At 71.1% G+C, this 57,671-nt stretch carries 48 protein-coding genes and 1 pseudogene (2 of these 49 cut by a window edge); 32 read left to right on the top strand and 17 right to left on the bottom strand.

Annotated features, from left to right (window positions below; all coding sequences use genetic code 11):
- Both OG709_RS29385 and OG709_RS29380 read right to left on the bottom strand, forming a co-directional pair.
- Positions 1-749, bottom strand: the beginning of a protein-coding gene (locus OG709_RS29385; protein ID WP_329168209.1) for an AfsR/SARP family transcriptional regulator. The gene continues 2,245 nt to the left of window position 1, outside the view; only the first 749 of its 2,994 coding nucleotides appear in the window; it begins with the start codon at positions 747-749; its stop codon lies beyond the left edge, outside the window.
- A 55-nt stretch (positions 750-804) separates the two neighbouring features.
- Positions 805-1,401 carry an IS5 family transposase gene (locus OG709_RS29380; RefSeq protein WP_329168207.1) on the bottom strand — a complete coding sequence of 199 codons (597 nt, stop codon included), beginning with the start codon at positions 1,399-1,401 and terminating at the stop codon, positions 805-807.
- 129 nt (positions 1,402-1,530) lie between these two features.
- Here OG709_RS29380 and OG709_RS29375 point away from each other — a divergent pair, with 129 nt between their 5' ends.
- The 7 genes from OG709_RS29375 (at position 1,531) to OG709_RS29345 (ending at position 9,951) form a co-directional block, all read left to right on the top strand.
- Entirely contained in the window at positions 1,531-1,722 is a 192-nt protein-coding gene (locus OG709_RS29375; protein WP_250305830.1) for a DUF1059 domain-containing protein, read from the top strand.
- A gap of 513 nt (positions 1,723-2,235) precedes the next feature.
- Positions 2,236-2,766 (top strand): DUF2231 domain-containing protein, encoded by a 531-nt coding sequence (locus tag OG709_RS29370; protein WP_329168206.1) that lies wholly within the window; start codon positions 2,236-2,238, stop codon positions 2,764-2,766.
- 437 nt (positions 2,767-3,203) lie between these two features.
- A complete protein-coding gene (locus OG709_RS29365) occupies positions 3,204-4,565 on the top strand; it encodes a ferredoxin reductase family protein (RefSeq protein WP_326693760.1) in 1,362 nt (453 codons plus the stop codon).
- Between the two features lie 10 nt (positions 4,566-4,575).
- Positions 4,576-5,013 carry an FMN-binding protein gene (locus OG709_RS29360; protein ID WP_266640106.1) on the top strand — a complete coding sequence of 146 codons (438 nt, stop codon included), beginning with the start codon at positions 4,576-4,578 and terminating at the stop codon, positions 5,011-5,013.
- Positions 5,006-5,770 carry an FAD:protein FMN transferase gene (locus OG709_RS29355; RefSeq protein WP_329168204.1) on the top strand — a complete coding sequence of 255 codons (765 nt, stop codon included), beginning with the start codon at positions 5,006-5,008 and terminating at the stop codon, positions 5,768-5,770. The genes OG709_RS29360 and OG709_RS29355 overlap by 8 nt, the downstream gene beginning before the upstream one ends.
- 621 nt (positions 5,771-6,391) lie before the next feature.
- On the top strand, positions 6,392-6,871 hold the full coding sequence (locus OG709_RS29350) for a DUF3515 family protein (RefSeq protein WP_266640110.1): 480 nt from the start codon (positions 6,392-6,394) through the stop codon (positions 6,869-6,871).
- A 188-nt stretch (positions 6,872-7,059) separates the two neighbouring features.
- On the top strand, positions 7,060-9,951 hold the full coding sequence (locus OG709_RS29345; protein WP_250305825.1) for an outer membrane protein assembly factor BamB family protein: 2,892 nt from the start codon (positions 7,060-7,062) through the stop codon (positions 9,949-9,951).
- Between the two features lie 240 nt (positions 9,952-10,191).
- On the opposite strand, the gene OG709_RS29340 is transcribed toward OG709_RS29345, so the two are convergent.
- The 3 genes from OG709_RS29340 to OG709_RS29330 all read right to left on the bottom strand — a co-directional run bounded on the left by OG709_RS29340 (position 10,192) and on the right by OG709_RS29330 (position 13,025).
- Positions 10,192-11,400, bottom strand: coding sequence for a low temperature requirement protein A (locus OG709_RS29340; protein WP_329168200.1), 1,209 nt, complete (start codon positions 11,398-11,400; stop codon positions 10,192-10,194).
- A gap of 155 nt (positions 11,401-11,555) precedes the next feature.
- A complete protein-coding gene (locus OG709_RS29335; RefSeq protein ID WP_266640115.1) occupies positions 11,556-11,975 on the bottom strand; it encodes a GNAT family N-acetyltransferase in 420 nt (139 codons plus the stop codon).
- A 72-nt stretch (positions 11,976-12,047) separates the two neighbouring features.
- The gene (locus OG709_RS29330) at positions 12,048-13,025 is read right to left on the bottom strand and encodes a L,D-transpeptidase (protein WP_250305820.1); all 978 of its coding nucleotides are present in this window, start codon (positions 13,023-13,025) and stop codon (positions 12,048-12,050) included.
- 328 nt (positions 13,026-13,353) lie between these two features.
- On the opposite strand from OG709_RS29330, the gene OG709_RS29325 reads away from it, so the two are divergent.
- Together OG709_RS29325 and OG709_RS29320 are read left to right on the top strand one after the other, a co-directional pair.
- Positions 13,354-17,415: an amino acid adenylation domain-containing protein gene (locus OG709_RS29325; RefSeq protein WP_329168197.1), complete on the top strand. Its 4,062-nt coding sequence runs from the start codon at positions 13,354-13,356 to the stop codon at positions 17,413-17,415.
- A 108-nt stretch (positions 17,416-17,523) separates the two neighbouring features.
- A complete protein-coding gene (locus tag OG709_RS29320; RefSeq protein WP_250305816.1) occupies positions 17,524-17,841 on the top strand; it encodes a hypothetical protein in 318 nt (105 codons plus the stop codon).
- A gap of 31 nt (positions 17,842-17,872) precedes the next feature.
- Here OG709_RS29320 and OG709_RS29315 read toward each other — a convergent pair whose 3' ends face one another.
- Entirely contained in the window at positions 17,873-20,221 is a 2,349-nt protein-coding gene (locus OG709_RS29315) for an ATP-binding protein (protein ID WP_266640121.1), read from the bottom strand.
- 381 nt (positions 20,222-20,602) lie between these two features.
- Here OG709_RS29315 and OG709_RS29310 point away from each other — a divergent pair, with 381 nt between their 5' ends.
- Positions 20,603-20,995: a VOC family protein gene (locus OG709_RS29310; protein WP_329168195.1), complete on the top strand. Its 393-nt coding sequence runs from the start codon at positions 20,603-20,605 to the stop codon at positions 20,993-20,995.
- On the opposite strand, the gene OG709_RS29305 is transcribed toward OG709_RS29310, so the two are convergent.
- Positions 20,935-21,627 (bottom strand): AraC family transcriptional regulator, encoded by a 693-nt coding sequence (locus OG709_RS29305; protein WP_329169229.1) that lies wholly within the window; start codon positions 21,625-21,627, stop codon positions 20,935-20,937. The genes OG709_RS29310 and OG709_RS29305 overlap by 61 nt on opposite strands.
- 93 nt (positions 21,628-21,720) lie before the next feature.
- Positions 21,721-22,854 (bottom strand): YihY/virulence factor BrkB family protein, encoded by a 1,134-nt coding sequence (locus tag OG709_RS29300; RefSeq protein WP_266640124.1) that lies wholly within the window; start codon positions 22,852-22,854, stop codon positions 21,721-21,723.
- 17 nt (positions 22,855-22,871) lie between these two features.
- Here OG709_RS29300 and OG709_RS29295 point away from each other — a divergent pair, with 17 nt between their 5' ends.
- From OG709_RS29295 to OG709_RS29225, 15 genes are all read left to right on the top strand, one after another.
- Positions 22,872-24,506, top strand: coding sequence for an acyl-CoA dehydrogenase family protein (locus OG709_RS29295; RefSeq protein ID WP_329168193.1), 1,635 nt, complete (start codon positions 22,872-22,874; stop codon positions 24,504-24,506).
- 240 nt (positions 24,507-24,746) lie between these two features.
- The gene (locus OG709_RS29290) at positions 24,747-26,039 is read left to right on the top strand and encodes a helix-turn-helix domain-containing protein (protein ID WP_329168192.1); all 1,293 of its coding nucleotides are present in this window, start codon (positions 24,747-24,749) and stop codon (positions 26,037-26,039) included.
- 112 nt (positions 26,040-26,151) lie between these two features.
- Positions 26,152-28,767: a GNAT family N-acetyltransferase gene (locus tag OG709_RS29285; protein WP_329168191.1), complete on the top strand. Its 2,616-nt coding sequence runs from the start codon at positions 26,152-26,154 to the stop codon at positions 28,765-28,767.
- Positions 28,768-28,842: 75 nt separating this feature from the next.
- Positions 28,843-29,424 (top strand): GNAT family N-acetyltransferase, encoded by a 582-nt coding sequence (locus OG709_RS29280; protein WP_250305801.1) that lies wholly within the window; start codon positions 28,843-28,845, stop codon positions 29,422-29,424.
- A 92-nt stretch (positions 29,425-29,516) separates the two neighbouring features.
- The gene (locus OG709_RS29275; protein WP_323136651.1) at positions 29,517-29,600 is read left to right on the top strand and encodes a putative leader peptide; all 84 of its coding nucleotides are present in this window, start codon (positions 29,517-29,519) and stop codon (positions 29,598-29,600) included.
- A gap of 193 nt (positions 29,601-29,793) precedes the next feature.
- Positions 29,794-31,491: a nitrite/sulfite reductase gene (locus OG709_RS29270; RefSeq protein ID WP_250305798.1), complete on the top strand. Its 1,698-nt coding sequence runs from the start codon at positions 29,794-29,796 to the stop codon at positions 31,489-31,491.
- Positions 31,488-31,676 (top strand): hypothetical protein, encoded by a 189-nt coding sequence (locus OG709_RS29265; RefSeq protein ID WP_329168190.1) that lies wholly within the window; start codon positions 31,488-31,490, stop codon positions 31,674-31,676. Before OG709_RS29270 ends, OG709_RS29265 begins: the two co-directional genes overlap by 4 nt.
- On the top strand, positions 31,673-32,404 hold the full coding sequence (locus OG709_RS29260; RefSeq protein WP_266640130.1) for a phosphoadenylyl-sulfate reductase: 732 nt from the start codon (positions 31,673-31,675) through the stop codon (positions 32,402-32,404). Before OG709_RS29265 ends, OG709_RS29260 begins: the two co-directional genes overlap by 4 nt.
- Positions 32,404-32,973 carry an adenylyl-sulfate kinase gene (cysC, locus tag OG709_RS29255; protein WP_266640131.1) on the top strand — a complete coding sequence of 190 codons (570 nt, stop codon included), beginning with the start codon at positions 32,404-32,406 and terminating at the stop codon, positions 32,971-32,973. Before OG709_RS29260 ends, cysC begins: the two co-directional genes overlap by 1 nt.
- Positions 32,970-33,905 carry a sulfate adenylyltransferase subunit CysD gene (gene cysD, locus OG709_RS29250; protein ID WP_250305792.1) on the top strand — a complete coding sequence of 312 codons (936 nt, stop codon included), beginning with the start codon at positions 32,970-32,972 and terminating at the stop codon, positions 33,903-33,905. The genes cysC and cysD overlap by 4 nt, the downstream gene beginning before the upstream one ends.
- The gene (locus OG709_RS29245) at positions 33,906-35,264 is read left to right on the top strand and encodes a sulfate adenylyltransferase subunit 1 (protein WP_250305788.1); all 1,359 of its coding nucleotides are present in this window, start codon (positions 33,906-33,908) and stop codon (positions 35,262-35,264) included.
- Between the two features lie 237 nt (positions 35,265-35,501).
- The gene (locus OG709_RS29240; protein ID WP_250305784.1) at positions 35,502-36,614 is read left to right on the top strand and encodes an aliphatic sulfonate ABC transporter substrate-binding protein; all 1,113 of its coding nucleotides are present in this window, start codon (positions 35,502-35,504) and stop codon (positions 36,612-36,614) included.
- A gap of 65 nt (positions 36,615-36,679) precedes the next feature.
- Positions 36,680-37,468 carry an ABC transporter ATP-binding protein gene (locus tag OG709_RS29235; RefSeq protein ID WP_250305782.1) on the top strand — a complete coding sequence of 263 codons (789 nt, stop codon included), beginning with the start codon at positions 36,680-36,682 and terminating at the stop codon, positions 37,466-37,468.
- Positions 37,455-38,333, top strand: coding sequence for an ABC transporter permease (locus tag OG709_RS29230; protein ID WP_329168184.1), 879 nt, complete (start codon positions 37,455-37,457; stop codon positions 38,331-38,333). Before OG709_RS29235 ends, OG709_RS29230 begins: the two co-directional genes overlap by 14 nt.
- A gap of 6 nt (positions 38,334-38,339) precedes the next feature.
- The gene (locus OG709_RS29225) at positions 38,340-39,170 is read left to right on the top strand and encodes a sirohydrochlorin chelatase (RefSeq protein WP_329168182.1); all 831 of its coding nucleotides are present in this window, start codon (positions 38,340-38,342) and stop codon (positions 39,168-39,170) included.
- Here the strand turns inward: OG709_RS29225 and OG709_RS29220 are convergent.
- Positions 39,145-41,793 (bottom strand): fibronectin type III domain-containing protein, encoded by a 2,649-nt coding sequence (locus OG709_RS29220; RefSeq protein ID WP_326693769.1) that lies wholly within the window; start codon positions 41,791-41,793, stop codon positions 39,145-39,147. The genes OG709_RS29225 and OG709_RS29220 overlap by 26 nt on opposite strands.
- A 276-nt stretch (positions 41,794-42,069) precedes the next feature.
- Positions 42,070-43,080, bottom strand: coding sequence for a ketopantoate reductase family protein (locus tag OG709_RS29215; protein WP_326693770.1), 1,011 nt, complete (start codon positions 43,078-43,080; stop codon positions 42,070-42,072).
- A gap of 36 nt (positions 43,081-43,116) precedes the next feature.
- Between OG709_RS29215 and OG709_RS29210 the strand changes: the two genes are divergently transcribed.
- Together OG709_RS29210 and OG709_RS29205 are read left to right on the top strand one after the other, a co-directional pair.
- Positions 43,117-43,959 carry an aldo/keto reductase gene (locus OG709_RS29210; RefSeq protein ID WP_326693771.1) on the top strand — a complete coding sequence of 281 codons (843 nt, stop codon included), beginning with the start codon at positions 43,117-43,119 and terminating at the stop codon, positions 43,957-43,959.
- Positions 43,956-44,774, top strand: coding sequence for an ABC transporter ATP-binding protein (locus tag OG709_RS29205; RefSeq protein WP_250305771.1), 819 nt, complete (start codon positions 43,956-43,958; stop codon positions 44,772-44,774). Before OG709_RS29210 ends, OG709_RS29205 begins: the two co-directional genes overlap by 4 nt.
- On the opposite strand, the gene OG709_RS29200 is transcribed toward OG709_RS29205, so the two are convergent.
- Together OG709_RS29200 and mgt are read right to left on the bottom strand one after the other, a co-directional pair.
- Positions 44,746-45,294 (bottom strand): DUF1697 domain-containing protein, encoded by a 549-nt coding sequence (locus OG709_RS29200; RefSeq protein WP_329168180.1) that lies wholly within the window; start codon positions 45,292-45,294, stop codon positions 44,746-44,748. The two genes, OG709_RS29205 and OG709_RS29200, sit on opposite strands and share 29 nt — an antisense overlap.
- Before the next feature lie 100 nt (positions 45,295-45,394).
- Positions 45,395-46,606, bottom strand: coding sequence for a macrolide-inactivating glycosyltransferase (gene mgt, locus OG709_RS29195; protein WP_250305766.1), 1,212 nt, complete (start codon positions 46,604-46,606; stop codon positions 45,395-45,397).
- Between the two features lie 190 nt (positions 46,607-46,796).
- On the opposite strand from mgt, the gene OG709_RS29190 reads away from it, so the two are divergent.
- Entirely contained in the window at positions 46,797-47,648 is an 852-nt protein-coding gene (locus tag OG709_RS29190) for a phosphotransferase enzyme family protein (protein WP_329168179.1), read from the top strand.
- Between the two features lie 61 nt (positions 47,649-47,709).
- Here OG709_RS29190 and OG709_RS29185 read toward each other — a convergent pair whose 3' ends face one another.
- Both OG709_RS29185 and OG709_RS29180 read right to left on the bottom strand, forming a co-directional pair.
- On the bottom strand, positions 47,710-48,444 hold the full coding sequence (locus OG709_RS29185) for a 3'-5' exonuclease (RefSeq protein WP_329168177.1): 735 nt from the start codon (positions 48,442-48,444) through the stop codon (positions 47,710-47,712).
- 96 nt (positions 48,445-48,540) lie between these two features.
- Positions 48,541-49,773 carry an SAV2148 family HEPN domain-containing protein gene (locus OG709_RS29180; protein WP_250305761.1) on the bottom strand — a complete coding sequence of 411 codons (1,233 nt, stop codon included), beginning with the start codon at positions 49,771-49,773 and terminating at the stop codon, positions 48,541-48,543.
- 216 nt (positions 49,774-49,989) lie between these two features.
- Between OG709_RS29180 and glgX the strand changes: the two genes are divergently transcribed.
- Both glgX and treY read left to right on the top strand, forming a co-directional pair.
- Positions 49,990-52,125, top strand: a complete 2,136-nt coding sequence (gene glgX / locus OG709_RS29175; protein ID WP_326693774.1) for a glycogen debranching protein GlgX — start codon at positions 49,990-49,992, stop codon at positions 52,123-52,125.
- A gap of 106 nt (positions 52,126-52,231) precedes the next feature.
- The gene (gene treY, locus OG709_RS29170; protein ID WP_329168173.1) at positions 52,232-54,580 is read left to right on the top strand and encodes a malto-oligosyltrehalose synthase; all 2,349 of its coding nucleotides are present in this window, start codon (positions 52,232-52,234) and stop codon (positions 54,578-54,580) included.
- Here the strand turns inward: treY and OG709_RS29165 are convergent.
- Together OG709_RS29165 and OG709_RS29160 are read right to left on the bottom strand one after the other, a co-directional pair.
- Positions 54,540-55,580, bottom strand: a complete 1,041-nt coding sequence (locus OG709_RS29165) for a cytochrome P450 (protein WP_266640149.1) — start codon at positions 55,578-55,580, stop codon at positions 54,540-54,542. The genes treY and OG709_RS29165 overlap by 41 nt on opposite strands.
- Before the next feature lie 48 nt (positions 55,581-55,628).
- Positions 55,629-56,555, bottom strand: a complete 927-nt coding sequence (locus tag OG709_RS29160; protein WP_329168171.1) for a LysR family transcriptional regulator — start codon at positions 56,553-56,555, stop codon at positions 55,629-55,631.
- A 36-nt stretch (positions 56,556-56,591) separates the two neighbouring features.
- Here OG709_RS29160 and OG709_RS36130 point away from each other — a divergent pair, with 36 nt between their 5' ends.
- Both OG709_RS36130 and OG709_RS29155 read left to right on the top strand, forming a co-directional pair.
- Complete coding sequence (locus OG709_RS36130; protein ID WP_443068557.1) at positions 56,592-56,996, top strand: FAD-dependent oxidoreductase; 405 nt, start codon at positions 56,592-56,594, stop codon at positions 56,994-56,996.
- Positions 56,878-57,636: pseudogene (locus tag OG709_RS29155) on the top strand (FAD-dependent oxidoreductase); the annotation flags it as partial. The gene OG709_RS36130 and the pseudogene OG709_RS29155, both read left to right, overlap by 119 nt.
- A 20-nt stretch (positions 57,637-57,656) precedes the next feature.
- Here the strand turns inward: OG709_RS29155 and OG709_RS29150 are convergent.
- On the bottom strand, positions 57,657-57,671 hold the 3' end of the coding sequence (locus tag OG709_RS29150) for a DUF1707 and FHA domain-containing protein (protein ID WP_250305746.1). 549 nt of this gene lie beyond the right edge of the window; 15 of the gene's 564 nt are visible here — the last part of the coding sequence; its start codon lies off the right edge, out of view; the stop codon is at positions 57,657-57,659.

Genomic DNA, 57,671 nt, shown 5'->3' with positions numbered 1-57,671 from the left:
TCAGCGCCGGGTTCCACTCCTTGCTCGCCCACCAGACGGCGGCGCACCGTGGCATAGACGTCCAGCGCGTCGGCTTGCCGGTTGCCGGCGCAGAGGGCACGCATGAGCAAGGCGGCCAGCGCCTCGTTGTAGGGGTGGGTCGCCGTCAGGGAGAACAGTTCGCCCACGGCCTCATGGTGCCGTCCCAAACGGAGTTGGCAGTCCACCTTGTCCTGCACCAGCACGAGCCGGTGCTCCGCCAGCCGTAACCGTTCGCTCTCCGCGAAGGGCCCGGGGACTCCGGCCAAGGGCTCTCCGCGAAACAGCCCCAGCGCCTTGGACCACGCGCCCACCGCGGCGTCCAGGTCTCCGGAATTCCTCGCCGAACGCCCTTCGGCGGTGATCTCCTCCCACCGTGCCACGTCCACACACGCGCTTCGTGGGACGAAGCGATAGCCACCGCGGACGGTGGTGATCACTGAGTCCTCCAGGCCCTTTCCGGGAGCATCCAGGCGTCTGCGTAGCCGGTGCACATAGACCGGAATCACCCTGGCGCCCGTGCCCGGGGGTTGCGTACCCCAAACCCCGTCGAGCAACTGCTGCCGACTGACCGTCCTGCCTGGTCGAAGCAGCAAAGCGGCCAGTAGAGCCTGTTCACGAACCGGTCCGAGCTCCAGACACGCTTCGCCGCTCCAGGCCTGGGGCGGACCGAGCAGAGCGAACCGCAGTTGCTGGTTTGCATTCGTGGACAACTCGCGCGTGATCGGCACGCGGGGAGTTTATAGAGATTCCGGTTACCTTCGGCGACCATCACAAGACCCGCCCCTATCGCGAACAGTGGCACGACACAGGAAGGCTTACCGGGCCGCCTTGTCGGGGGTGGCGCCCATCCCCGACAACCCCCTGCACGAGGAGTTGCGAGCACCACCAGGCGCCCGCACCGAACGCGCTGCGGGAGGTCGCCGATACGTACCGTTCCACAACGTTGCACTGCTTGTAGATTTCGCCAAGGGCATCGCAGACCAGATGAATCTTGCTGGTCAGCCCACCTCTGGAGCGGCCGAGCGCCGGATTTCGGAGCCCCGTTTTCGGGCCCGGCAGCGTGCTGGTGGGCCCGGAGACGGTGGAGTCGACCGACACCGGCCAGTCGACCTCACCCGCCGCATCAGCCCGCGCCTGGGCTTCCCGGAGCATCCGCTCGAAGGTGCCGTCCCTGACCCACCGGCGGAAGCGGGTGTGCAGCGTGGCCCGGCATCCGTACCACTCCGGCACGTCCCGCCAGGCCGTGCCCGTCCAGAACTTCCAAACGATCCCGTTGAGGACCGCCCGGTCATCCAGCCGCTTCCGCCCCCGCCCCGACCGGGGCAGCAGAGGACAGACGAACTCCCGCTCGGCATCGGACAGTTGATGGCGGCGTACCACCCGACCATGATCCACCACACAAGATCATTTGACGACAGACCCTAGCTGTTCTGTCTCGGGAGGGGGTCTCCGGTGCGACGCTCGCCAGCGGACGCGGCGGGTGGATACTGGGAGAAGGAGGTGTGTGACATGCGCAAAATAGCCGACTGCCGAGATTTTCCCAGCGAGACGAAGTGCACCCTCGCCATCACCGGCGAGGAGGACGAGGTTGTCCGCGCCGCGAGTGAACACGCTGTGTCCGTACACGGGCACGAGGACAGCCCTGAGCTGCGGGACCAGATCAAGGCCGCGCTCAAGGACGAGGCTCCGCAGCACGTCTGACCGGCGCCGGACGACCGGGCCCTCGGCCCTCGGCCCGTGACCCGTGGAGCTATCCGGAGCAGGCCCCGGCAGTCCGGTGTGTCCCACCAGGCAGCCGGGGCGTGGCGGGCCGGAACCTTCCCTCCGGGCGTCCCGACGTGGAGGAGAGCCGGCCGTACCGAGCGGCTTTCGCACCGGAATCCCCGATGCGGTACACCTGCACCACCGCGCCGACCGCCGCGACCACGGACAGCACTACGGCCGCCACTCGAAGCCGGATGTCCACCGTCCCTCATCGTTGGTCGGCGCGCGACAACGAAACCCAACAGATGACTCGCACTCCGCCAGCAGTCGGCCCCGCCCGGCCGTCGACGCGACATGGACCATTTCCAGCTAGGCCGGCGAGGGAAAGCCCGCAGTTCGAGGCGGGCGCAAGGGCTCGCATGGCCGCTGAGCGTATGCGCGACACCTTCCGTCTACAAGCGCGTAGTAGGTTACCGCTCCTGTAACTTCCCCTGCCGAAGGAGCCTTTCCGTGGGACCTACTGTGATCAACGGCCTTCCCGCTCACGTACTGCTGGTGCACTTCGTGGTCGTACTGGTACCGCTCACCGCTCTCGCGCTGGTGGTGACCTCGGTATGGCCCGCGTGGATACGCAGGCTGGGCCCGGCTCTGCCCATACTTGCCCTGGTCACGCTGATCAGCGTGCCGCTGGCCACCCATGCCGGGGAGTGGCTGGAGAAGCACACCGACAGCGACGCTCTGGTCCGCAAGCACACCGAACTCGGTGACGGCCTGCTGCCCTGGGCCATCGGACTGTTCGCCGTCGCCGTCGCCTTGTGGTGGCTCGGCCGCCGCGCCACGACCCGGTCCTCCGATGCGGAGGACTCCGGCCGCAGCGTAGCTGTCGCACTGAGCGTCCCGGTGCGCGTGGCCGCCATTGCGCTGTCCGTCCTCATCGCCGCAGGCTCGGTCGTACAGGTCTACCGGATCGGCGACTCGGGGGCCAAGGCGGCCTGGCACGACGGGTACTCGGCCAAGCCTGTCAGCGGCCAGGACCACTGACAGGCGGGGGCGACGGCGATGGCCTCACGGCTCGGATGCGCCGCAGAGACCGGATCGTCGGCCAGGTGATGCCGGGAGATGGCCGTGAACACGACGTTGTCCTCAGCCTGCGTCCAGAAGGTGGACTCGCCTGCCTCTCCACGGTAAACCCGCAGGCAGTGGGCCGTCGCCACGGCTCGAACGCGGCTCTCTCACCCTGCCCCACGAGTGGAAGCCTGCCAATACCGGGTGAGCAGTACACGCCCCTGCCGCCGGTACAGCGACCGCACCAATCCGCGCCACCAGGTCGGCCGTACCCATAGGACATCAGAACCTCGCACGCTTTGCTCGGCCTGTTGTCGTCGCCAATTGAGCGGGGGCAGGTGAGACCGGCTTCAGATAGCGCGCAGAGGCTGCCCTGCGATACTGGTTCCGACGTCGAAGGGAGGGCTCTCCCTATGAGTACGGCAGCGTATTCGCGTCACCGCACCCACAGAATTCCGCGCCCGCACCGTCCGCGTACGGTAGTCCCGCTAGTCGCCCAGTGCGTCATCTGGGCAGGCGCCGCCGGTGTCCTCGGCCTCTGGTGGAGCGACAACTCGTCGGTGGTGGGAGCAGCGGGCTGGCTGACCGGCGCGGGCCGGATCACCGGGTTGCTCGCCGGGTACGGATGCGCGGTCCTGGTGGCGCTGATGGCCCGTGCACCGGTCCTGGACCACAGCATCGGCACCGACCGGCTGGCGCAATGGCATGCGATGGGTGGTCGTTACACGATCTCGCTGGTCGTGGCCCATGTCCTGCTGATCATCTGGGGGTATTCCCTCACCTCGCACATCGGTGTCGTCAGTCAGACGACTAATCTCGTCCTGCACTATCCGGACATGCTCAAGGCCACGGTCGCCTTCTTCCTGTTGGTGGGCACCGCTTTCGTCTCGGCGCGGGCCGTGCGCCGCAGGATGGGCTACGAGACGTGGCACTACCTGCATTTCGCCACCTATGTGGCTGTCTTCCTTGCCTTCTTCCATCAGCTCAGCAACGGAGCCGACTTCGTCGGCAACCGGCCCGCTCAAGTGGCCTGGTACACGTTGTACATCGGAGTCGCCGTCCTGATCATCTGGTATCGCTTCCTGGTACCGGTGCGGCGGGCCCTGCGGCACCGGATGCGCGTGACCGCCGTCCGTCATGAGGCGCCGGGTGTCGTCTCCGTGCTTCTGACCGGCGACCACCTGGATGAGTTGGGCGCCCTGCCCGGACAGTTCTTCCGCTGGCGATTTCTGGCCCCCGGGCTCTGGTGGACGGCCAATCCGTACTCTCTGTCCGCGCCGGCCCTCAGCCACGAACTGCGGATCACGGTGAAGACCGCGGGAGGGCACAGCGCGGCTCTTGCCAGCCTGCGGCCCGGGACCCGGGTATGGGCCGAAGGTCCCTACGGCGCGTTCACCGCGGGCCGGCGCAGAGCCGGCCAGGTGCTGTTGCTGGCGGGCGGCGTCGGGATCACTCCGCTGCGCGCCCTGTTCGAGACGCTCCCCGGCGAAGTGACCTTGATCTACCGTGCCCGCAGGCCCGAAGACCTCGCGCTGCGCACCGAACTGGACGCGATAGCCGATGCCCGTGATGCCGTCGTCCACTACATCGTCAGTGAACCCGGGAAGCCTTCGGACCCGCTGACTTCCCATGCGCTGACCGCCTTGGTGCCGGATCTCGCGGCACACGAGGTGTACCTGTGCGGCCCGCCCGGTATGACCGATGCGGCCAAGGAAGCCCTTCGCAGCGCCGGGGTACCGCGCCGCCACATCCATCACGAGTCGTTCGAGTTCTGAGGAGGGCATCGTGCGCAGAGCAATCGCCGCAGCCGCGTCGACCGGTGCGCTAATTGTGGTGCTGCTTGCTGTGAAGCCGCACCACAGCGCCGAACCGATCGCCGTGCCACCACCGACCGGGACCGTCCCGGCACCGACACAGACCGTGTCTCCGGGGACCGGGACGTCGGCTGCCCGCACCTACACCGGCACTCCCGCGGACACCAAGTACGGCCCCGTGCAGGTGTCCGCCACCGTGAAGGCCGGAAAGCTGACCGACATCAAAGTGCTTCACATGCCGTCCGAGGACAGCCGCAGCCGCGAGATCTCCGCGGGCGCCGTGCCGAAACTGACGAAGGAGGCGCTCACCGCCCACAGCGCCCACATCCAGTCGGTTTCCGGTGCCAGCTACACCAGCCAGGGCTACATGCAGTCCCTGCAGAGCGCACTGGACCAGGCCCATGGCTGAGTCCGGGCACGGCCTGCACCATGTCGAGCACGTGATGGGCACGGTCTTCTCCTTCGACATCCGCGACACCCGGACGCCCGCCATCGAAACGGCGCTGGGCGAGGCGGTGGGGTGGTTGCACCATGTCGACGAGGTGTACTCCACCTACCGGCCGGACAGCGCCGTGAGCCGGATTTCACGAGGCGAACTCTCACCGGCCAAGTGCTCCGCAGAGGTGCGCGGGGTGCTCGACCTGTGCATGAGTGCCGCACGGAACAGCTCCGGCTGGTTCAGCCATTTCGCGGGCGGCTCTCTCGACCCGTCCGGACTGGTCAAGGGATGGTCGATCGAGCACGCCTCACAGCTCCTCCACGAGGCGGGCGCGCACCACACCTGTGTCAACGGCGGCGGCGATCTGCAACTGCGAGGCGAAGCGGCTCGGGGGGCTCCCTGGCGCATCGGCATCGCCCACCCACTGCGTCACGGTGAACTCTGCACGATCGTCACCGGTGGTGACCTGGCCATCGCGACTTCCGGTACCGCGGAACGCGGCTCGCACATCATCAACCCGCACGAAGGCAGAACAGCGGACGGGTCGGCATCCGTCACGGTGATCGGGGCCGGGCTCACGATGACCGATGCGTATGCGACCGCAGCCTTCGCCATGGGGCCGACGGCGCGGAGCTGGCTGGAATCCCTGGACGGCTACGAAGGGTTCGGGGTCGAGCGGGACGGCCGCACCTGGCGTACACGAGGATTCCCCGGCGAGGCGCCGTAGAACGTCTCGCCGGCACGACGCAGGAACGAACCCGTACGCCTGCCGTGCCGTGCCGTGCCGGAAATCTATAGGGCCGAAGTTCCGATCGCCTTCATCGGCCAGGTACTGCGTCGTTCTTCTGACCGGTCCATACCGCCGCTTCGGCTCCAGCTCCGGTGCAGGAAACGAAGACAACGACCCCATCGTCCACGAGGCCATCGCGGGCGAGGCTTACCCCACGCGACGAGCGGGATCCGCAGGACAATGATGATCACGGCGATGATCGGCCGAAGGTAGCTGTCCACATCGAGGAGGGAAGAACCCAGCGCGGCCCCCGGCGACTACCACAGTTGACTCCACCCTCTCCCTTTACTGAGCGATGACTCCCTGATACGGGAGGGGAACAATCGACGGCAACAGCCGTGCCTCGTACAGTCGTTACCGATCGCGTCGGGGCGAAGGCACTGTCCGGAGTCGCGGACAGGTCCGGCGTCAGGCCCCGGCCGAGCCCGGCGGCCTGCTCAGCGTCCGCACCGACTGATCGCCACCCCATGCACGGCGTCCCGGGCCGTCGCTGCGACCGAAGAACGCTTCTCGCGTTCCGCGAACCGACCATTGCACAACTCGAACGAGGGATGACTCATGAAGACAACCCCTGTCCGGCGTCTGACGCAGGCCGGCGTGATCACCGTCTGCGTCGCCGCTCTCGCGGCGTGCGGGACCTCATCGCGCTCCTACAACGTCTCGGGAGCTCCGGGTGGCGACAGCGCGGCCTGCTCCCGTCTGATGGACAAGGCGCCGCAGAGAGTGGGGGGCCACGGGCGCGAGGACTCCGGCCCGAAGGGCACGGCCGTGTGGGGTGACGGCGACGTGATCCTGCGGTGCGGGAACATCTCGGACGTCCCCGAGTCGGCTCCCTGCACGTCGGTGGACGGCGTCGACTGGGTCGTGAACGAGAAGAAGAGCCAGGACGGGAAGAAGACGGTGCTCTCCTACGGGAGCGCTCCCACCGCCGAGATCGCGGTGTCGGAACGGGTGAAGGACAAGGACGCCGTCGTCCGCGAACTGTCCGCAGCAGTGTCGGGGCTGGCGAAACAGAAGGCGTGCACGGAGCGGGGCTGACGTGTACGGCCATATCGCCCGTCGCCAGGGACTCCGGCTCGTCCTGGCACTGACGAGGGTAGGGCCGTACGGAGACACCCAATCATCGTGTGCAGTACGCCGCTGCAACACCTACCGGACACTTGCCACGGATGTCCTGCGGTCAGCAAAGTTGTCCAGACAAGTTTCCCGTTCACCAGGAGTGCAGCATGCCACCTTCCCGCTTCCGATCTGCACTGACGGCTGGGGCCTGCGCCGTTGTTCTCGCCGTGGTGGGCGCACCCGTCTCGTCCGCCGCGCCGGTCGGCGGGGCCCCGTCGGCCGTGAGTGCGTCCACTCTCACCCTGGTCACCCAGCAGCCCCAGGTCGGTCAGAAACTCAGCTTCGGCTACACCACGGACGCGCCCGGCGCCACGAACTGGATCGGCATCTATCCCGCGAACCGCAAGCCCGGCGACGGGGCTGCGCTGGTCTGGGTCTACGTCCCGAACGCGACCGGCACCGTGGACCTGGACACCTCCGGCCTGCCCGCCGGCTCCTACTCCGCGTGGCTGCTGGCCAACGACGGGTACCAGGCGCTCGCCGCGCCGGTGAACTTCGACATGGCCCCCCGCCCCGCGCGCCACGCCACCGTCCAGGGCACCGTCTTCGACGACAAGAACGGCAACGGCACCCAGGGCAAGGGCGAGCACGGGCTGGCCGGGGTGTCCGTCTCGGACGGCGCGGTCATCGTCCGTACCGACCGGAACGGCCACTACACGTTCTCCGCCGACCTCAACCAGTGGAACCACACGATCGTCAACATCACCATGCCGCGCGGCTATTCGGCCGCCCTCGGCAGCAACCGGGTCCAGCGCTTCTACTACGACCTCGGTTCGCCCGAGGACGGCGCCACCGTCACCCAGAACTTCGATCTGCGGCGCGACAAGGGCAGCGAGCGGCCCGACTTCACCTTCACCCAGATCACCGACACCCACCTGACCAGCCCCGACGGTCCGGAATCACCCGCGGAGGGCGACGGGGTCACCCCGGGCAAGCTCGCCAAGCAGCTGGACGACATGGCCGCACTCCCGACCCGGCCGGCCTTCGTCCTGGCCACCGGGGACCTCAGCGGCGACGGTGCGTCCTCCCACTGGCAGGCATGGCTCAAGGGCACCGCGAACTCCAAGCTGCCGATCTGGCCGGTGACGGGCAACCACGACCACGGCGGCGGGGACACCGACGGCGTCGGCAACTACCGTTCGCTGCTCGGGCCTTCCTGGTACTCCTTCGACTACGGCAACACCCACTTCATCCAGCTGGAGAACAACGGCGGCCTCGGCGATCCGGTACAGATGGCCTGGTTGAAGCAGGACCTGGCGCTCAACGGCAAGAACGCCAACGGCAGCAAGAAGCAGATCGTGGTCAGTTCCCACGAGCCGCTGGACACCCCCGACACCGGCGGCTCCGCCGGACAGATCGACGCCCTGCTCGGACTCCTCAAGGGGTACGACGTCAAGGCGTTCTTCAACGGCCACATGCACACCAACTTCACCGATCCTCACCTGCTGGACGGCGCGGTGGAGTACAACACGGCCTCGGCGACCTACAACGACGACCACTCCCCCATCGGCTTCCGCGAGATCGCGATGCGCCACGCCGAACTGACCGCCGAATTCCGGATGTTCAACCAGGAACACACGATCGCGGCCACCTCGCCCGCGCCCGGCTCCCAGGTCGGCCAGGGCCGTACCGAGTTCCAGGTGGACGCCTACCACACTTCCAGCCATGTGGTGCGGGTCGAGGTCCGGGTCGACGGCCAGAAGGGCCAGAAGCTGGGCCGGACCGGCAAGTTCTCGTGGTCGGCGCCGTGGGACACCCGCCGGCTGAAGCCCGGCGCACACACCGCCGCGGTCACCGCGTTCGACGACGCGGGCAGGAGCTGGTCGACCACGAGCCGCTTCACCGTCGTGCCGAAGGCCGAACCGGTGCGCGCGGGCGCGGACGTGCCCGAGTTCCACGGGGACGCCCTGCACACCGGAGTACAGCCCGGGAACCTGGGCTCCGGAAACCTCACCAACGCCTGGACCCACCGCAGCGGCGCCACCATCGGCATGTCCTCCCCGGTGGTCGCGAACGGAATCGCGTACATCGGCACCTGGGACACCGACGGGGCCAAGGGCAACGGCGTGGACGCCGTCGACCTCGCCACCGGCCGGACGAAGTGGCACTTCGCCACGGACAGCCTCGTCCAGTCCACGCCCGTGGTGCACGACGGGACCGTCTACCTCACCGAGATGCGTGGCACCCTGACCGCGGTGGACGCGGCGACCGGCGCGGTGAAGTGGCGCCACGCCCTCCCCGGTTCCTCGACGACCGGCGCCTACGACGGTTACGGCTACGGCGGCGCGACCGTCTCCGGCTCCACCGTCTACTACTTCGGCTACACCACCACCGGCAGCCACCTCGTCGCCCTGGACACCGCGACCGGTAAGCAGCTGTGGGACTCCCCGGTGGACAGCGGCTGGTGGAACAGCAGCACCCCCACCGTGGTCGGCGGCAAGGTCTACGTCCACGACAGCCGCGGTGGCCTGCGTATCTACGAGGCCGCCACCGGTGAGCAGCTCGTCTCGGCCGGAGGCGTCGGCGGCGTCCACCACTCCACTCCCGTGGTGGCCGACGGGCAGGTGTTCACCACCGACATGAGCAACACCCTCCTGGCCCGGGACGCCTCCACCGGCAAGGAACTGTGGCACTACCAGAGCGACGGGGTATCCAAGGACGACGCCGCGCAGCCCGGTGGCTCGGCGGCCGTTGACGGGCACACCGTCTACGCCGGCTTCACCAACGGCCGGGTGGCCGCCTTCGACACCAGCACCGGCACCAAGCTCTGGGAGTTCCAGAGCGGCAGGGCCTTCGTCGGCTCGCCGACCATCAGCGGTGGGACGTTGTGGATCGGTGGCACCGACGGCCACCTGTACGGGCTGGACAAGGCCACCGGCGCCAAGCTCCAGGACCTGAACGTCGGCGCGCCCATCCTGTCGACCCCGACCGTCACCGGTAACACGCTGCTGACCGGCGCCTGGGACGGCAACCTCTACGCCTTCACCGCGCGCGGCTGACACCCCCGCCGGAGTGGCGGCCCGAGCCGACCGGGGCAGCGGCCCGCGTCGGACGGGCCGCTACCCCGGCGAACTGTTGCCGCAGGCATAGCAGATGTACCAGCCGTCTTGGTTCCTCGTCATCCGGGCTCCGCACTTGGCACAGGTCATGTACCTATCTTCGGCGGTGGAGCGCGCCAGAAGTCGAAGTCGGGCAGGCCGAGTTGTACGGCGCATATCCGACAGTCTCATCCCACGGTCTCAGGCGGCCCCGTTGCGGGCGGCGGTCCGCGACAGCCGGACGCCGACCGCGACGGTCGCGGCGACCACCAGCCCGGCCAGCGGGACGGCCCGGTGCCCGGCGAAGCCGGCGGCCAGCACCAGGGGCACGCTGACGGGCAGGACCAGGCGCTGGGCGGTGCCCTGCTTGAAGTGGCGGGTGTGCAGCAGGGACACGGTGAGCAGGAAGAGCGCGGTGGGGACGGTGACGGCCATCGAGGCCGCGAGCGTCGAGAGGTGGGCGTGGTGCGTCACCTGTTCCACCGCGACCTCGATGCCGGAGCCGATCGCGGCGGCGGAGGCGAAGACCAGGTAGTGGCCGTAACCCCACAGGAACGCCTGCCGGTTGGAGACCAGGTACTCGTGGATCGGGACGGCGAAGTAGATCCAGTAGGCGCCGAAGACGATGAGCAGCCCGCCCGCCGCGATGGGCAGGAGCTCGCCGAGCGCGGCTGACGCGTCGACCGCCGACTGCACGGCCACGGTCGCGGCGGCGATCGTCTCGCCGAGCATGATGATGGTGAAGAGGCCGTAGCGTTCGGCGATGTGGTGCGGGTGCCAGCTCGTACGGTGGTGGCGTTCGGCGAAGACCGGCACTGCCAGGTCGGCGACCGCCATGGGGACGAAGCCCCATTCCCAGGCCTCGTGGGGCAGCAACAGCAGCACGACCCAGCCGATCTGGACGACCAGCAGTCCTGCCGCGTAGCGCAGCGCCGTGGTCCTGGCCGGCCCGGTCTCCCCGTGTGCGGCCCTGAGCCACTGGAACGTGAGCGCGAGGCGCATGATCAGGTAGCCGACGATCGCTACCGTGAAGTCGGCGTCGTCGAAGGCGCGCGGGACTCCGGCGGCCAGGACGAGGACGCCGGAGATCTGGACGAGGGTGGCGATCCGGTAGAGGACGTCGTCGCTGTCGTAGGCGGAGGCGAACCAGGAGAAGTTCACCCAGGCCCACCAGATCGCGAAGAACACCAGCAGATAGCCGGTGATCCCGTGGACCGGTTCGCCTCCGGCCACGGCGTGTACCAGTCGCGACCCCGCCTGGGAGACGGCGACGACGAAGCACAGGTCGAAGAAGAGTTCCAGCGGGGTGGAGGCGCGGTGCGCCTCGTCGCGGTCGCGGGCCCGCAGCCGGATGCCCGGCAGAACGGCCCGGCCCTGTCCCGCGGCTCCCGCGGACGTTTCCTCGCTCATCAGCGCGCCGATCCTCCGCCCGCACCCGGCCAGTTCCTCATCGCTTCACACAATGGCGCAGATCGTGCGGGGCCGCGCCCTCGCCACGGGTGACGTCCCCGAAACGTCCGACGCCGAGGCGGGCGCCAGGCGAGGCGGGCGCCAGGAGGTGGGCGTCAGACAGCGCGGTACATGCCCACGGACTCCGGTGCCGTCTCCCTGAACCCGAACTTCTCGTAGAGGTGCCGGGCGTCGCCGTCGGCGATGAGGGACACGTAGGCACTGGCCGGTGCGCGGCGGCCGAGTTCCCCGGTCAGTTCGTTCATGATCCGCTTGCCGAGGCCACGGCCCTGGTGCGCGGGGGTGACGCAGATGTCGACGATCTGGAAGAAGCAGCCGCCGTCACCGATGACGCGCCCCATGCCGACGGGCTCGTCACCGTCCATGATCACCACGCTGTGCCAGCTGTTCGGCAGTCCGGCCTCGGCGGCCTCGGCCGTCTTCGCGCTCAGACCGGCCACGGACCGCAAGTGGCGGTAGGTCTCGACGGACGGCACTCCGACTCGGATCACGTAAGGGTCAACAGCAGGATTCATGGCCTACATGTTACGTGACTGCCGGGCCGGGGTGCCGTCCAGCTCGAACGGGAGCGTCCGTGTCGGGACGGGTCAGCTCGCGGTCGTCTGCTGACCGGTGGCGCTGGTCTTCAGCCACTCCGCCCAGGAGAGGTTGAACGAGGCATAGCCGTTGTCCGCGGCGGCCTTGCCTCGGGGGGAACCCGTGATGGTGATCGGGTCGCCCTGCTTGACGAAGTCGTAGAACCACTTGGAGTCGGCCATCGACAGGTGGACACAGCCGTGCGAGCCGTAGCTGTGGCCCGGGTACGGGTCGCCGGTGGAGTAGTGGACGTAGGTGCCCGACGTGGTGAGGTGGACGTCCCAGGGCAGCGTCAGGTCGTAGAAGTCGGGGCTGCCCTTGGTGCAGCTGATGCCGACGCTGCACGAGGTCATGTGCACCTCACGCTCCTTGTCGATCACCGCCATCGTGCCGGTCCAGGAGGGGAAGCTCGGGCTGCCCGCGTCGATCGGCAGGGACCGTACCAGCTTGCCGTCGCGCATGACCTTCATCGAGTGGCCGGGCACCGACGCGGTGGCCTCGACGTCGTCCCCGATGGTGAACTTGTGCTGGTAGTTGTGGGTGCCGTAACGGCCCGAGCCGTTGCCGACGTCCGTCAGATCGGCGTCCAGCGTCACCTTGGTGCCCGGGTGCCAGTACTTCTCCGGCCGCCAGTCGGCCCGGGTGCTGCTGAACCAGTGCCAGGCCCCCACCACCGGTTCCGACGCGGAGACCTTCAGGTGCTTCTCGATGGTGGCACGGGCCGAGGTGGCCACCGGATTGGTGAAGACCACCGAGATCGGCATGGCCACGCCGACCGTCGCACCGGACTTGGGAGCGATCGTCTCCAGCAGCATGGGCGGCCCCGCGGGGTGCGAAGGCTTCGGGTGCACGCTCGCCGACGGCTTCGAGGCCGCTCCGGAGCCGCTCCCGGAGGCCGACGCCGAGGCGTCTCCCCCACAGGCACTCGTGCCCGCCAGTACCGCGCTGACCAGCAGTGCGATCCCTATGCTGCCCTTGACCCGGCCCATGCCCATGCTCCGCTCACGTCACTTCCCGCTGAATACAACATCACTAGAGACAGGGACACCGGGGAAACGGTTGCAGGGCCTTCGTAAAGCACAGGCCAAGTCTGCCGACGGGTGCGACCGGGCCTCCGGCCAGGGCCGTACCGGCCTCTCCGGAGCTGCTCGGCGAGGGTCGCCCGCAAAGAGTTTCGCTTCGGACCAATACACCTGTCCGGTGACGCTCGTTGGCCCTGATGGCCCGTCGGGGCCGAGCAGACGGCCCGTAGGGGCCGAGCACGCGTAGAGACCGAGCACGCGTGGAGACCAGCACCTGCGTCAGGAGACGGCACGCATGAACAGGAAGTCCGGCAGCCGGAACGGTCGCTTGCCGCTGACCGCCGCGCAGACGGGGATGTGGTTCTCCCAGCAGTTGGACGCGGAGAACACCAACTACCGCGCCGCCGAGTTCGTCGAGATCAGGGGCCCGCTCGACCGGGCTCTGCTGGAGGAGTCACTGCGCCGGGGAGTCGACGAGACGGAGGCGCTCCGGGTCCGCTTCGAGGCCGATGACGAGGGCAACGCCTGGCAGCTGACCGGGGATTCCCCCCGGTGGGAGCTGCCGCTGGTGGATCTGCGCGGCGCCGACGACCCGTGGGCCGCGGCCCGCGCCTGGATGTGGGCGGACATGCGCCTGCCCCTGGATCTCGGGCGGCCACCGCTGTTCACCTTCGCACTGCTCCGGACCTCGGACGAATGCTTCCTGCTGTACATCAGCGTGCACCACATCGCGCTGGACGGGTACGGCTTCTCCCTCTTCATCCAGCGGGTCGCCGAGACCTACACGGCGCTGGAGACGGGCACCCGTCTTCCGGCCCCCGCGTGGGGAACGCTGGCCGAACTGCTGGCCGACGAGGCCGCGTACCACGGGTCGGAGCGGTTCGCCGAGGACCGGGAGTACTGGGCGGCGCAGTTGGCCGGCCATCCCGTCGGCCCGGACGCCGCCGACCGGCTGAAGTCCGTCCCGCACCGTTTCGTCCGGAAGACCGGCCATGTCGGCCCGGTCGCGGCCACCGGTCTGCGCGCCCTGGCCCGGCAGGCCAGAACGGGTCTGCCGTCGGTGGCGATGGCCGCGCTGTCGCTGTACGTGCACCGGCTCAGCGGCCGGGACGCGGTGACGCTGGACCTCACGGTGACCGGCCGTGCCGGTGCGGTGGCGCGCGGGGTGCCGATCATGCTGGCCAATGTGCTGCCCCTGACGGTGCGACTGGATTCCGGCACGACCGTGACCGATCTCGTACGGCACACCGCGCGGCAGGCGCGGGGGCTGTTGCGGCACCAGCGCTATCCGGCGCCGTACCTCGTCAAGGACCTGGGCGGTGTCCCCGCCACCGGGTATCTGGGCGACTGGGGCATCAACATCATGGGATTCGACCCCCGGTTGACCTTCGGGCAGCTCCCGGCCGTCCTGCACAACCTCTCCAACGGCCCCGTCACCGGTCTCGGAGTGAACGTCTACGACCGGCCGTCGGACGGGTCGCTGCGGATCGACTTCAACGCCGACCCCGCGAAGTACAGCGCCGAGGTCACCGCCGCGCACCACCGCCGCTTCCTGGAGCTCCTCGACACGCTCGCCACGGTCGGGCCGGACCGGCCGGTCGCCGAACTGGAACTGCTGACGGCCGCGGAGCGGCACACCGTGGTGACGGCCTGGAACGACACGGCGCGGCCCGTGCCGGCGACGACGCTGCCCGAGCTGTTCGAGGAACAGGCCCGCAGGGCGCCGGAGTCCATCGCCCTGGTGTGCGGGAAGACCGTGCTCTCGTACGGTGAACTCAACGCCCGCGCCAACCGGCTGGCCCGGCTGCTCATCGCGCGCGGTGCCGGTCCGGGGACGTTCGTGGCGCTCGCGCTGGAGCGCACCGCCGACTACCCGGTGGCGCTGCTCGCCGTACTGAAGTCGGGTGCGGCCTGTGTGCCGGTGGACCCCGAGCATCCGGCGGACCGGATCCGGTATCTGCTCGACGACACGGATCCGCTCTGTGTCATCAGCACCGTCGGGGGCGCGCCCGGACTGCCGTCCGCCGTACCGGTCCTGCGGCTCGACGCCCTGGACACCGTCCGGGACCTGGAGGGGCGGCCCGACACCGATCCGGCCGACCGTGACCGTACGGCGCCGCTGCTGCCGCACCACGCGGCGTACGTCAGTTACACCTCGGGGACCACCGGCCTGCCGAAGGGTGTCGTCGTCGAGCACCGCGCTCTCACCAACCTCTGCTTCGACCACCACCGTGAACTGATCGCGCCCGCCGCCCGGTCGGCGGGCCGTCCGCTGCGGTCCGCGCTGACCGCGACCTTCACCTTCGACACCGCGTGGGAGGGTCCGCTCTTCCTGGCCGCGGGCCAGCAACTGCACGTGATCGACGACTCCGTACGGCTCGATCCCGGGGCCCTGGTCGACTACATCGCCGAGCACGGGATCGACTTCCTCGACGTCACGCCCTCGTACCTGCACCAGCTGATCGCGGCCGGGCTGTTCACCGGTGACCGGCACCGCCCCAGGCTGCTGATGGTCGGCGGTGAGCCGCTGGACGCCGCGCTCTGGCGGACGCTGCGCGACTGCCCCGGCACCACCTCGTACAACTACTACGGGCCGACCGAGTGCACCGTCGACGCGGTGTACTGCCGGCTCGACGAGGAGGGCGGCACGCCGGTCATCGGGCGCCCCGGCCACAATGTGCGCGCCCATGTGCTGGACGCGTCGCTGCGCCCGGTGCCGCCGGGGGTGCCCGGCGAACTCCACCTGGCCGGTGCCCAGGTGGCACGTGGCTATCTCAACGCGCCGGAACTCACGGCCGAGCGTTTCGTCGCAGACCCGTTCGGTGCGCCGGGCGACCGGATGTACCGCACCGGTGACCAGGTGCGGTGGACCGACCGGGGTGCGCTGGAGTACCTCGGGCGGTGCGACGACCAGGTCGAGCTCCGGGGCCTGCGGATCGAGCCGGGTGAGATCGAGACGGTGCTCGCCCGGCACCCGGGGGTGGCCCGTGCGGCGGTCGCGGTACGGGAAACCCCGTCGGGTGAACGGGTCCTGACCGCGTACGTGGTGCCCGCGGCGCGCCCCGCGCCCGGAGCCCTGCCGTCCCAGCGGGCCGCCGCCGGCGAGGGGGTGGACGCCGCCTCGCTGCGCGCCTGGGCGACCGCGCGGCTGCCCGGCTACATGGTCCCCTCGGCCTATCTCACGCTCGGCACGCTCCCGTTGACGGCCCACGGCAAGCTGGACCGGGCCGCGCTCCCCGCGCCGGAAGCGGCGGCGGACCGGGTAGGCAGGCCCGCCCGCAGCGCGCGGGAGAAGGCGCTCTGCGCGCTCTTCACCGAGGTGCTCGGTGTCGTGGACATCAGCATCGACGACGACTTCTTCGCGCTGGGCGGCTATTCGTTGCCGGCTGCCCGGCTCATCGGCCGCATCCGGTCGTCGCTGGGCACCGCGCTGTCCATCGGCGCGGTCTTCGAGGCGCCGACCGTGGCCGGGCTGGCCCGGCTGCTCGACGAGGGCAGCGCGCAGGACCCGTTCGCGATGCTGCTGCCGCTGCGCACCGACGGTTCCCGGCCGCCGCTGTTCTGCGTCCATCCGGCCGGGGGGCTGAGCTGGTGCTACGCGGGGATGCCCCGTCATCTGGCGGACGACCTCCCGGTGTACGGGCTCCAGGCGCGCGGCCTCTCGGGGCCGGGCAGGCTGCCCGCGACCTTCGAGGAGATGGTCGCCGAGTACGTGACGCACATCCGCTCCGTGCAGCCGTCGGGGCCCTACCACCTGCTGGGCTGGTCCCTGGGCGGTGCCCTGTCGCACGCCATCGCGGTACGGCTCCAGGAGCGGGGCGAGCGGGTGGCCCTGCTGGCCATGCTGGACTCCCGTCCCATCGACCCGCGGAGCCGGCTCCGTTCGCTGCCCGACGACCGTGCGGCCCTGGCGCTCCTGCTCGAAGCCGCCGGGCACACCCCGCCGGGACCGGGTCTCTCGGCGCTGACCGCCACCGAGGTCGCGGCGATCCTCAGCAGCGACGGCGGCAACGGCCCGCTGTCCGCCTCCCTGGCGGAGTACCGGGGGCTCGGGAAACACCAGGGCCTCGCGGAGCACCATGTGGCCGCGATGACCTCCGTCCTCACCAACTCGGTCCGGCTCCAGCCGACGTTCGTCGAGGGCGTCTTCGACGGGGATCTGCTGTACTTCCACGCGACCCAGGGGAAGTCGGCGCAGGCCCTGGACGGTGAGGCCTGGCGGCCCTGGGTGACGGGACGCATCGAGTCCCACGACATCGCGTGCACCCACCACGCCATGACACAGGCGGCACCACTGGCCCGGATCGGGCAGTCGGTCTCCCGGCATCTCGACGGAGCCGGCGCGCACTCGGTCTGACGGACGGCTCCGCGGGAGCGGAGCCCCGGAAGAGACATCACCACCACGGAACGGGACACACGCAGAGGTATGAGCACGCCGGAGAGAGAACCATTCGAGGACGAGCACGTGGGCACCAGATACCGCGCGGAGGTGGAGGCGGCGTACCGGAAGCTGGAGGCGGCCACCGCCGGGCCGGACGGGCGGACACCGTTCTCCCGCGGTGCGCTGACCGGTTACCGCTGGGCCCTGGGCCGGGCGGACGCCGCCCCGGTCACGGGCGGTACGGACGCGGGTGCGCCGGACCTGGGGCTGCTGACCGCCGAAGTGGACGCGGTGGCCGTGCAGTTGGAGGACACGGCGCAGCGCGATGTGCCGGACGACCACGCCCGCGGGGTGTACGAGGCCCTGGCCTGGATCTGCGGCCAGAGCGACCTGCGGCCCTGACCGGCGGCCGTGACCGGCGGCCCGGTGGAGGTCACGTCGTGCCCCGGGCGCCGTCGGCGCGGCCCGCCAGTGCGGCGATCTGTGCCCGGGAGGAGAACCCGAGCTTCGCGAGGATGTGCTCGACGTGGGCGTCGGCGGTGCGTTTGGAGATCACCAGGCGCTCCGAGATCTCGCGGTTGGTCAGCCCCTGCGAGACCAGTGCCGCCACCTGCCGCTCCCGGCGGGTCAGGACGTCACCGGGCGTCGAGTCGGCCGGGCCCGTCAGGGCCGGGGTCGGGGTGTCGGCGTCGGCGAGCGCCAGCTCCACGGCCCGGTCCAGCGGGAGTTCCGCGCCCTGCGCGAAGAGCGCGGCGAACTCCCCGTCGCCCAGCGCGGAGCGGACGGCGCACTCCACCCGGGTGTGGTCGTCGAGGTACACCGCGGCCCCCACCATCGGGGACCCGACCTTGCGCCACAGCGCTCCGGCCGCACCCAGCAGCCAGGCCGCCCTGCTGGAACTCCCGAGTTCCGCGGCGCCCCAGGCCAGCAGTTCCAGGCTGTTCGCCGCACCGAACATCTCGCTGACCTCGCGGCTGCTCCGCAGGCCCGACCTGGCCAGCGAGACGCACTCCACCGGCTCGCCGCGCGCCCAGGCCGCCATCGCCTCGACGACCAGGATCTGTCCCTTGATGATGCATTCGCCGCTCTCGTCACCGAGCAGCACCAGTGCCCTCTCGCACTCCTCGACCGCGGAGACCGAGTCACGGAGCACGGCGTGCATGTAGCCCTTCTGGTAGTGGAAGACGACCAGTCCGAGGCGGTCGTTCAGCCGGTGCTGGCGGGCCAGCGCGTCGTCCATCAGCTGCTGTCCGCTCTCGGGGTCGCCGAGCAGCCAGCGGACCCCGCCCACATAGCCGGTGGCCAGGGCGAGTTCGAGGTCGGAACCGGCTTCCACGGCCACCTGCCGGGCCTCCTCGAAGCCCTCCAGGGCCGGTTCGAGATCGCCCTGCACCAGCGCGAGGAGACTGCGCCACAGCATCGCCAGGGCCCGCTCCCGGCAGGGGGACGGATCTGCGTCGATGCCTCGGCCCAGCCAGTACCGGCCTTCCTTGGAGAGCCCGGCCGTCACCCAGAACGGCCACAGCCTGGCGGCCATCTCCAGACCGGGCCGGACGCCGTCGGGGCGGGCCAGCGAGTAGTCGAGCGCGCTCCGCAGATCGGCCAGATCCCGGTACAACTGCCAGTACAACGGCACCTGTTCGGACGTGAGGACCGTCTGGTAGAAGTGCTGGACGCGGGCCAGGTAGTGGTCACGGTGCCGTTGGCGGCAGCGTTCCTGCTCGTCGCCGCCCAGCGTGCCGCAGTGGTCCGCTCCGTACTCCCTGATGGTGTCGAGCAGCCGGTACCGGGAGCCGTCCGCGCTGTCCCGCAGCACCACCGACTTGTCGACCAGGCCGATGAGGTGCTCCAGGATCTCGTCGCGCGGCAGGCCCTCGCCCGAGCAGACCTCCTCGACAGCGGTGAGATCGAACGGCCCGGCGAACACCGAGAGCCGCGCCCAGAGCAGCCGTTCCTCGGCCGAGCACAGGTCGTGGCTCCAGTCGATCGCGGTGCGCAGGGTCTGGTGCCGGGGCAGAGCGGCACTGCGGCGTCCGCCGGTGAGCACCCGGAAGCGGTGTTCGAGGCGGGCGGTCAACTGGTCGAGAGGGATGGCCCTGAGCCGTACCGTGGCCAGCTCGATGGCCAGCGGTATGCCGTCCAGCCTGCGGCACAGCGCCAGGACGTGGTGGCGGTTGGCAGCGGTGACCCGGAAGCCGGGGACGACGGCCGCCGCGCGCTGTTCGAAGAGCGTCGTCGCGTCGTCGTACCCCAGCGGCTGTACGGGCAGGGTGTGCTCACCGGGGACGTCCAGGGGTTGCCGGCTGGTGGCGAACACGGTCACTCCGGGCGCCTCGCGCAGCAGCAGGTCGGCGAGGAACGCGCAGGCGTCCAGGTGGTGTTCACAGGTGTCGAGGACGAGCAGCAGCCTGCGGTCCTGGAGGTGCTCCATGAGGACGTCCAGCAGGATCCGGCCGCTCTGTTCAGCCAGCCCCAGGGCGCTGGCCAGGGCCTGCGGCAGCAGTTCGGGGTCGTGCAGCGAGGACAGTTCGGCCAGGACGACCCCGTCGGCATACTCCCCCTTGAGAGTGAACGCCGCACGCATCGCCAGCCTGCTCTTGCCCACCCCGCCGGGTCCGACGAGGGTGACCAGCCGTGCCCGGACGAGCAGTTCGCGGACCTGGGCGAGCTCCGCCGTACGACCGACGAAGCCGGTCACCTCCACGGGAAGTTCGCCGGTGCGCCGACTGTAACCGAGTGCCATGCCGCCCCCGCCGCGCTTCCTGAGCGTTCCTGTGTTCACGGCGAACTCCTCCGCGCGCACTGCGCGTGTCTGCCGCGCACCTCAGCGTAAGGGCTGCGCAACGGCTCGTGACACCCGTCGGCGGACATGGCCACCGGACGGGCGACCCCTGTGGCCCCGGGCGCTCATTTTCGTAAGGACGGCGCCAAGCCTTCGCCAAAAGCCGTAACCCCCGGTACCACCTGGTCCGTTACGCCGGGTGGGTCGGCCGCGCGGGATCGGCGTGCGGCGGCGTGCCGGGGCGAGGATGGTGCCCTCGCCCCGGCACGCCGTCGCCGTCCGGGTGGCGGGAAGCTGCCTGGTGGGCGGGGCGGGACGTGCCCGGTCGGGGTGTCCGATTCGTACAAGACCGTCGGCGCGACCGCTGTTTACGGTGAGCGCATGACTCCACGATTCGACGCGATCGGCCTCGTCGTCGCCGACATGGCCGCATCCCTCTCCTTCTACCGGCTCCTCGGCGTGGACATCCCCGCCGACGCCGACACCCGGCCGCACGCCGAGGCGGTGCTGCCCGGCGGGACACGGATCCTCTGGGACACCGAGGAGACCGTCCGGTCCTTCGATCCGGGGTGGCAGCCGCCGCAGTCGGGGGGCCGGGCCGGACTCTGCTTCGGCTGCGACTCGCCCGCCGAGGTCGACACCACGTACGCGGCGCTGGTGGAGGCGGGCCACCGCGGACACCTCGAGCCCTGGGACGCGTTCTGGGGGCAGCGTTACGCGACGCTGTGGGACCCGGACGGCTGCGAGGTGTCGCTGTTCGCCGACGCCACGTAGGCGCTCAGCGGCATCCCCGCCAGGTCGCGCATCTCACGGGCGAGGTGCGCCTGGTCGGTGCAGCCCGCGGTCAGGGCGGCTTCGGCGTACGGCGCTCCGCCCGCGACGAGGGCGAGCGCCCGCTGGAGCCTCAGCACCCGGGCGAGGGTCTTCGGTCCGTAGCCGAAGGCCGTCAGGGACCGCCGGTGCAGCCGGCGTGCGCCGAGGCCGACCGCCTGTGCGGTGGCCGCGACGGAACGGCCCGCGCCGAGGTGCCCGGCGACGGCCCGCAGTACCGGGTCGGGCGGCCCGGTCCGGGCCGCCCGGTGCAGGGCGAGACGTTCCAGGGCGGCGGCCGGGTCGGGGGCCGCGTCGATGCGCTCGGTGAGCCTGCGGGTGTCCGCACCGGGCCACAGGTCGCTCAGCTCGACCCGCCGGTCGCGCAGTTCGTGTGCGGGTACGCCGAGGTACGCGGGCCCGGTTCCGGGTGCGAAACGCACGCCGGCGTACCGCCCGGCGAGCGCCGGATCCGGGGCGTACGCCCGGGTGTCCGGCCCGGCGACCAGCAGCCTGCCCTCGGTCCAGAGCAGGTCGATGCACCCGTCGGGCAGGACCGGATACGTGTCACCGGCCCGCGCGGTGCGCGTCCACATCACGGCCCCGTCCAGCCGGGACGGCCACTGTGTGTACGTCACGACGGCCGCCGCGTGCGCGTCGGGAGGGCCACCGCGTGCACGTTCCGCAGCTCACTCCCCGCCCTTCTTCGAGCGCAGGCGTGAGGTGACGTCCTCGGGCGGCAGGAACCGCGACCAGCGCTCGGGGAATTCGGACGGCATCTCCGACCCGCCGTCCTCGTCGTCGTCCTCGTCGGCGGTGTGGTCCGGGGCGTCCGGGTGGTGCCCGACGCCCGCGCGAGCGTTCTGTTCGGCGCGCAGCCGCTCGTTCGCGGCGCGGGCCGCCGCGGTCGCCACCGAGGGCCAGACCCGGTCGATGGCAGCGTTGACCGCCGCCCCGGCCAGGACGGCGAAGGCCGACACCCCGATCCACAGCAGGACCGCGACGGGGGCGGCGAGCGAGCCGTAGATCGTCGGGCCCTCGACGGTGCTCGTGAGGTAGATCCGCAGCAGGAAGCTCCCCACGAACCACATGGCGAGGGCCACCAGCGCGCCGGGGATGTCCTCGACCCAGGGCGAACGCACCGGTACGGAGACGTGGTAGAGCGTGGTGAGGAAGGCGATCGACAGCAGGATCACCACGGGCCAGTACAGGAACGCCACGAGCTGTTCGCCGCCGGGAACGAACTCGACGACCCGGTCGGGGCCCGCCACCGCCAGCGGCAGCACCACCGCGCCGATCACCAGGGCGACGACGTACAGCAGGATCGAGAGGAGCCGGGTCATCACGATGCCGCGCCGGCCGTCGAGTCCGTACATCACGGTGATGGTGTCGATGAAGACGTTGACCGCCCGCGACCCCGACCACAGCGCGAACGCGAAACCGATCGAGACGATGTCGGGGCGTTTGCCGTGGGTGACGTCCTCCAGGAGCGGTGTCGCGAAGTCGTGGACGCCCCGGTCGGAGAGGATCGTCCGGGAGGCGTGCAGGAGGTTCTGCTCAAGACTGAAGACGGTGTGGGTGTCGGTCCAGCCGTCGACGTAGCCGAGCAGGGCGATCAGACTGAGCAGCAACGGCGGCAGCGAGAGCAGCGTGAAGAACGCCGCCTCCGCGGCGAGTCCCAGAATCCGGTACTCCATGCACGAGTTGACGGTGTCCTTCAGTAGCAACCACGCCATCTTGCGCTTGGAGACATTGCGGTAGAGGGCTCTGGCCCTGTGGAGCAGGCCTGGTTGCCGCTCGCCTGTTTCTTTTGCTGCCTGCACCTCCTTACCGTAGCTCCATGGCAGCGAGCACTCACACAGTGACCAACCAGCCTCCACCCCTGGTGGGACATGACGTCTTCACATCCGACCGGGTCCTGGCCGAAGCGGTGGACCGGCACACCGCACCCGAGCTCATCGACGGGGTGAGGGAGGAACTGACTCTGCTCGGCCGCAGCGCCGGATCGGCGCAGGCCCAGGAGTGGGGATTCCAGGCGAACGAGAATCCACCGCGCCTGCGTACGCACGACCGTTACGGGCACCGGATCGACGAGGTGGAGTTCCATCCGGCCTGGCACCGGCTCCTCGGCAAGGCCGTGTCGGCGGGACTGACGGACGCCTGGGGCAGACCGGCCGGTCATGTGCGGCGCGCGGCCGGGTTCCTGGTGTGGAGCCAGGTCGAGGCGGGGCACGGCTGCCCGGTGTCGATGACCCACGCGGCGGTGCCCGCGCTGCGGGCCGATCCGGCGCTCGCCGCCGAGTGGGAGCCGCGGCTCACCTCGCACCTGTACGAGCAGGAGCTGCGGCCCGCACCGCTCAAACCGGGCGCCCTGTTCGGGATGGGGATGACGGAGAAGCAGGGCGGCAGTGACGTCCGGGCCAACACGACGAGCGCGGTACCGCTCGGCGCGGACGGCGAATACCTGCTCACCGGGCACAAGTGGTTCTGCTCGGCGCCGATGTCCGACGGCTTCCTGGTCCTGGCACAGGCACCGGACGGGCTGACCTGTTTCCTGGTGCCCCGGGTGCTGGCGGACGGGACCCGCAATGTGTTCGCGATCCAGCGGCTCAAGGACAAACTGGGCAACCGGTCCAACGCGTCGAGCGAGGTCGAGTTCGACGGGACCTGGGCGCGCAGGGTCGGCGAGGAGGGCCGCGGGGTGCGCACCATCATCGAGATGGTGGCCGCTACCCGGCTGGACTGCACGATCGGTTCCGCCGCGCTGATGCGGCAGGCCGTGACCCAGGCCGTGCACCATGCCGCGCACCGCAGCGCGTTCGGCGGGGAGCTGATCGACAAGCCGCTGATGCGCAACGTACTGGCCGACATGGCGCTGGAGTCCGAGGCCGCGAGCACACTGGCGATGCGGCTGGCCGCGGCGTACGACAACGACACCGACGAGGAGCGGGCCTTCCTGCGGCTCGCGGTGCCGGCGGCCAAGTACTGGGTGACCAAGCGCGCCACGCCCGTGGTCGCCGAGGCACTCGAATGCCTGGGCGGCAACGGCTACGTCGAGGAGTCGGGGATGCCCCGGCTGCTGCGCGAGTCCCCGCTCAACTCCATCTGGGAGGGCTCGGGCAACGTACAGGCGCTGGACGTTCTGCGGGCCCTGCAACGCGAGCCTTCGGCGCTCAACGCCTTTCTGCAGGAGGTCGGCAAGGCGCGCGGCGGGGATCACCGGCTGGACCGGGCGATGAAGGACCTGCTGGGCGAACTGGCCGATCTGGAGGGGATCGAGGCGCGGGCCCGGCGGGTGGTCGAGCGCATCGCGCTGGTGCTCCAGGGCTCGCTGCTGGTGCGCTGGGCGCCGCCCGAGGTGGCTGACGCGTTCTGCGCGTCGCGGCTGGGCGGTGACTGGGGCAGCGCCTTCGGTACCCTGCCGCACACGCTGGACCTGGCGACGGTCGTCGACCGCGCGAGGGTCGAGGCGTAGGGACACGGATATCAGCCGGGGTTGGTGCTGCGCCGACACGGCACCACCCCGGCTGGTCCGCCCATCCTCGTACGACCGGCCGGGTGCGCGCGAGAGTTGCAGACAGTTGCAGACCTGGAACCGGATGTGTCGAGAGCGGTGCGCGGCAGCCTTCGGGGATGCACGATGGGGCACCCACCGGGGCGGTGTCCGCACCGTCCCGCACCGATTTGCCCCGCTGGACCGATTCGGGAGTACCTCATGAGGACCGGAGCCCCCCGTACGGCTGGTCTGGACGCCCGGCACACCCAGGAGACGGCGCGCGTGCTGCACGGCCTGCGTGAGGCAGCGCTGGCGGGCGGCCGTCCCGAACTCGCCGCGCGTCCGGTCATCGACGCGTCCTGGCAACGGATGTTCCGGGCAGGCATCGACCCGGAGCAGGACACCCGCAGCGTGCTGCTGGACACGGAGGAGTTGGAGCACCGGCGCCGGGCCACCCAGCTCAGCGGCCTGCTGCCGACGCTCAGTCAGGAGCTGGCCCCGGCCGTCGACGCGTCGATGCAGGTCATGGTGGTCACGGACGCCGAGGGCCGGGTGCTGTGGCGCAGCGGCAACCGGGCGACGATGCGCAAGGCCGACCGCATCTGTCTGGCGGAGGGCGCCGCCTGGAGCGAGGGCGCCACCGGCACCAACGCGGTCGGCACGGTGCTGGCGACGGGCCGGGCCGTCCAGGTGCACTCCGCCGAGCACTTCGTCCGTACGCTGCGGAACTGGACCTGCGCCGCCGCGCCGATCCACGATCCGCGTGACGGGCGGCTGATCGGTGTCCTCGATGTCAGTGGGCCCGACTCCACCTTCCATCCGGCCATGCTGGCGCTGGTCGACTCGGTGGCCCGGCTGGCCACGGCGGAACTGCAGAAGCGGCATCTGGTGACGGTCGACCGGCTGCGCTCCGTGGGCTCGCCGATTCTGAGCAGAGTGGGCGGCCGGGCCCTGGTGGTGGACGCGCACGGCTGGCCCGCGGCGGTGACCGGGATGCCGCCGACGGACCGGCTGCCGCTGCCCAAGTCCTTCGCCGCGGGGCGGGTCTGGCTTCCCTCGCTGGGCATGTGCACGGTGGAGCCGCTGCCCGGCGGCTGGCTGATCCGGCTGGACGAGGAGGGTACGGAGCCGGGCGGGGGCACGCCGACGAGCCGGGTCGTCCTCGATCTGAGTGGGCGCCGGCGGTGGTCGGTGACCGTGTCGGGCGCGTCGGGGAGCTGGACGCAGGAGCTGACACCGCGCCACGCGGAACTGCTGTACGTGCTGAGCCTGCACCGCGAGGGGCGCACCGCCGCCGAACTGGCGGACGGTCTGTTCGGCGACGCGACGCGGACGGTGACGGTGCGGGCGGAGATGTCCCGGGTGCGCCGCCGGCTGGCCGAGATCCTCGCGCACCGCCCGTACCGCTTCGCCGAGGGGGTGGAGGTCGAGGTGATCCGCCCGGCGGACCCGACGGATCTGCTGCCGCACTCCACGGCGCCCGCGGTGCGGGGTCCGGGTACACCGCCCTGACGGCTTGCGCCGCGCCCCGCTCGGAATTGTCTCCCTGCCAGACGTGCATTAGGTTAGGGCAGCCTTACCTAATGAGGTTGCCCGCACGGGGCCGCCGAGAAGGGAGCCCGAGGTGACAGCCGAGGTCCGCCGCGACGACTGGGGCATACCGCATCTGCGCGCGGACAGCGCGCACGCGCTGGCGCACGCACAGGGACACAACGCGGCCGTGGACCGCGCCTGGCAGATCGAGTTCGAACGCCACAGGTCGCAGGGGACCACGGCCGCGTTCCTGGGCGCGGCGGCCGTCGGCTGGGACAGCTTCGCCCGGCAGTCCCGGCTGGACGACACGGCCCGGCGCTGTTTCGGGAACCTGGACGCGCGGACCGCGGACTGGGTCCGCGCGTACGTGGCGGGGGTCAACGCCGGACTGGCCGAAGGGGCCCGCCGCACACCGGAGTTCGCCTCCGCGGGACTGGCCCCCGGCAGCTGGCGGCCCTGGACGCCGCTGGCCGTCTGGCTGTCCACCCACATCCTCTTCGCGGGCTTCCCCACCAAACTGTGGCGCGAGGAGGCGGCCCGCGCCCTCGGGGAGGGCGCCATCGACCTGTTCGCCACCGACGGTCCCGGCACCGCGGGCAGCAACGGCTGGCTCGTCACCGGGGAACTCACCGCGAGCGGCGCACCGCTCCTGGCGGGCGACCCGCACCGGTTCATCGAAGCCCCCGGTGTCTACCAGCAGATCCAGCTGGCCTGCCCGGAGTTCGACGTCGTCGGGCTGGCCGTTCCCGGCGTCCCCGGCATCGCGCACTTCGGACACACCTCGACCGTCGCCTGGTCGATCACCAACGCCATGGCCGACTACCAGGACCTCTACCAGGAGAAACTGCGGCGCCGGGGCGGGTCCGTGGAGGCACTGGGCCCGGACGGCTGGCGCCCCGCGTCGGCACACCTGGAAACCATCGAGGTGGCAGGGGCCGATCCGGTCACGATCGAGGTGATCGAGACCGCCCGCGGCCCGGTCGTCGTCGGCGGTCCGGAGGCGCCGTCGGCCGTCAGCCTGCGTCACCCGCCGCGGGTGAGCGGTGAACTCGGCTTCGACGCCCTACCGTTGCTGTTGCGGGCCCGCACGGTCGACGACGTGGACCGGGCCTTCGACCGCTGGGCCGAGCCGGTCAACGTCGTACAGGCGGCGGACACCGAGGGCGGTCTGCTGCACCGCGTCGCGGGCACCGTACCCGTACGCGACCCGGCGAACGGCCTGCGTACCGTCCGGGCCTGGGATGCGCGGCACGCCTGGCGCGGGCTGCACGAGTCGCTGCCGCGCGAGGCGGTCGAGGGCTTCGCCGTGATGGCCAACCAGCGGGAACTGGCCGCCCCGCTCGGGGTCGAGTTCGCACCGCCGCACCGCGCGCGGCGCATCCGGCAGCTGCTGGGCGGGGCCGCGGACTGGACGGCCCCGGACATGGCCGCCCTCCACATGGACAGCCAACTGCCCGCACCCCAGCCGCTGTTGGACCTGCTCACGGGTCTCGACGGGCTGACCCCCGGCGCCGCGCGGCTCCGGGAACGGCTGCTCGGGTGGGACCGCAGGATGGACGCCGGCAGTACGGACGCCGCCGCGTACGCCGCGCTGCGGGCAGCCGTCGTGCGACGGCTGGCGGCGCATCCCGCGCTGGCCGCGCTGGCGGAACCCGCGGTGGCCGACGCCTACCCGGAGGTGTTCCGGCCGTGGCTGGCGCTGACCCCCCGGGTGGCCTTCGCGCTGGACGGACTGCTGACGACGGAGCTGCTGCCGGAGATCGACCGGGCCGCCGTGGTCAGGGCGGCGGCCGAGGAGACCGGGGAGACGGACGGATCCGGGCCGTCCTGGGGCGCGTTGCACCGGCTCGCCCCCTGGCAGGCACTCCCCGACGAGCAGGCCGGCGAAGGGCCCGGCCTGTCGGGCGACCACGACTGCGTCCTGTCCACCTCCAGCATCCCCGGACTCACCCACCGCACCGTCCGCGGCCCGGCCGCCCGCTACGTCTGGGACCTCGCCCGGCGCGACAACAGCCTCTGGGCCGTGCCGTTCGGCGCCTCCGGGGTACCGGGCCACCCCCATCACCGCGACCAGCTGCCGCTGTGGGCCGAAGGCGGACTCGTCCCGGTGGTCAGCGACTGGAACCGGCTGAGGAGCCCCGTGCCGACCGTGTACGAGCAGCAGGTCGACGGTTTCGGAACCGTCCGTGTCGTCCCCGTCGACCCGCAACAGGACTCCGCCCTGATCCACCGCTGGGTCGGCCAGGAACGGGCCCGCTTCTGGGGCATGCGGGACGCGAGCCCCGACGACGTCCTGGAGACCTACACCTTTCTCGACTCGCTGGACACGCACCACGCCTATCTGCTCCACCTCGACGGCACACCGGTGGCGCTCTTCCAGACGTACGAACCGGAGGCCGATCCGCTGGGCGAGTGCTACGACGTCCAGCCGGGCGACTTCGGCATCCATCTGCTGATCGGCCCCGCCGACGGTCAGCAGCGGCGGGGCTTCACCGGCGAGCTGCTGTCCGTGTTCCTGGCCTTCGTGCTGTCCGACCCGGCCGTGCGTCGCGTCGTGGCCGAACCGGACGCCCGTAACACCAGGGCGGTCGACCGCCTGCTGCGCTCCGGGTTCGTGCTCGGTCCCGAGGTGGACAAGCCGGAGAAGCGGGCCAGGCTGACCTTTCTGCTCCGGGACGGGGAGCAGGGGCGGGAGCGGACAGCGTGAGCCGGGGCCGGTGAGCCGCCGGTGGCGCCGGACCCGCCGCGCGGCCCGCCGCCGCCTCGTGATTCTCTGACCCGCATGAGCACCGTCACCGTGACCACCTGGTCCCTGGAACAGACCTCGCCCGCCGATCTGAAGCCCGCCGCCGAGCCCGCGGGCGACATCCGGATCGTCCGGGCCGAGGTCCCCTCCCCCGAGTTCAGCCGGTTCCTCTACGCCTCGGTCGGCGGGGACATCCGCTGGACCGACCGGCTGCCGCTCTCGTACGCGCAGTGGCAGGAGATCCTGGACCGGCCGGGCGCCGAGACCTGGGTGGCGTACGACCGGGGCACTCCGGCCGGGTACGTGGAGCTGGACCCGCAGGACGACGGGGTCGTGGAGATCATGTACTTCGGGCTGATCCCCGCCTTCCGGGGGCGGCGGATCGGCGGCCATCTCCTGTCGTACGGCGTGCGGCGCGCATGGGATCTCGCCGACCGCACCCCCGGGCGTCCCCCGACGAAGCGGGTCTGGCTGCACACGTGCAGCAAGGACGGTCCGTACGCGATGGACAACTATCTGCGCCGCGGCTTCCGGCTCTTCCGGACCGAGACCGAAGAGGAAGCGGAGGTGGCGACTCCGGGGCCCTGGCCCGGGGCGCAGCACACGTCCGGTGCGTGACCGACACCACATCGTCTCATGATGCGGGACCATCTCGTCCACATGACGGATAGTGGTGGACTGGCGCGAGAGTGCCGTGCCACGCTTCCGCCATGCCTGGAACTGGAATTGCCTTGGTGAGTCGGCGCCACGTCGATCTCTGCCGCATGTCCAGCGCCATCTGTCCGGCGCGCTGATCTTCACCAGCCACGCCGTTTTCCGCCGTCCCCGTCGTTGCGGACGAGCGAAGTCCCCTGCTGGGGTCCTGTTTTCTCTCAGCCACCGCGCCCTGCCATGAACTGGCAGGTCACAGGGGTACCTTCAGCCTGATTCGCCGCCCCGAGCCGCTCTTCGAGCCGCCCCCGAGCCGCCACAGAAGGACGAACCATCATGGCCGCCAGCCCGGAAACGCCCCCTCCAGCCGCGCCCCGCCGCAAGGTGAGCCGTCACCGTGGCGAAGGCCAGTGGGCCAAGGGCCACTTCACTCCGCTGAACGGCAATGAGCAGACCAAGAAGGACGACGACGGTCTCAATGTGCGGACACGCATTGAGACGATCTACTCCAAGCGCGGCTTCGACTCGATCGACGGCGGCGACCTGCGCGGCCGGATGCGCTGGTGGGGGCTGTACACCCAGCGCAAGGAAGGGATCGACGGCGGCAAGACCGCGATCCTGGAACCCGAGGAGCTGGACGCCGAGTTCTTCATGCTGCGGGTCCGGATCGACGGCGGTCGGCTCACCACCGAGCAACTGCGTGTCATCGGGGACATCTCGCAGGAGTTCGCCCGCGGCACCGCGGACCTCACCGACCGGCAGAACGTCCAGTTCCACTGGATCCGGATCGAGGACGTCCCGGAGATCTGGCGGCGGCTGGAGGAGGTCGGCCTCTCGACCACCGAGGCGTGCGGTGACACTCCCCGTACGATCCTCGGCTCACCCGTGGCGGGCGTCGCCGCGAACGAGATCATCGACGGCTCGTGGGCGGTCGACGAGATCCAGCGACGCTTCATCGGCAACCCCGAATTCTCCAACCTGCCAAGGAAGTTCAAGACCGCGATCTCCGGCTCGCCGCAGCTCGACGTCGCGCACGAGATCAACGACATCGCCTTCGTCGGCGTCGACCACCCCGAGCACGGCCCCGGTTTCGACCTGTGGGTCGGCGGCGGCCTCTCCACCAACCCGAAGCTCGGCGTGCGGCTCGGTGCCTGGGTTCCGCTGGACGAGGTGCCCGATGTGTGGGAAGGCGTCATCTCGATCTTCCGCGACTACGGCTACCGCCGGCTGCGCAACCGCGCCCGGCTGAAGTTCCTCGTCGCCGACTGGGGCCCGGAGAAGTTCCGGCAGATCCTGGAGGACGAGTACCTGGAGCGCAAGCTCCTCGACGGGCCCGCGCCCGAGCAGCCCGCGGAGGTCTGGCGCGATCACCTCGGCGTGCACGAGCAGCGGGACGGACGGTTCTACGTCGGCTTCGCCCCCCGCGTCGGACGCGTGGACGGCACGACCCTGACGAAGGTCGCCGAGCTGGTGGCGGCACACGGCTCGGGGCGGCTGCGGACCACCACCGAGCAGAAGATGATCGCCCTCGACATCGAGGAGTCGCGGGTCGACTCGCTGGTGGCCGGTCTCGAAGCGCTGGACCTGAAGGTCGACGCCTCGCCGTTCCGGCGCGGCACCATGGCCTGCACCGGCATCGAGTTCTGCAAGCTGGCGATCGTCGAGACCAAGGCGAGCGGCGCCGCACTGATCGACGAACTGGAGCGCCGGATCCCGGAGTTCGACGAGCCGATCACCATCAACATCAACGGCTGCCCCAACGCCTGTGCGCGTATCCAGGTCGCCGACATCGGCCTCAAGGGCCAGTTGGTGCTGGACAAGGACGGCAACCAGGTCGAGGGCTTCCAGGTGCACCTGGGCGGCGCACTCGGGCTGGAGGCGGGCTTCGGCCGCAAGGTCCGTGGCCTGAAGGTGACTTCGGAGGAGCTGCCCGACTACGTCGAGCGTGTCCTGAAGCGGTTCCAGGCCGAGCGCGCGGACGGTGAGCGGTTCGCCACCTGGGCCGCGCGGGCCGCAGAGGAGTCCCTCTCGTGAGCGAGCGTGCCGCACCGTTCTTCTGCCCGTACTGCGGCGACGAGGACCTGCGCCCCTCCGAGGCCGGACACGGCGCCTGGGAATGCGCGGCGTGCAATCGCGCATTCCAGTTGAAGTTCCTCGGGCTGCTGGCCCGTGGACTCCAGCGCGACTCCGCCAACAACGTTGAAGGAGACCGGATATGACCGACACTCAGGAGACCGCGGATCCGGAGACCGAAGATCCGGAGACCGAGGATCCGAGGGCACTCGCCGAGCGGGCCGGCCGCGAGCTGGAGGACGCCTCCCCGCTGGAGATCCTCCGCTGGGCCGCCGACACCTTCGGCAGGCAGTTCTGCGTGACCTCCTCGATGGAGGACGCGGTCGTCGCCCACCTCGCGTCCCGTGCCTTCCCCGGGGTGGACGTCGTCTTCCTCGACACCGGCTACCACTTCCCGGAGACCATCGGCACCCGGGACGCGGTGGAGGCCGTGATGGACGTCAACGTCATCACGCTGCTGCCCTGGCAGAGCGTCGCCGAGCAGGACGCCGAACACGGCCCCCGGCTGCACGACCGCGACCCCGACCTGTGCTGCGCCCTGCGCAAGGTGAAGCCGCTGGAGGACGGGCTCAGGCACTACCGGGCGTGGGCCACGGGCCTGCGCCGCGACGAGTCGCCGACCAGGGCGAACACCCCGGTCGTCGGCTGGGACGAGAAGCGGCAGAAGGTCAAGATCTCGCCGATCGCCCGCTGGACGCAGGACGACGTGGAGGCGTACATCACCGAGCACGGCGTCCTCACCAACCCGCTGCTCACCGACGGATACCCCTCCATCGGCTGCGCGCCCTGCACCCGGCGGGTCGCCGAGGGCGAGGACGCGCGGGCCGGCCGGTGGGCCGGACGGAACAAGACCGAGTGCGGGCTGCACGGCTGATGACGAGTGTTCAGGAGAACCAGATGACGACGGACCAGGGAGCCACTGTCTGGCTCACCGGTCTGCCGAGCGCGGGCAAGACCACCATCGCCCATGCCCTCGCGGAGCGGCTGCGCGGCGAGGGCCGCCGGGTGGAGGTGCTCGACGGTGACGAGATCCGCGAGTTCCTGTCCGCCGGGCTCGGCTTCAGCCGCGAGGACCGGCACACCAACGTCCAGCGCATCGGCTTCGTCGCCGAACTGCTCGCGTCCAACGGCGTGACGGCGCTGGTGCCGGTCATCGCGCCGTACGCGGACAGCCGGGAGGCCGTGCGCAAGCGGCACGGGAGCACCGGCACCCCGTACCTGGAGGTGCATGTCGCCACTCCGGTGGAGGTGTGCTCCGTACGCGATGTGAAGGGTCTGTACGCCAAGCAGGCGGCCGGTGAGATCTCCGGGCTGACCGGGGTCGACGACCCCTACGAGGCGCCGGAGGCCCCGGACCTGCGGATCGAGTCGCACCAGCAGACCGTGCAGGAGTCCGCCGCCGCGCTGCATGCGCTGCTCACCGAGAGGGGCCTGGCCCGATGACGACCGCTGCCGCTGTCACCGAAGGTACGGACAGCCCGTTCGCGCTGAGCCACCTGGACGCCCTGGAGTCCGAGGCGGTCCACATCTTCCGCGAGGTCGCGGGCGAGTTCGAGCGGCCGGTGATCCTCTTCTCCGGCGGCAAGGACTCGATCCTGATGCTGCACCTGGCGCTGAAGGCCTTCGCCCCGGCCGCCGTGCCGTTCTCGCTGCTGCACGTGGACACCGGGCACAACTTCCCCGAGGTACTGGCCTACCGCGACCGGGTGGTGGCCGAGCACGGGCTGCGGCTCCATGTCGCCTCGGTCCAGGAGTACATCGACGCCGGGAAGCTGCGCGAGCGCCCCGACGGGCTGCGCAATCCGCTCCAGACGGTCCCGCTCACGGAGGGGATCCAGCAGCACCGGTTCGACGCGGTGTTCGGCGGCGGGCGTCGGGACGAGGAGAAGGCGCGCGCCAAGGAGCGGGTGTTCTCGCTGCGCGACGAGTTCTCGCAGTGGGACCCGCGCCGCCAGCGCCCGGAACTGTGGCAGCTGTACAACGGCCGGCACGCGCCCGGCGAGCACGTCCGGGTGTTCCCGCTCTCCAACTGGACGGAGCTGGACGTCTGGCAGTACATCGAGCGGGAGCGGATCGAGCTGCCCGAGATCTACTTCGCCCACGAGCGCGACGTGTTCAAGCGTTCCGGCATGTGGCTGACCCCGGGCGAGTGGGGCGGCCCCAAGGGCGACGAGAGCGTCGAGACCCGGCTGGTGCGCTACCGCACCGTCGGTGACATGTCCTGCACCGGCGCCGTCGACTCCGACGCCACCACGCTCGAAGCCGTGATCACCGAGATCGCCGCGTCCCGGCTGACCGAGCGGGGCGCGACCCGCGCCGACGACAAGATGTCCGAGGCCGCGATGGAAGACCGCAAGCGCGAGGGGTACTTCTAAATGACCAGCCCTACTGACCAGTTGGCCGATCAGCTGTCGGCCACCACCCTGCTGCGCTTCGCGACCGCGGGCTCCGTCGACGACGGCAAGTCCACGCTGGTCGGCCGGCTGCTGCACGACTCCAAGTCGATCTTCACGGATCAGCTGGAAGCCGTCGCGCAGGCCTCGCTGGGCCGCGGCCAGGAGACCCCCGACCTGGCGCTGCTGACCGACGGGCTGCGCGCCGAGCGGGAACAGGGCATCACGATCGATGTCGCGTACCGCTACTTCGCCACGCCGCGGCGCCGGTTCATCCTGGCGGACACCCCGGGGCATGTGCAGTACACCCGCAACATGGTGACCGGGGCTTCCACCGCCGAGCTCGCGGTGGTGCTGGTCGACGCCCGCAACGGTGTCGTCGAGCAGACCCGCCGTCATGCGGCGGTCGCCGCGCTGCTGCGGGTGCCGCACGTGGTGCTGGCCGTCAACAAGATGGACCTCGTCGACTACGCCGAGCCCGTCTTCGCCGCCATCGCCGAGGAGTTCACCGCGTACGCTGCCTCCCTCGGCGTCCCGGAGATCACCGCGATCCCGATCTCCGCGCTCGCCGGTGACAATGTGGTGGAGCCGTCCGCGCACATGGACTGGTACGGCGGCCCGACCGTTCTGGAACATCTGGAGACGGTCCCGGCCAGCCACGACCTCACCGCGTGCAAGGCGCGCTTCCCCGTCCAGTACGTGATCCGGCCGCAGACCGCCGAGCACCCCGACTACCGGGGCTACGCGGGCCAGATCGCCTCGGGCGCGCTGCGGGTCGGCGAGGCCGTGACGGTACTGCCGTCCGGCCGTACGTCCACCATCGCCGGGATCGATGTGCTGGGGCAGAGCGCGGACATCGCCTGGGCCCCGCAGTCGGTGACCGTACGGCTGGCCGACGACCTCGACATCTCGCGCGGCGACCTGATCGCGCCGACCGCCCACGCACCCGTGCCGACGCAGGACGTCCTGGCGACCGTCTGCCATGTGGCCGACTCGGCGCTGGTGGTGGGTCAGCGGGTGCTGCTCAAGCACACCACCCGCACGGTCAAGGCGATCGTCAAGGACATCCCCTCCCGGCTGACCCTCGACGACCTCTCCCAGCACCCGGACCCGGGGCAGCTGGTCGCCAACGACATCGGCCGGGTCGTCGTCCGTACCGCCGAGCCGCTGGCCCTCGACGCGTACGCCGACTCCCGGCGCACCGGTTCGTTCCTGCTGATCGACCCGGCCGACGGCACCACGCTGGCGGCCGGTATGGCGGGCGACGCGTTCGCGGTGACGGCGGAGCACGTCGCCGCGGCGGCCGAGACCGCACCGGACGACGCGGGATGGGACTTCTAGCCGTGTCCTTCGACATCTACGGCACCTTCGCGAAGGAGGGCGGCCGGATCGGCAGCGGCGCCCTCGGCAGCGGCCAGGGCGGGGTCGCGCGATGTGCGCGATGACGTACGCGCACTGCCTGCGCGCCCGGAAGCTCCGCTCGCCGTCACCCCACCGGCGAAGACCCCGAAAACCCACCGACCGCCCGGTCGTGTCCTGAGGGACACCCGCACCGGGCCGACGAGAGGAAACCCTCCCGTGCCTGCCACCCTTCTCCCGCGCCGCGTCCTGGCCGCTGCCGCCGCCGTACCGCTGCTCGCCGTGGCGCTCACCGCCTGCGGTTACGGATCCGACAAGGCCACGGACGACTCGGGGAAGTCCCAGGTCGCCGCCGGGGCCAAGAAGCTCTCCGCCGACACGGTGAAGATCGGCTACTTCCCGAACCTCACCCACGCCACCGCGCTCGTCGGCGACCAGCAGGGCATCTTCCAGAAGGAGTTGGGCGGCACCCGGCTGAAGGCATCGACCTTCAACGCGGGCCCGTCCGAGATCGAGGCACTCAACTCCGGCTCGATCGACATCGGCTGGATCGGCCCGTCCCCGGCCATCAACGGCTACACCAAGTCCGGCGGCAAGAGCCTGCGCATCATCGGCGGCTCCGCGTCCGGCGGGGTGAAGCTGGTGGTCGACCCGAAGAAGATCAAGACCCTGGACGACGTCAAGGGCAAGAAGATCGCCACCCCTCAGCTCGGCAACACGCAGGACGTGGCGTTCCTCAACTGGATCGCGGGCAGGGGCTGGAAGGTCGACGCCAACAGCGGCAAGGGTGACGTGTCCGTCGTCCGTACGGACAACAAGGTGACCCCGGACGCCTACGCCTCCGGGTCCATCGACGGCGCGTGGGTCCCGGAGCCGACCGCGTCCAAGCTGGTCCAGCAGGGCGCGAAGGTGCTGCTCGACGAGAGCGACCTCTGGCCGGACAAGAAGTTCGTGATCACGAACATCATCGTGTCGCAGAAGTTCCTCGAGGAGCACCCGGACGTCGTCGAGGCCGTGCTGCGCGGCTCGGTGAAGACCAACGCGTGGATCAAGGCGCACCCCGACGCCGCGAAGGCCTCGGCCAACGCGGCGCTGAAGCGGCTGTCCGGGAAGGCGCTGCCCGCGGCGGTGCTCGACCCGGCGTGGAAGTCGATCGAGACCACCGACGACCCGCTCGCCGCGACCCTCGACAGCGAGGCGTCCCACGCGGTCAAGGCCGGACTGCTGAAGCAGCCCGACCTGAAGGGCATCTACGACCTGCGACCGCTCGACAAGGTGCTCAAGGCCGCCGGCCGGCCCGAGGTCTCCGACGCCGGTCTCGGCGTCAAGTAGGTCCGATCCCGTTTGCCGGGCGGTCCGAGCCCGGATTCCCCGACCGTCCCCAGGAGGTGACGACCATGGCCACAGCACTCGCCGGGGCCGACGACCGCATCGCGGTGACGCACGCGGCCCGTATCGAGCACGTCTCGAAGTCCTTCGGCGGACCCGCCGGGCAGCAGCTCGTCCTGGACGACATCACCCTCGATGTCGCACCGGGTGAGTTCGTCACGCTCCTGGGGGCGTCGGGGTGCGGGAAGTCCACCCTGCTCAACCTGGTCGCAGGGCTGGACGCGCCCACCGCGGGCTCCATCGAGACGCCCGGCGGGCGGCCGGCGCTGATGTTCCAGGAGCACGCGCTGTTCCCGTGGCTGACCGCGGGCAAGAACGTCGAGCTGGCGCTGCGGCTGCGGGGCGTGCCGAAGGCCGACCGGCGCGGGGAGGCGGAGCGGCTGCTCGCTCTCGTACGGCTGGAGGGGGCGTACGCCAAGCGGGTGCACGAGCTGTCCGGCGGTATGCGGCAGCGGGTGGCGCTGGCCCGCGCGCTGGCGCAGGACAGTGAACTGCTGCTGATGGACGAGCCGTTCGCCGCGCTGGACGCCATCACCCGGGACGTGCTGCACGACGAGCTGACCCGCATCTGGCGCGAGACGAAGGTCTCGGTGCTCTTCGTGACCCACAACGTGCGCGAGGCGGTCCGGCTCGCGGAGCGGGTGGTGCTGCTGTCCTCGCGTCCCGGCCGGGTGGCGCACGAGTGGACGGTGGACATCGCGCACCCCCGCCGGATCGAGGACGCCGCGGTGGCCGAACTCTCGGTGGAGATCACCGAACAACTGCGTGGGGAGATCCGCCGCCATGGACAGCACTGACATCAGGGCCGACGAACTGGCCGGGCTCGGAGCGGGCCTGGACGCGCTCGACACCGTACGGGTCGACCGGGTCCCGGTCCGCGAGGTGCTGGTGCGGAAGATGCTGCCGCCGGTGGTGGCGGTGGCGCTGGTGCTGGTGGTCTGGCAGATCCTGATCTGGGCGAAGGTCACCGACGACTACAAGCTGCCCTCGCCCGCCCAGGTGTGGGGCGAGGTGTCGGACTCCTGGGCGCAGGGCACGCTGCTCGGTTACATCTGGACGAGCGTCTCGCGCGGTCTGCTCGGCTTCCTCCTGGCCCTGGTGATCGGGACGCCGCTCGGTCTGCTGGTGGCGCGGGTGAAGTTCGTGCGGGCGGCGATCGGCCCGATCCTCTCGGGTCTCCAGTCGCTGCCCTCCGTCGCCTGGGTGCCCCCCGCGGTGATCTGGCTGGGGCTGGACGACACGATGATGTACGCGGTGATCCTGCTGGGTGCGGTCCCCTCGATAGCCAACGGTCTGGTCTCCGGCGTGGACCAGATCCCGCCGCTCCATCTGCGGGCCGGGCGCACGCTCGGCGCGACGGGGCTGCGTGGCACCTGGCACGTGGTGCTGCCCGCGTCGCTGCCCGGCTATCTGGCGGGGCTGAAGCAGGGCTGGGCGTTCTCCTGGCGCTCGCTGATGGCCGCGGAGATCATCGCGTCCTCGCCCGATCTGGGCGTGGGGCTGGGGCAGTTGCTGGAGCAGGGCCGGGAGACCAGCAGCATGTCGATGGTCTTCCTCGCCATCTTCCTGATCCTGATCGTCGGTATCGCCATCGACCTGCTCGTCTTCAGCCCGCTGGAGCGGCGGGTGCTGCGCAGCCGCGGTCTCCTGGTCAGGAGCTGACCCGCCGTGCACGACCACCGTCCGGTCCTCCTCGTCATCGCCCACGGCAGCCGCGATCCCCGGCACGCGGCGACGGTGCACGCGCTCACCCGCCGGGTGCGGTCGCTGCGCCCGGGGGTCCGGGTGGAGACGGGCTTCCTGGACTTCGACGCCCCGTCGGCCCCCCGGGTGCTGGACCGGCTGGCGGCGGAGGGGGTACGGGACGTGGTGGCGCTGCCGCTCCTGCTGACCCGCGCCTTCCACGCGAAGTCGGACATCCCCGCGGTGCTGCGGGAGGCTCCGGCGGGGTTGCGGGTCCGCCAGGCGGAGGTGCTCGGCCCGTCCCCGCTGCTGCTGGCCGCGCTGGAACGACGGCTGTACGAAGCGGGCCTCGACCCGCACCACAAACGCTCGACCGGGCTGGTTCTGGCCTCGGCGGGCTCCACGGACCCGGAGGCGATCGCAGTGATCGCTGAAATTGCGCGGGAGCTGCGGCACACCGGTTGGTGCGCCGTGCGGCCTGCGTTCGCCTCCGCTGCTCTGCCCCGTACCGAGGACGCGGTACGGGAACTGCGGGCGTCCGGGTGCGACCGCGTCGCGGTGGCCCCGTACGTCATCGCGCCCGGCCGCCTCCCGGACCGCATAGCCGCGGGCTCCCGGGAGGCGGGGGCGGATGTGCTGGCCGAAGTGCTGGGCGAGTCCCTGGAGTTGGCCCGGTTGCTGCTCACTCGGTACGACGAGGCACGGGTACGGGACCCCAGGGCCTTCAGCTGTGCGGCAACGGCCTCGGGCGGGCGTCGTGCAGGCGTCCGCCCGAGACTGTTGCCGGTTGTTATCCGGCCTTGGTCGTCGCCTTGACCGTGGCGGCCGGGCCGGCGCCGGCCGCGGTGACGGCGGCGACCGTGACCGTGTACGAGGTGCCCGGGGTCAGTCCGCCGATCACCCGGAACATCCCCTTGCCCGAAGGCTGTCCGACCAGGGCGTCACGTCCGGTGACCTCGATGGTGCGGCCGTCGGAGACGGTCAGCCGGTAGCCGATGACCTTGGCGTCGCCCATGTCGGTGGGCGGTGTCCAGGCGACGGTCGCCGCCTTGGCCTCGGTGCGCAGCTTGGGCCCGGTGGGCGCGGCGGGGAGCACGGTCGCCGCGGTGGGCCGGAGCGGGGCGGAGGCCAGCGACGGGGCGCTGATCCCGTGGGCGTTGGCCGCGGTGACGGTGACCGTGAAGGGGCCCGCGTCCGCGCGGAGTCCGCTGATCCGGATGTACGCCTGCCGCTTGTAGTCGGCCGCGGAGAGGGTCGCCGTGGCGGCCTCGGTGCCGTCGGGGCGCAGGGCGTGCGCGGTGTAGCCGAGGACCGGCGAACCGCCGTCGACGAAGGACGGGTTGAAGATCGCGTACAGGGCGTCGGCCCCGGCCGTGCTCGTACCGACCCGGGACGGCGCCTCGGGCGCGGAGACCGCTCCCGCCGTACGGCTGAGGATCCCGCGGTAGGCGGGCTCGATCCCGGCGTTGCCGACGATCGCCGCGGGGGCGTCGGAGGGGGCCGTCATGATGTGGTTGCCGGTGGTCACCAGGCCCTTGTTGTCACCGTCGGCGGTGCCTTCCTCCCACCAGTTGTCCTTGATGAGCGTCGGGTCGTGGTTGCCGAGCTGGTCGCGGTAGTCGGTGTGGCTGCTGGCCACGTTGGCGTACGAGGCCCCGTAGAGCACATTGCCCTCGACGGTCTCGTAGGTGCAGCCGTTGTCGGTGTAGACGCTCTTGCCCAGGCCCCACTGGTCGTGGATGACGTTGCCCGTGACCTTCTCGCCGTCGGCCTGTGAGGTGCCGGTCAGGCCCTGGGTGTAGATGCCACCGCCGTCGTCGAACATCTGCATGTAGTCGAAGATGAGGTTGTCACGCACCGCGTTGTCGTGGCTGGAGTTGGGGGTCGCGGGTGAGCCGACCTTGTCGGGCCAGCCTCCCCAGCCCATGGAGATCGCGCTGTAGCCGAGGTGGTCGAGCTGGTTGTGCGCGAGGGTGTTGTGCTGGGTGTAGCCGTTGAGGATGCCGACGGATCCGTGGAACTCCCGGGGCAGCGCGTACAGGTGATTGTCCGTCACCTCGACGCCGCTCGCCGGGGTCCGGCCGTCGACCCCGCCGATCTCCAGGCCGTTGCCCGAGATGTCGGTGAAGGTGCTGCCCTTGACCTGGGAATCGGTGGTGCCGGTACCGAGTTCGAGCCCGGCGGCGCCCAGGTGGGTGAAGGCGTCGTCACTGAATTCGATGTGTGTGCCGTAGGCGAAGGAGACGTTGCCCGGCATCGGGGTCCAGGACGCGAACGGGCAGGTACCGCCCTCGACGAAGCCGCACAGGCCCTGGGTGGCCCAGCCGGTCGGGCCGGTGACGGTGTATCCGGCCTGGATCTCGGAGAACCCTTCGGAGCTGGAGGGCGTCAGCCAGGTCGCGTAGCTGAACTGGAGCCCGCGGAAGGCCACATCGTGCACGGGGGCGGCAGCGGTGCCGCGGCCGTCGACGAGCTTCTCGGCGGCTGCCGCCTCGACGTCCGCGTGGCGGATGTTCTCGCCCTTGCGCGGCATGTAGTAGACGGTGTGGGCCGAGCGGTCGAGGTACCACTCGCCGGGCTGGTCGAGGAGTTCGTAGGCGTTCTCGATGTACGAGGCCTTGCCGTTGTTGGTGAGGTGGCCGGGGCCGACCATGGAGACGGTGCGCCCGGGGATGTCGGGGAACTCGACCCGCTTGTTGGAGTTGTCCCAGCAGGGCTGGACCATGGTGAGGGTGGTGCCCTTGGCCGCGGCGATCCGGCAGCGCGGTTCGGTCCACTGGCCGAGGCCGTTGCGTTCGACGTTCCAGAGCTCCTCGCCGCTGGAGTAGACGAATTCGGCGTCGGAGGGGTGGCGCCAGTGCGCGAGGGTGTCCGCCGTGGTGGTGTACCCGGTGGCGGTGGGGGTCAGGCCGACAGGTACCTCGCCCCGCGCGCGCTGGGCCCGCACCCCGTCGACGTACAACTGCCGGGTGTCGGTGAGTCCGCGGGGCGCGGGCGCCGAGTAGAGGCCGGGGCGTCCGTGGACCGGCTGCCAGCCCTGGACCTGCTTGCCACCGCTGATGACGGTGGATCCGGTGCCCTGCCAGACGATGGTGTGGCCGTTGCGACCGGAGTCCCTGGCGTCGAGTACGAGCGGCTTGTCCGTCCGGTACGTACCGGACGCGAGGTGGACGGTCAGATCGCCCTTGGCGCGGGCGGCCCTGGTCCGGGCGAGATCGCGGGCCCGCTGGAGCGTCCTGACGGGGTGGCGGGCGGTGCCTTGTGCGTGGTCGTCGCCGGTCGGGGTCACGTAGACGTCCGAGGCGTGCGTATCAGCGGGGTGGCCGTTGCCTGCGTCGGCTCCGGCGGCGGTCACGCTGCCAGGGACGCCGAGCGCCAGGACGGCGGAGAGAGCAGCGACAAGTGCGGCTCTTCGGGGTGCGAGCATCTTCCCTCCCATGGAATCAGTTTCAGATAGCAGGAGAAAGGTAGGAGGGCTGGCGTGTAACGGTCAACGGTTATGCCAATAACTTCGCAACGGGTCCGAGACTTGACGGTGAGTCATCGGAGCAATCGGCGTGGGTCCGTACGGGTCCGTCGTCGGTTCAGCAGTCAGGTCAGCCGTGGCACGTCGTCACAGGGCATCGGAAGCGCGCGGGACCACGCCACGGACGGGCCCGTGCCGGGACCGCCTCGCGCCGGGCACCGCCCTGTTCAGCTCAGTGGGCCGCCGCGCTCAGCGGGCCGCTTCGGCGGCGACCAGGGCGGCCAGTTCCGCGACCGGCAGGGAGCCCGCGGCACGTCGCTCGCGCGCGAAGGCGTTGGCCGTGCGCTGGAGTACGTCGTTCACCGGCGTCGGCACACCGTGCATCCTGCCGAGGAGCGAGATCTCACCGTTGAGGAAGTCGGCCTCGATCGTGCCGGTCCCCCGGCTGAGGCTCTGCCACGAGGAGCCGCCGGCGTGCGGTTGCCCATCGAGCGGCTGCAGCACGATCTTCTCGCCGCGGGCCCGCTGCTGTTCCTCGGTGCTCGCGGCCTCGATCCCGGCCGCAGCGTAGACCGCCTCGCCCTCCGCCACCACCTGCCGGGCGAGTCCGGCCCGTACCTCGCCGGGGTCGGAACCGCAGACGGCCTGGATCGAATTGCCGAGATTCGAGAGCAGCTTGGCGTACTTCCAGCGCATCACGTCCGGGACGACCGGTGCCTCGAACGGGGCCTTCTCCAGATCACCGGAGATCTGCCGGGCCGTTTCGTCCGTGCCCGACGGATAGCGGCCGATGTGCAGCATCCCGGTGAGCGGGGAGCCTGCCGCGGCGACCAGACCGGGCTCCAGGAACGTCGCGGGCAGCCAGACGCACATGCCGTAGACGTGGTGGAAGCGGCGCAGTGCCAGCCGTTCGCCCTCGACGCCGTTCTGCGCGCAGACCAGCGGGAGCACCTCGGCGGCGGTCGCGCCGGTACCGGCCACCGGGCGCGGGGCCCAGGCGTCGAGGGCCGCGGCGCTGTCCTGGATCTTCACCGTCAGTACGAGTACGTCGTCGGCGCGCAGCTCGACCGCCTCCGGCCCGTCGGCCACCGGGAGCGCGAGCGTGCGGGTGCCCTCGGCGGTCGCCATGCGCAGTCCGGCGTCCCGCAGCGCTGCGTAGTGCGCGCCACGGGCGACGAGGACCACCTCGCTGCCGCTCTCGGCCAGCCGGCCGCCGATGATGCCGCCGACGGCTCCCGCTCCGATGATGATGTAGCGCATACGGGCGACTCTGGCACAGTCGGATAGCGTCCAGCCATGATCAGGGACACTTTTCGGCTCGGCGGTGAGCTGCCGGTACGGCGCCTCGGTTTCGGTACGGCGCAGCTGACCGGCGCCGGGTACTGGGGCCCGCGCGGCGCACGGCAGGACGCGCGGGACGTACTGCGGCGGGCGGTCGAGCGCGGCGTCACCCTCATCGACACCGCCGACAACTACGGGCCCGACATCGCGGAAGAGCTGATCGCCGAGGCCCTGCACCCGTACCCGGCCGGCCTGGTGATCGCCACCAAGGGCGGAGTCGTCCGTACCGGCCCCGACACCTGGCACATCGCGGGCCGTCCCGAGCAGCTGCGCGCGATGTGCGAGGCGAGTCTGCGGCGGCTGCGGGTGGACACGATCGACCTGTACCAGCTGCACCGGCTCGATCCGGACGTCCCGATGGCCGAGCAGTTGGGCGCCCTCGATGCCTTGCGGCAGGAGGGTAAGATCCGGTACATCGGCCTGGACACCATTACCGCCGATCAGCTCGAGCAGGCGCTCTCCCTGACCGGGATCGCCTCGGTGCAGAACCGCTTCAATCTCCTCGACCGCGCGTCGGCGGACGTGTTGGCGGCGTGCGAGCGCCACGGCCTCGCGTTTCTGCCCTGGTTCCCGCTGTCCAACGGCGCTCTGACCGGCGAGGCCTCATCGGCACTGACCGCGATCGCCGAACGCCATGGCGCCACCAGGGGCCAGCTCGCGCTGGCCTGGCTGCTGCACCGTTCCCCCGTCCTGCTCCCGACACCCGGCACCGGCTCGCTCGGACATCTGGACGAGAACGTGGACGCGGCAGAGCTGCGCCTGTCCGAGGAAGAAATGAAGGAGCTGAACGACCTATGAGTACCGTCGTGATCCGGGCGGACGACGTCGATTTCGTACGGGACGGGAATCTGCTGCTGGACTCGGTCTCGATAACCGTGCACAGCGGGGAGCACTGGGCTCTGCTCGGTGCCAACGGCGCGGGCAAGTCGACCCTGCTCGGTCTGCTGGGCGCGGTGACCCATCCGACCCGGGGGACGGTGGAGATCCTGGGGCGCACCCTCGGCCGGGTGGATCTGCGGGAACTCCGGTCCCATCTGGGGCACATCAATCCGCGCCATCCGCTGCACTCGCCGCTGCGGGTCCGCGACGTCGTCCTGACCGGGCTGACCAACTCGATCGAGCCGGTCCCGCGCTGGTCGCCGACGGCCGAGCAGATCGGCCGGGCCGAGCGGCTGCTGCGGATGCTCGGCATGGGCGGCGAGAAGGCCGAGTCCCGCTGGCCGACGCTCTCGCAGGGTGAGCGGGGCCGTACGCTCATCGCCCGCGCGCTGATGCCGAGCCCGCGGCTGGTGCTGCTCGACGAGCCGGCCACCGGCCTGGATCTCGCCGCCCGTGAACAGCTGTTGAGCAGCCTGGACGAACTGCGCGGTGAGCATCCGGAGCTGGCGACAATTCTGGTCACCCACCACCTGGAGGAGCTGCCCGCGTCCACCACGCACGCGATGCTGCTGAGCGGTGGCCGGTGCCTGGGCTCGGGCCCCGCCGACGAGGTGCTCACGACCGACCAGGTCAGCAAGTGCTTCGACCACCCGGTACGGATCACCCGCACGGACGGGCGGTGGGCGGCACGGGCGATGGGCGACGTCAGTCGGCGGTCATCTCCAGCAGTTTGACGACGGTGTTCCAGTTGCGGGACGTGCCGTTGATCCCCCGGTTCAGGCCGGGCCGGCTCAGCTGTTCCGCGAGCTTGGAGCGGCCGAGTCCGTCCGGGGCGTAGAGGTAGAGGGCGCGGTCGCCGAGCCTGAACTCCTCCGGCAGATACGTCTGCGGGTCGAGGGCGGCGAACCGCTCGGGGGTGACGGGGCCCGAGAAGTAGGTGACATGGAGTTGCCTGCCTTCCAGCTCCGCCGCCGGGAACGGACAGGCCTCGGCGACGGCCCGCAGGTACGGGCCGCCGCGCACCAGGCATTCGACGTGGAAACCGAAGTGGTCCTCGATGGCCTGCTCCACTCCTGCGGCGAGCGCGTCCTCGTCCGTCGCGTCGCTGCTGAAGGCCGCGTTCCCGCTGTTGAGGTACGTACGGACATCGCCGTGGCCGAGTTCGGCGAGCACTGTTCTGAGCTCGGCCATCGGTACCTTCCGGTGCCCGCTCACGTTGATCCCGCGCAGCAGAACCGCGTACTTGTTCGTCATGGGACGAACATAGTGCGGGGCACGGACAGGGGTCCCGTGCCGCGACGGGCCGTCCGCTTCACCGGGTGGGCAGTTCGCTTCACCGGGCGGGCCGTCCGCTTCACCGGGCGGGCAGTTCGGCCTCGATGAGGTCGGCCGCCCGCTTCGTACCGCCCTCCCCCGCCATCTCCTCACGGATACGCGTCAGCCGCTCCGCCACCTCGGGGTCACCGGCCACGGCGAGCACCGTGTCGCGCAGGGTCGCGGCGGTGGCCTCCGCCATCGGTACGTGCCGGGCGACGCCCAGCGACTGGAGCATGTCCGCGTTGGAGAACTGGTCGACGGCCTGTGGGACGGCGACCATCGGTGTGCCGGTGGCGAGGCCCTCCTGGCTGCCGCCCGCGCCCGCGTGCGTGATGAACGCGTCGGCCTGCTTGAGGATCGCGAGTTGCGGCGCCCAGCTCAGCACCTCGAAGTTGGCCGGGACCGGGCCCAGTTCGGCCGGGTCGATGAACTTGCCGATCTGGAGCACCACATGCCAGCCGGGCAGGTCTCCGAAGGCCTTGATGCACTCGCGGTAGAAGCCGGGCTGTTTGGTGAACGTCGACCCGAGCGAGACCAGCAGAACCTTCTCGGCACCGTCCGGCCGCTGCCAGCCGCCCTGTTCTCCGCGGTCGCCCTGGCAGGCGCCGACGAAGGTGTACACGTCCTCGTCGACGCGGTCGGCGTTCGGCTGCATCGCGCGGGGGATGAGGACGATGCTGCGGCGGGGGCGGCCGACGAACGGGTCGGGGTGTTCGTCGATGCCCTGGGACTCCAGCCAGGCGTGGAAGCGGTCGTAGTACGCCCGGCCGCGCTCGGTGGCCATCAGCTGGGCGGTCATCGGTTCGCCGACCTCCTGCTCGTACCCCCGCCAGGCGACCAGGTTGGGGGAGAGCGAGACGTCGGGGACGTTCCAGCGGCGGGACAGGACGATCGCCGGGTAGGAGGTGATGTCGTGGACGATCAGGTCGGGCACGCCGACTCCGTCCGCCCCTTCGTGTGCGTCGATCAGCTGCGGCAGCACGGTGATGGCGTCGCGGAGGAACGGCTCGACGTGCTCGATCACCTCGGTGCCCCAGGCCTCGGGGTCGTCGTCGGTGGGGAGCGTCGAGGTGTAGACGACGGGCTCGGCGCCGGTCTCCGCGACCTTGCCGGCGAACGACTCGGGGATCGCGTACGTGACGCGGTGGCCACGGGCGACGAGTTCCCGGATCACTTCGATGCTCGGGTTCACGTGACCGGAGGCCGCGATGGAGAACATGGCGATATGGGCGCGCTTCGGAGAAGTCATGCCTTCACGGTAGGCGAGACGAGACGTCTCGTACACTTAATATTCGGGGGCAGCCCACGGGGCACCCCGCGGTGCGCCCACCGACCGCCGGCCGCCCGTCGCCGACCGCCCGCCCGCTGCCCTCCGCCGAACGGGCCTGCCCGCACGGATGCGAAACTTGGCCTGTTCCAACGAGAGCGGGAGACATCACATGGACGAGTCCAGGGCGCGGGACGTACTGGCGGCGGCAGGTCTGGCGCAGGACGCGGCGCTGCTGGCGTTGGGCGAGAACGCGGTGTTCGCGTCCGGCGGGCTCGTCGTCAAGGTGGGCCGGGACGCGGCCCTGCTGGAACGGGCCGAGCGCGAACTGTCCATCGCCGGCTGGCTGGCGGAGGCGGGCATCCCCGCGGTCCGCGCGGCCGAGCCGAAGGCGCGGCTGGTCGACGGTCACCCCGTGACGCTCTGGCACCGGCTCCCCGACGCGGTCCGCCCGGCCGGGCCCGCCGACCTCGCCGTACTGCTGCGCGCCGTCCACGCGCTCCCCGCCCCCGCGTTCCCGCTCCCCCGGCGCGAGCTCCTCGGCGGTGTCGAGCGCTGGCTGCGGCTGGCCGGGGACGCCATCGATCCGGCGGACGCCGACTATCTGCGCGAGCGCCGTGACGGGTTCGCCTCGGCGGCAGCCGTGCTGACACCTCACCTGCCGCCCGGCCCGATCCACGGCGACGCGCTGACCCGGAACGTCCATGTCGGCCCCGAGGGGCCGGTCCTCGTCGACCTGGAGACCTTCTCCTCGGACCTGCGGGAACACGACCTGGTCGTGATGGCCCTCTCCCGCGACCGCTACGGCCTGGCCCCGGAGGCGTACGACACCTTCACCCGTGGCTACGGCTGGGACGTACGCGAGTGGGACGGCTGCGCGGTACTGCGCGGCGCCCGCGAGACGGCGAGCTGCGCCTGGGTGGCCCAGCACGCCCCGGCCAACCCCAAGGCGCTGGCCGAGTTCCGCCGGAGGGTGGCCTCGCTGCGGGACAACGACCCGGAAGTCCGCTGGTACCCCTTCTAGGACGTCCGGGACCCGTCCGAGACCTGCCCGGGAGACCTGCCCGCAAGACCCTGTCCACGGCTCAGGACCCGGCTGCCGGTCCCGCCGGAGCCCGGACGGCGGTCGGCGGCGCCTCGCGCAGCGGCCAGGCCGTGTCCACCACCGCGTCCGCGTTCCCCTTCCGCCGCAGGAACTTCTGGAAGTCGGTGGCCCAGTCCGCGTACCACCCGATCTGACTGCGGTGCAGGTCGGCGAGGTCCAGCGCGGCGACCTGCGGATGCCGCTCGGCGATCGCGATCGCCACCCGCACCGCGGCCAGCGCGTCGGCCGACGCCTCGTGCGCCGATTCGAGGACCACTCCGTACTCGCCGCAGGCCGCCTCCAGGGTGCGCTTGCCCCGGCGGAAGCGGTCGACGGCCCGGTCGATGGTGAGCGGGTCGATGACGGGCGCGGCCTCCGCCAGGCACGGCAGGCCGTGCCGGCGCAACTCGGCGGCGAGCAGCGACAGATCGAACGCGGCGTTGTACGCGATGACCGGCACGCCGAGCGCCCAGTACCCGGCGAGCACCTCGGCTATCTCACGGGCCACTTCCCGCACCGGCCTGCCCTCCGCCACCGCCCGCTCGCTGGAGATGCCGTGGATCTCCGACGCCTGTGCCGGGATCAGCACCCCCGGGTCGGCCAGCCAGTCGTGGCGACGCACCACTTCCGCGTCCCGTACTTCGACGATCGCGGCTGTCACGATCCGCGCCTGAAGCGGATCCGTGCCGGTCGTCTCCAGGTCGAAGCCGACCAGCGGTCCCCGATGCCAGCTCATGGCGGCCCTCCTTCGTGGTGCTTTCCCCCAAGTGGGAACCACCCTCGCATGCGCCACTGACAACGCCCCCGGCGCGACCCGGTGGCGCACCCTCCGTCAGGAGACCGGGCGGGAATCGGCCCATACGGACTCGAACTCGTCGCGGTACGTCTCGAAGAGGCCGTGCTCGGCGTCCTGACCGTGCCGGACCACCGCCCGGCCGCCGCCCCGCAGCACCAGCACCGGGGCCTCCATGCCACGGGCCTTGCGCAGATACGACTGGACCACCGCGAGGCCGTCCGATCCGTCGCCGTCGACCAGACACGCCATGAAACGCGGGGTCTCGTCGAAGACATGGATCTCGAAGGCGCCCGGGTCCCGCAGCCGGGACCGGACCCGGCGCATGTGCAGGATGTTCATCTCCACCGACCGGCTCAGCTCGCCCTTCTTCAGTCCCAGTTCCCGCTCGCGCCGCTTCACGGCGCTGCTCGCCGGGTTGAGGAACAGCAGCCGGACCCGGCAGCCCGACTCGGCCAGCCGGATCAGCCGCCGGCCCGAGAAGTTCTGGACGAGGAGGTTCAGGCCTATCCCTATCGCGTCGAGCCGGCGGGCACCGCCGAAGAGGTCCTCGGCCGGGATCTGCCGCTGGAGGCGGACCCGGTCCGGGTGGACGCTGACGACGTCCGCGTAACGGTCACCCACCAGGTCCTCGACGGCGTCCACCGGGAGCCGGTCGGCGGTGGGCGCGCCGGAACCCGCCCCCAGGATGTCGAGCAGCCGCGAGGAGGCCCGCTCGGCCTGGGCCAGCACCGCCTGGGACAGGGCGCGGTTGCGCGAGACGACGTTCCGGGTGACCTCCAGCTCGTCCAGAGCCAGTTCCACGTCGCGCCGGTCGTCGTAGTACGGCTCGAAGCACGGCCAGTGCTGCACCATCAGCTCCCGCAGCTGCGGGAGGGTGAGGAAGCTGAGCACGTTGTCGTCGGCCGGGTCGAGCAGATAGCCCTTGCGGCGCGAGACCTCCCGTACGGCGACGGCACGCTGCACCCACTCCTGACCGGCCGGGCCCGCCGCGGCGACCACCCAGTCGTCGCCGTGCACCGGTTCGTAGATGGGGCGCAGCACAGCGGCCACCACCGCGCGGAGCCGCTGCTCCACGAGGTTCAGCCAGATGTAGGCGCGCCCGGCCCGCTGGGCCCGGGTGCGCACCTCGTTCCAGGCGTCCGCTCCCCAGTCGAGTTCCGCCCCGATCTCCATGGGCCGCGCCAGCGAGACCGCTCCGGGTGAGACACCTGTGGAGCCCCCGTCGTGACCTGGGTCACCTGGGGGTAGCTCCAGCCCTCCCGAGCCCACCCGCGTACCGCCTCTCACTCCCCCTGCAACGATCAAGGAAGGGTACTCCGCGGGCGGGAGCCGGTGCAGCCGCTTGCACAGGCTCCTTTCTCAACTCCCCTATTCGTGGTGACCGTTCTCACGACAGTTGCGGCCGGGTGAGGGGATTCGTAGTGGTTCGTGGCGAGAAGGCGCTGACACGCCCGACTTGGCACGGAGTGTGGAAGAGTCCTTCCCATGCAGGTCTGGCCGGGACAGACATACCCCCTCGGTGCCACGTACGACGGCGCCGGGACCAACTTTGCGGTCTTTTCGGAGGCCGCCGACCGAATCGAGTTGTGCCTGCTGCACGACGACGGTTCAGAGACGGCGGTGGAGCTGCGGGAGACCGACGCCTTCGTACGCCATGCCTATCTGCCGGGCATCATGCCGGGGCAGCGGTACGGATTCCGGGTGCACGGCCCGTACGCTCCGGAGAACGGGCAGCGCTGCAACTCCGCGAAGCTGCTCCTCGACCCGTACGCCAAGGCGGTGAGCGGGCAGGTCAAGTGGGACGAGTCGGTGTACGGCTACCACTTCGGCCGGCCGAACTCGCGCAACGACCTGGACTCCGCCCCGCACACGATGACCTCGGTGGTCGTCAATCCGTACTTCGACTGGGGCGACGACCGGCTGCCGCGGACGCCGTACCACGAGACCGTGCTCTACGAGGCCCATGTGAAGGGCCTGACGATGCTCCATCCGGCTCTGCCCGACGAGATGCGCGGGACGTACGCGGCGCTCGCGCATCCGGCGGTCATCGAGCACCTGACGGAACTGGGCGTCACGGCCCTGGAACTGATGCCCGTTCACCAGTTCGTCAACGACCACCGTCTTGAGGACACCGGGCTCTCCAACTACTGGGGCTACAACACCATCGGTTTCTTCGCCCCGCACAACGCCTACGCCTCGTGGGGCGACCGCGGTGAGCAGGTCCTCGAATTCAAGCAGGCCGTCCGGGCCCTGCACGAGGCCGGGATCGAGGTCATCCTCGATGTCGTCTACAACCACACCGCCGAGGGCAACCACCTGGGGCCGACCCTCTCCTTCCGCGGCCTCGACAACGCCTCGTACTACCGGCTGACCGGCGATCCGCACTACTACATGGACACCACGGGCACCGGCAACAGTCTGCTGATGCGCTCCCCGCACGTGCTCCAGCTGATCATGGACTCGTTGCGGTACTGGGTGACCGAGATGCACATCGACGGCTTCCGCTTCGACCTCGCCGCCACCCTGGCCCGCCAGTTCCACGAGGTCGACCGGCTGTCGTCCTTCTTCGACCTGGTGCAGCAGGACCCGGTGGTCTCGCAGGTGAAGCTGATCGCCGAGCCGTGGGACGTCGGCGAGGGCGGCTACCAGGTGGGGAACTTCCCGCCGCTGTGGACGGAGTGGAACGGCAAGTACCGCGACACCGTGCGGGACCTGTGGCGCGGAGAGCCGCGGACGCTCGCGGAGTTCGCCGGGCGGCTCACCGGCTCGTCCGACCTGTACCAGGACGACGGGCGGCGCCCGCTCGCCTCGATCAACTTCACCACCTGCCACGACGGCTTCACCCTGCACGACCTGGTCGCGTACAACGACAAGCACAACGAGGCCAACGGCGAGAACAACCGGGACGGCGAGAGCCACAACCGGTCGTGGAACTGCGGCGCCGAGGGCGCGAGCGACGACCCCGCGGTGCTGGAGCTGCGGGAGCGTCAGATGCGGAACTTCGTGGCCACCCTGCTGCTCTCGCAGGGGGTGCCGATGCTGAGCCACGGGGACGAGTTCGCCCGTACCCAGCGCGGCAACAACAACGCGTACTGCCAGGACAGCGAGCTGGCCTGGGTGCACTGGCCCGATCCCGAGCAGGTCCGCTCCGAGGACGGCGGGCGCAGCTCGCTGCTGGCCTTCACCCGGGCGATGGTGGCGCTGCGGCGGGAGCATCCGGTCTTCCGGAGGCGGCGGTTCTTCCACGGGCGTCCGGTGGAGGGCACCCATGACGACCTCTCCGACATCGCCTGGTTCACCCCGGAGGGCGAGGAGATGGTCCAGCGGGACTGGCAGGCCGCGCACGCCAAGGCGCTGTCGGTCTTCCTGAACGGGAACGCCATCTCCGAGCCGGGTACGCGGGGCGAGCGGATCACCGACGACTCGTTCCTGCTGATGTTCAACGCGAGTGCGGACGAGATCGAGTTCGTGGTGCCGGTGAGCCACGGCAGGCAGTGGGAGGTCGTCGTCGACACGGCCCATGAGGACGGTGTGCCGCCCGGCCGGGGGCCGAAGGTCGACGCGGGTGACCGGCTGGCGCTGATCGGGCGGAGCCTGACCGTGCTGAAACGGCCCGCCTGACCGGCCTGTCCGACCGGCCCGTACGGCAGGCCCGTACGGCAGGAGAGGCGAGCGGGTCGGGGCGGAAAGTGACAGGGAGTCGCGGAAACGGGGTACGTACGCTCCCATGACGCCCACTGCGACGTACCGGCTCCAGATCCAGCCGGAGTTCCCGTTCTCGGCCGCCGGGGAAGCGGTGCCGTATCTGGCTGCCCTCGGTGTCTCGCACCTCCATCTGTCGCCGGTCCTCGGCGCCGTGCCCGGCTCCACCCACGGCTACGACGTCGTCGACCACGCGCGGGTGCGCGACGAACTGGGTGGCGAGGCGGGGCTGCGGGCGCTCGCGGACACCGCCAGGACGCACGGTCTCGGTCTCGTCCTGGACATCGTGCCGAACCACATGGCCGCGTCCCCCCGCTACAACCGGCCGCTGTGGGAAGTCCTGCGCGAGGGGCCCGTGTCGCCGTACGCCCGCTGGTTCGACATCGACTGGGAGTCGGGCGGCGGCAAGGTGCTGCTGCCCGTCCTGGGCCACCGGATCGGCGACGAGCTGGACCGGCTGCAGGTCGACGGCGAGATGCTGCGCTACTACGACCATCTGTTTCCGCTGCGCGAGGGGACCTCGGGGCTGCCGCTGCCCGAGCTGCTCGACGCCCAGTGGTACCGGCTCACCTGGTGGCGGCTGGCCCGTACCGAGCTCAACTACCGCCGGTTCTTCACCATCTCCGATCTGATCGGGGTCCGCGTCGAGGACCCCGCGGTCTTCGTCGCCACCCACGCCAAGGTGCTGGAGCTGATGCAGGACGGCGTGATCGACGGGCTGCGCATCGACCACCCGGACGGCCTGGCCGATCCGGGTACGTATCTGCGCCGGCTCGGTGAGGCGACCGCCGGACGCTGGACCGTCGTCGAGAAGATCCTCACCGGCGACGAGCGGCTGCCCGCCGACTGGGCGGTCGCCGGGACGACCGGTTACGACGCGCTGCACCGGATCGACGGCCTGTTCACCGACCCCGCAGGCGTCGGCGAACTGCTCCGCCACTACCGGGACTACGCGGGCCCCTCGGGTGATCGCGGCGGGTACTGGGAGTCGACGGTGCGCCGGGCCGCGTACAAGGTCCTCACCCATGAACTGGCGGCCGAGACGGCGTTCCTGGTCCGTACGGCGGAGCAGATCTGCGCGGCCGACCCGGCGCTGCGCGACCACGCGCCGTGGGCGTTGCGGGTCGCGCTGCGCGAACTGCTCGTGCGGCTTCCCGTGTACCGGCCGTACGTGACGGCGGGCGGGCCCACGCCGGACACCGCCGAGGCCACGCTGGATCCCGAGACGGTCCGGCAGGCCGCCGCTTCCTTCCCGGTGGCGGAGGAGGCGGCGGCCGTGGGGGTCGTACGGGACCTGGCGCTCGGCAAGCTGGGCGACGGTCCGGCCCACGCCGCCTTCTGCGCCCGCTTCGCCCAGACGTCGTCCGCGCTGCGCGCCAAGTCCGTCGAGGACACCGCCTTCTACCGCTACGCCCCGCTGGTGTCGGCGGGAGAGGTGGGCGGCGATCCGGGGGCGCCCGCGGTGAGCCCGTCGGAGTTCCACGCGTTCTGCGCCCGGCTCGCCCGCGACTGGCCGGGCAGCGGGACCGTACTGACCACGCACGACACCAAGCGCAGCGCGGACGTCCGGGCGCGGATCGCGGTGCTGACCGAGTGCCCCGAGCGGTGGGCGGAGCTGCTGGGGCTGCTGACCACTCCGGCGCCCGATCCGCATCTGGCGTGGATCGCCTGGCAGACCGCGTTCGGTTTCGGGCGGCCCGATCCGGAACGGCTGGGTCCCGCGCTGCTGAAGTCCGTCCGGGAGGCGGGGCTGCACACCAGCTGGACCGAGCAGAATCCGGCGTACGAGCAGGCGGTGGCCGACTTCGTGGCGGCGGGGCCCGCGGGGCCTCCGTACTCCGCGGTCGCCCGGTTCGCGCGCGCGCTCGATCCGTACGTACGGGCCAACACGCTCGGGGCGGCCCTGGTCCACCTGACCATGCCGGGGGTGCCGGACCTCTACCAGGGCACCGAGGGCACCTACCTGGCGCTGGTGGATCCCGACAACCGCCGTCCTCCGGTCCCGGTGGACCCGTCGGACGAGAAGCTCGCGGTGACGACCACCGCGCTGCTGCTGCGCCGTGACTTCCCGGACGTCTTCGGTGAGTCGGGGACGTACGCACCGGTGTCCGCCGAGGGCGCCGCCGCCGCGCACTGTCTGGCGTTCTGCCGCTCGGGCGAGGTCGTCACCGCGGTGACCAGACTGTCGCTGCGGCTCGCGGACGCGGGCGGCTGGCGGGACACGGAGCTGCCGCTGCCCGCCGGGGTGTGGCTGGATCTGCTGGCGCCCGAGCGGGAGTTCACCGGCCGGGTGGCGGTGCGGGAACTGTTCGCCGTACGGCCGGTGGCGCTGCTCAAGCGGGTCGTACGCACAGCGCCCGAGGCGCGCGGGTGAGCAGCCCGGTCTCGACGGGCCGGAAGCCGTCGGCCCAGCGGAGGCCGGGCATCGCGTCCAGCAGTGCGCGCAGCCCGTACTGCGCCTGGAGCGCGGCCACCTCGGCCACCGGACAGCCGGGCGGGCCGAGGGTGAGACGGCCCGGGTCGGGGCGGAACAGGTCGAAGTCGTCGGCTGCCGCGAACCGTTCGTGGTCGCGGCCGGCCGAGCCGATCAGGATGCCGACGGCGGCGCCGGCCGGGACCGTGCCGCCCGCGAGGGGTACGTCCTGCACGGCCCTGCGGACCAGGACATGGACCGGCGGGTTCCGGCGCAGCGTCTCCGCCCAGGCGCGCGGGATCAGGGCGGGGTCCTCCCGGACGGCCGCCAGCTGCGCGGGGTGGTCGAGGAGGTTGGCGATGAGTGAGGCGAGCGCCTTCTCGGTCAGGGCGGCCCGGTCGGCGAGGAGACCCGCCAGCGCGGCGGTGCCGGGCCCGCCCCGCCCGCGCCGCCCGGGTCCGGTACGGGTGGGCGGCAGGCCGCGGTCCCCGCGGGCGAGCGCGTCGTAGGGCAGCCCGGCGGCGGTGGCGACCACTCCGGACGGCAGCCAACGGCAGAACTCGGCGACCAGGTCGGCCTCGGGGCGGCGGGCGAGCCGGCTGGCCAGGACGTACGCGGTCCGCTCGGCGATCTCCCGGAACGCGCCCGTGGCATGCTCACGGACCGCCCGCGGGGCGAGGAGGTGCGGGGCCCCGCACCGGTCGTCGCCCGGTTCGCAGCACGAGACGGAGCGCGGGCGGCCCAGGCGCGCGTCACGGAGCGCGCCGACGACATCGGTGTACCGGCTGACCAGCCAGGCGCCGAGGTGCGGGTCGTAGGCCGGCGGGTGGCGCTCGCGCAACGTGCGGTACAGCGGGTACGGGTCGGGGGCGGCGGCGAGGGAACACTGCGGGGCGGCTGGTCCCTCAGCCGGACGCACCGGCACCGGAGCGGACTCCTCGGCGGCCGGATCAGCGGTCATCGTGTCACCCGCCCGGTCTCGGTGCCCCGCCGCGCGGCGCTGTTCCTCTCAGCGGACCACCGGAGGCCCGGCCACGCAGTCGGCGTGCGCCCGAACGGGTGACCGCGTGGTGCGCAGCAGCTCGGTGAAGGCCGCTGCCGCGCCGGTCAGCGCGACGCGGGAGAAGACCGTCAGCTCGCGTCGCCACGACGGGTCGACGCGCAGCACCACACAGTCCTCGCCGACCGCGCCCCGCACCACGTGCAGCGGAACGGCCGTGATCCCGACGCCCGCCGCCGCCATCCGTACCGCTGTCGAGGTGTGCTCGGTCCGTACGGCGGTGCGCGGTGCGAAGCCCACTTTCGCGCAGGCCCGGTCCAGGAACAGCTGCCCTTCGACCAGTGGTTCCATCGCGCACCGCACCCAGGTCCGGTCGGCCAGTTCCGTCAGGCCGACCGTGCCGCGCCCGGCGAGGGGGTCGTCGAAGGGGACGGCGACGATGATCTCCTCCTCGCCCACCGGGACGACGGGACCCGGCCAGTACTGCGGCGACGGGCCGACGGCGAGGTCCGCGGTGCCGCGCTCGACCTGTTCCTCCAGGGCGTCGGTGGAGGCGTACTCGTGCAGGAAGAGCGCGACGCCCGGGTGTGCGCGCTGCCACCGGGCGAAGACCTCGGGCAGGACACCGACGGCTATGGCGTGCACGGTGGCGATGTGCAGCTCCCCGCCCTCCGCGCCCGCGGCGGCGCGGGCCGCCCGCCGGGCCTGGACCGCGCTGCGTACGGCGAGCTGCGCGTGCGGCAGGAAGGCGCGGCCCATCGGGGTGAGCCGGACGCCGCGCGGCAGCCGCTCCAGGAGCGGTCCGCCTACGGACTTCTCCAGTGACTTGATCTGGTGGGAGAGCGCGGGCTGGGTGACGTGGAGAAGCTCGGAGGCGCGGGTGAAGGAGGACGTGTCGACGACGGTCACGAAGTACTCCATCTGTCGCAGGCTCATGCGTCCGCGTTCCCGGCGCCGCCATAGAAGCTGTGCATGGACTCCACACAAACATTGCCTTGGACTCATGACAAGGTCCGGCCGGAGGGTGGAGCCATGACAGCGGCAGAGGCAGCAACAGCGGTGACGGCGGCGACAGTTACGGACGTGATCGTGATCGGCGGCGGCACCGGTGGGTACTCCACCGCGCTGCGCGCCGCGGCCCTCGGCCTCGATGTCGTCCTCGCGGAGCGCGACAAGGTCGGAGGCACGTGCCTGCACCGGGGCTGCATCCCCAGCAAGGCCATGCTGCACGCCGCCGAACTCGTCGACGGCATCGCGGAGGCGCGCGAGCGGCGGGCTCAAGAAGCGCGGCATCGAGGTGCAGGTGGGTGCGCGGCTGGTGGACGCGGCCGTCGACGGCGACGGTGTACGGGCCACGGTCCGCACCGCGCGCGGTGAGAGCCGCACCGTGCGGGCCGAGCGGCTGCTGGTCGCGGTGGGCCGGGTGCCGGTGACCGACGGGCTGGATCTGGCGGCGGCCGGACTGGCCACCGACGGACGCGGCTTCGTGGCGCCCGCCGACTGGTCCCGGCTGGAGAGCGCGGTGCCCGGCATCCACGTGGTGGGCGATCTGCTGCCGCCGCCCGCGCTCGGGCTGGCCCACGCGTCGTTCGCGGAGGGCCTGTTGGTCGCCGAGACGCTGGCCGGGCTGCGGACTTTGCCGGTGGACTACGCGGCGGTGCCCCGGGTCACGTACTCCTCACCGCAGACCGCCGCGGTCGGTCTGACGGAGGCCGAGGCCCGGGGGCTCGACCACGACGTGGTGGTCGGCACGATGCCGTTGACAGCGGTCGCCAAGGGCATGGTGCACGGCCGGGGCGGCATGGTGAAGGTCGTGGCCGAGCGGAACGGGCGGGTGCTGGGCGTGCATCTCGTCGGGCCGAATGTCTCGGAGATGATCGCCGAGAGTCAACTGATCGTCGGCTGGGACGCCGAACCCTCCGATGTGGCGCAGCACATCCACGCCCACCCGACGCTCTCCGAGGCGGTCGGCGAGACCTTCCTCGGTCTGGCGGGACGGGGGCTGCACCAGCGGTGAGCCAGGACCTGTCCGGCCGGTCAGGCGGAGGACAG

It is taken from the genome of Streptomyces sp. NBC_01267, assembly GCF_036241575.1.
Lineage (GTDB): Bacteria > Actinomycetota > Actinomycetes > Streptomycetales > Streptomycetaceae > Streptomyces.
The sequence above is the reverse complement of the archived record's forward strand: the minus strand, read 5'-3'. Positions and strand labels throughout refer to the sequence as shown.

Bases quoted from the DNA above. Each gene is read 5' to 3' on its own strand.
- OG709_RS29375 (WP_250305830.1), top strand. From the start codon at position 1,531: ATGCGCAAAATAGCCGACTGCCGAGATTTTCCCAGCGAGACGAAGTGC.
- OG709_RS29365 (WP_326693760.1), top strand. From the start codon at position 3,204: ATGAGTACGGCAGCGTATTCGCGTCACCGCACCCACAGAATTCCGCGC.
- OG709_RS29355 (WP_329168204.1), top strand. From the start codon at position 5,006: ATGGCTGAGTCCGGGCACGGCCTGCACCATGTCGAGCACGTGATGGGC.
- OG709_RS29350 (WP_266640110.1), top strand. From the start codon at position 6,392: ATGAAGACAACCCCTGTCCGGCGTCTGACGCAGGCCGGCGTGATCACC.
- OG709_RS29345 (WP_250305825.1), top strand. From the start codon at position 7,060: ATGCCACCTTCCCGCTTCCGATCTGCACTGACGGCTGGGGCCTGCGCC.
- OG709_RS29340 (WP_329168200.1), bottom strand. From the start codon at position 11,400: ATGAGCGAGGAAACGTCCGCGGGAGCCGCGGGACAGGGCCGGGCCGTT.
- OG709_RS29335 (WP_266640115.1), bottom strand. From the start codon at position 11,975: ATGAATCCTGCTGTTGACCCTTACGTGATCCGAGTCGGAGTGCCGTCC.
- OG709_RS29330 (WP_250305820.1), bottom strand. From the start codon at position 13,025: ATGGGCCGGGTCAAGGGCAGCATAGGGATCGCACTGCTGGTCAGCGCG.
- OG709_RS29325 (WP_329168197.1), top strand. From the start codon at position 13,354: ATGAACAGGAAGTCCGGCAGCCGGAACGGTCGCTTGCCGCTGACCGCC.
- OG709_RS29310 (WP_329168195.1), top strand. From the start codon at position 20,603: ATGACTCCACGATTCGACGCGATCGGCCTCGTCGTCGCCGACATGGCC.
- OG709_RS29305 (WP_329169229.1), bottom strand. From the start codon at position 21,627: ATGTGGACGCGCACCGCGCGGGCCGGTGACACGTATCCGGTCCTGCCC.
- OG709_RS29295 (WP_329168193.1), top strand. From the start codon at position 22,872: ATGGCAGCGAGCACTCACACAGTGACCAACCAGCCTCCACCCCTGGTG.
- OG709_RS29290 (WP_329168192.1), top strand. From the start codon at position 24,747: ATGAGGACCGGAGCCCCCCGTACGGCTGGTCTGGACGCCCGGCACACC.
- OG709_RS29280 (WP_250305801.1), top strand. From the start codon at position 28,843: ATGAGCACCGTCACCGTGACCACCTGGTCCCTGGAACAGACCTCGCCC.
- OG709_RS29275 (WP_323136651.1), top strand. From the start codon at position 29,517: ATGCCTGGAACTGGAATTGCCTTGGTGAGTCGGCGCCACGTCGATCTC.
- OG709_RS29270 (WP_250305798.1), top strand. From the start codon at position 29,794: ATGGCCGCCAGCCCGGAAACGCCCCCTCCAGCCGCGCCCCGCCGCAAG.
- OG709_RS29260 (WP_266640130.1), top strand. From the start codon at position 31,673: ATGACCGACACTCAGGAGACCGCGGATCCGGAGACCGAAGATCCGGAG.
- cysC (WP_266640131.1), top strand. From the start codon at position 32,404: ATGACGAGTGTTCAGGAGAACCAGATGACGACGGACCAGGGAGCCACT.
- cysD (WP_250305792.1), top strand. From the start codon at position 32,970: ATGACGACCGCTGCCGCTGTCACCGAAGGTACGGACAGCCCGTTCGCG.
- OG709_RS29245 (WP_250305788.1), top strand. From the start codon at position 33,906: ATGACCAGCCCTACTGACCAGTTGGCCGATCAGCTGTCGGCCACCACC.
- OG709_RS29235 (WP_250305782.1), top strand. From the start codon at position 36,680: ATGGCCACAGCACTCGCCGGGGCCGACGACCGCATCGCGGTGACGCAC.
- OG709_RS29230 (WP_329168184.1), top strand. From the start codon at position 37,455: ATGGACAGCACTGACATCAGGGCCGACGAACTGGCCGGGCTCGGAGCG.
- OG709_RS29220 (WP_326693769.1), bottom strand. From the start codon at position 41,793: ATGGGAGGGAAGATGCTCGCACCCCGAAGAGCCGCACTTGTCGCTGCT.
- OG709_RS29215 (WP_326693770.1), bottom strand. From the start codon at position 43,080: ATGCGCTACATCATCATCGGAGCGGGAGCCGTCGGCGGCATCATCGGC.
- OG709_RS29210 (WP_326693771.1), top strand. From the start codon at position 43,117: ATGATCAGGGACACTTTTCGGCTCGGCGGTGAGCTGCCGGTACGGCGC.
- OG709_RS29205 (WP_250305771.1), top strand. From the start codon at position 43,956: ATGAGTACCGTCGTGATCCGGGCGGACGACGTCGATTTCGTACGGGAC.
- OG709_RS29200 (WP_329168180.1), bottom strand. From the start codon at position 45,294: ATGACGAACAAGTACGCGGTTCTGCTGCGCGGGATCAACGTGAGCGGG.
- mgt (WP_250305766.1), bottom strand. From the start codon at position 46,606: ATGACTTCTCCGAAGCGCGCCCATATCGCCATGTTCTCCATCGCGGCC.
- OG709_RS29190 (WP_329168179.1), top strand. From the start codon at position 46,797: ATGGACGAGTCCAGGGCGCGGGACGTACTGGCGGCGGCAGGTCTGGCG.
- OG709_RS29185 (WP_329168177.1), bottom strand. From the start codon at position 48,444: ATGAGCTGGCATCGGGGACCGCTGGTCGGCTTCGACCTGGAGACGACC.
- glgX (WP_326693774.1), top strand. From the start codon at position 49,990: ATGCAGGTCTGGCCGGGACAGACATACCCCCTCGGTGCCACGTACGAC.
- treY (WP_329168173.1), top strand. From the start codon at position 52,232: ATGACGCCCACTGCGACGTACCGGCTCCAGATCCAGCCGGAGTTCCCG.
- OG709_RS29165 (WP_266640149.1), bottom strand. From the start codon at position 55,580: ATGACCGCTGATCCGGCCGCCGAGGAGTCCGCTCCGGTGCCGGTGCGT.
- OG709_RS29160 (WP_329168171.1), bottom strand. From the start codon at position 56,555: ATGAGCCTGCGACAGATGGAGTACTTCGTGACCGTCGTCGACACGTCC.
- OG709_RS36130 (WP_443068557.1), top strand. From the start codon at position 56,592: ATGGACTCCACACAAACATTGCCTTGGACTCATGACAAGGTCCGGCCG.